Genomic DNA, 57,671 nt, shown 5'->3' with positions numbered 1-57,671 from the left:
ATCAAAAGCATGGAATCCTGCATCGAAGACTGCATCGCCTGCGTAAAGGCCTGCAACGAATGCTATACCGCTTGTCTGGAAGAAGCGCATATCGATAAAATGAGGGACTGCATCCGGCTTGACCGGGAGTGCGCGGACCTTTGCGCGTTCACGGCGCAAGCGATGACAATGCGCAGCAGCTACCGCGGCGAGCTGGCGCTGCTGTGCGCCGAAGCGTGCCAGCGCTGCGGAGAGACTTGCGCGCGACATGAACACGAACACTGCAAGCGCTGCGCGGAAGCGTGCTTCAGATGCGCCGCGACTTGTCTGGCGACGGCGCGCGAGCTGAGCGCGCTTCAATCGGATGCCGCGCATGCTTCGCTTATGAACGGCCCGGCGGATCGCGCATGAACCGTTTTTGAATGAAGGCCGGGACTTGCGCGCCGACTGCCAACCTCATCCTCGCATGACTATATCCGCCTTCAACCGGGCAATACTAAGAATTATGCTGCCAGCTTGCCGGTTGGACGGACGTGGGAATCCCACGACGCTAGTAGAGAGGATGAGGTTATATGGCACTGGGCACCGTTTTGATGCTCGTACAGGTGTTTTTCGCCGTCGTAATCGGGATTTACTTTTGGAATCTGCTCCGCAATCAGAAAACGAACAAGACCGCCGTCGATCGGGAGTCTCGCAAGGAGATGGACAAGCTGCGCAAGCTGAGGTCCATCTCGCTCACGAAGCCGCTCTCCGAAAAGACGCGTCCTGCCTCGATGAACGATATCGTCGGACAGCGTGAAGGTCTGCGCGCGCTCAAGGCCGCGCTGTGCAGCGGCAATCCGCAGCACGTGATCGTATACGGACCGCCGGGCGTGGGCAAGACGGCCGCGGCGCGCGTCGTCCTGGAAGAGGCCAAGAAAAATCCTTCGTCGCCGTTCAGGCTCGAAGCGAAGTTCACGGAGATCGACGCGACGACCGCCCGCTTCGACGAGCGCGGCATCGCCGATCCTTTGATCGGCTCGGTTCACGATCCGATCTATCAGGGTGCCGGCGCGATGGGCGTCGCGGGCATTCCGCAGCCCAAGCCGGGTGCGGTCACCAAAGCGCACGGCGGCATTCTGTTCATCGACGAGATCGGCGAGCTGCACCCGATCCAGATCAACAAGCTGCTCAAGGTGCTCGAGGACCGCAAGGTCTTTCTCGAAAGCGCCTATTATCATGCGGAGGATCCGAATATTCCGCTCTATATCCATGATATCTTCCAAAACGGGCTGCCTGCCGACTTCAGGCTCGTCGGCGCGACGACGCGTTCGCCGAGCGAGCTGCCGCCCGCGCTGCGCAGCCGCTGCATGGAGATCTACTTCCGGCCGCTGCTGCCGTCAGAGATCGGCGAGATCGCCCAGAACGCGGTCGCGAAGATCGGACTGCCCGCCGATCCGGATGCCGTCGAGGTCGTCAAGCATTACGCGACCAACGGCCGGGAGGCCGTCAACATGATTCAGCTGGCGGCAGGTCTTGCGTTGTCGGAGAATCGCCAGCGCATCGCGGCTTCCGATCTCGAGTGGGTCGTCAACAGCAGCCAGCTGCCGCCGCGCCCGGACCGCAAGGTGCCGGACAAGCCTGCGGTCGGCTTCGTGAACGGCCTGGCGGTGTTCGGGCCGAGCATGGGCGCGCTGCTCGAGATCGAAGTGACGGCCATCCCGGCGATGCCGGGCAAGGGCGTCTATACGATCACGGGCGTCGTCGAGGAGGAAGAGATCGGCGGCGGGCAGCGCACGCTGCGGCGCAAGAGCATGGCGAAAGGCTCGGTAGAGAACGTGCTAACCGTGCTTCGCGCCTTTAATTTGAGGCCGGAGAATTACGACCTCCACATCAACTTCCCGGGCGGCACGCCGATCGACGGACCTTCGGCAGGGATCGCGATGGCCGTGGCGATCGCTTCTGCGATCACGGGCCAGCCGATCGACAACAAGCTCGCCCTGACGGGCGAAATCAGCATTCATGGGCGGGTAAAGCCGGTCGGCGGCGTGCTCGCGAAGGTCGAGGCGGCGTTCCAATCCGGCGCCGATACGGTGCTCATACCGAAAGAGAACTGGCAGGCGATATTCGAAGGGCTGCAAGGCGTCAAAGTCGTACCCGTCGAAACGGTGGAGGAAGTGTTCGTGCGCGTGTTCGGCCCGGCGCCCCTTCGGCTGCCGGGCGAGCTGGAAGCCGCCGATCGCGCGATTCCGGCCGACGGGTACGCAGCCGCCGCGCCGCTGTCGATTCTTCATGCCGGTTCGCCCGCATCCGCGAACGCGAGCGAAAACGCGCGCGCGCCGCTTCACGGAGATGGCCGTCCCGCCCCGGGCGCAGGCGTATAGGCATTTCTCTCCTATTGCCGGAACGAGCGCCGTCCTTCGGGCGGCGCCGCTCGTTTTTTGCGGCGCGCTATTTCTTTTGATACAATGACTGAAGGGTTAGCCGCCGGCTGATGGCGACCCTAACCATACCGGGCCACGCCGCATTGCGGCCAGGCTTGAGGAGGTGCCGTCCTTATGGCTTCGAACAAGACGAAGAGCCGTTCACTGCCTTTGCTCCCTCTACGCGGGCTGCTCGTCTACCCCAGCATGGTGCTGCATCTGGACGTAGGCCGCGAGAAGTCGATCAAGGCGCTCGAGCAATGCATGATCGACGACCACATGATTCTGTTGTGCTCCCAGTCGGAGATCAATATCGAAGAACCGACGCAGGAGGACATTTACCGCGTCGGCACGATCGCCAAGGTCCGGCAGATGCTGAAGCTGCCGAACGGCACGATTCGCGTGCTGGTCGAAGGCGTCGTCCGCGCGGAGATCGAACAGTATTTGCCCAATGACGGCTTCTATGAAGTCGTCGCCCGGGAACTCCCGGAGCCGGATTCGAACGATTCCGAACTGGATGCGCTCATGCGCGCGGTATTAAGCCAGTTCGAGCACTATATCAATCTCTCCAAGAAGGTCACGCCGGAGACGCTCGCCGCCGTATCCGACATCGACGAGCCGGGACGCCTGGCCGACGTCATCACCAGCCACCTGTCGCTCAAGATCAAGGACAAGCAGGAGATTCTAGAGACGGTCGAAGTGCGCAGCCGGCTGGAGAAGCTCCTCGACTTCCTGAACAACGAGCGCGAGGTGCTGGAGCTCGAACGCAAGATCAGCCAGCGCGTCAAGAAGCAGATGGAGAAGACGCAGAAGGAATACTATCTTCGCGAGCAGATGAAGGCGATCCAGAAAGAGCTCGGCGAGAAGGAAGGCCGGGCCGGCGAGGTCGAAGAGCTGCGCAATCAGCTGGAGGAGAAGAAGCTCCCCCGAGAAGATCGCCGCCAAGGTGGAAAAGGAAATCGACCGTCTCGAAAAGATGCCGGCATCGTCCGCGGAGGGCGCCGTCATCCGCAATTATATCGAATGGCTGCTCGCCCTCCCGTGGAACAACTTCACGGAGGACCATCTGGATCTCGCGAAGGCCGAGCAGATTCTGGACGAAGCGCATTCCGGCCTCGAGAAGCCGAAGGAGCGCGTGCTGGAATACCTGGCCGTTCAGCAGCTCGTGAAAAAGCTGAAGGGGCCGATTCTCTGTCTCGTCGGACCGCCCGGCGTCGGCAAGACGTCGCTCGGCCGCTCGATCGCAGCTTCGCTCGGCCGCGAGTTCGTGCGCATCTCGCTCGGCGGCGTCCGCGACGAAGCGGAGATCCGCGGACACCGGCGCACCTACGTCGGCGCGATGCCGGGCCGAATCATCCAGGGCATGCGCACGGCAGGCACCATGAATCCGGTCTTCCTGCTCGACGAGATCGACAAGATGGCGAGCGACTTCCGCGGCGATCCGTCGTCCGCGATGCTCGAGGTGCTCGATCCGGAGCAGAACGCCACGTTCAGCGACCACTATATCGAGACGCCGTTCGACTTGTCCAACGTCATGTTCGTGACGACGGCCAACGTCGCGCATCAGATCCCGCGCCCGCTGCTGGACCGGATGGAAGTTCTGTACATTCCGGGCTATACCGAGCTGGAGAAGCTCGAGATCGCGAAGCATCACCTGCTGCCGAAGCAGAAGCGCGATCACGGCCTCGAAGAGGGGCAGCTGGAGATCGACGAGGAAGTGCTGATGCAGCTCGTACGGGGCTACACGCGCGAATCGGGCGTGCGCAACCTGGAGCAGCAGCTTGCCGCGATCTGCCGCAAGGCGGCCAAGATCATCGTCGGCCATTCGGAGACCAAGTCCGTCGTCGTCGACGCCGCCAAGCTTAAGGAGTTCCTCGGCCCGGCCAAGTTCCGGTACGGCATGGCGGAGCTGGAGGACCAGATCGGCGCCGTCACGGGTCTCGCCTGGACGGAAGTGGGCGGAGACACGCTCGTCATCGAGGTGACGGTGATGCCGGGCTCGGGCAAGCTGACGCTTACCGGCAAGCTCGGCGACGTCATGAAGGAGTCCGCGCAGGCCGCGTTCAGCTACACGCGCAGCCGGTCGATCGCGCTTGGCATCGATCCGCAGTTCCACGAGAAAAACGATATCCACATTCATATTCCCGAAGGCGCGATTCCGAAGGACGGTCCGTCGGCGGGCATTACGATCGCCACGGCTTTGATCTCGGCGCTCACGAACCGGCCGGTCAACCGCGAGGTCGCCATGACGGGCGAGATCACGCTCCGCGGGCGCGTGCTGCCGATCGGCGGCCTGAAGGAAAAGTCGCTCGCCGCCCACCGTGCCGGCATCAAGACGGTGTTGCTGCCCAAGGACAACGAGCGGGATCTTCGGGACATTCCGGACAGCGTGCGCGGCGAGATGACCTTTATCCCGGTGGCGCACATGGACGAAGTGCTCGAACACGCGATGGCGACCAAGCTGAGCGACTCGCCCAGCGGCGAAGGGCCGCTTGCCTCCGAAGTAACATTGCCGCCCGAGGGCGACAGGGAAGAGCTTCCCCCCGATGGGGACGCATTGACGGGAGTGTACCGCTTCTTATGAAGATCAAGTCCAGCGAATTCATTATCAGCGCAGTAGGACCCAAGCAATATCCCGTTGACGGCTTGCCGGAGATCGCTCTGGCAGGCCGTTCCAACGTCGGCAAGTCTTCGCTGATCAACCGCTTGCTGCTCCGGCGCAATCTGGCCCGCACGAGCTCGCAGCCAGGCAAGACGCAGCAGCTGAATTATTACAAGATTAACGAAGAGATGTACTTCGTGGACGTACCGGGCTACGGCTACGCCAAGGTATCCAAGTCGGAGCGAGAAGCCTGGGGCCGGATGATCGAGAACTATTTGCGGGAACGCGAAGAGCTTAAGCTCGTGATCCAGTTGATCGATCTGCGGCATCCGCCGACCGCGCTCGATATATCCATGTACGAGTGGCTGTCCCACTACGGCATTCCGCTTTGCGTCGTCGGCACCAAAGCCGACAAGCTATCGCGCAATCAGGTCGCGAAGCACGGGCGGATCATGCGGGATACGCTGGGCATGCCGAAGGGCGCGCCGCTCGTTTTGTTTTCATCGGAGACCGGAGAGGGTAGAGATGATTTATGGCGCATTATCGCCCACGCCGCTGATATTCCCGCTGCTTCCCCTCCTGAATCGCAGCATGAACGGCAGGAAACCGAGGATAACGGTTAATTGTGCGGTTCAATGCCGGGAGGAATCGATTTTTACGGCTTTTTTTCGGCTAAATCGGGTTTTCTTCGGAAGATAAGTTCGAGCCGGATGTCGTATAATTAAAAAAGGCAAGGAATCTCACCTTCGTGAACAAAATGGAATTGAGGAGATTTTTATGGCTAAGCGGGTAGCCACAGAGTATGTTAACGCCAGTCTGACATTGACAGAAGCCGAGATGCGCAGCTTAACTTCCCTGTGCGGGACGCAGCAGCTGCGTCAGCAGATTTTCGTGCTGGAGAACGGCAACCAAGAAATGGTTCTAGAAGACGAAGCTGGCGGCGAGTCGATCCGCTTGACGTTCGAGCGTCGCGGCGGCCGTTACCGTTGTTCCTTATCCTGCAGAGTCGTCCAGCCCGGTCTTACCGACGCGCTGCGCAAGATGGTGTCCTCGTTCAAGGGGGGATGCCGTCGTCAACCGTATTTATCCCGGTTTTACGATGGTTTATCATTACTTAGGCGGCAAAGTCGTGCGTATCGTCGAATGCAAGGGCGACGCCATCCGCACCGTTTTCGAGCACGAGAACGCATTGTCGGCGATGGAGTCCCGCTACAAGCTTTGCGCGGTCGAGGAAGAGATCGCGATCGTTCGCGGCGCCGTCAACGAGTTGCTCGATCTGCGCAATACGGTTACGGACGCTGTCCGCATCGCGGAGATCGACGAGCGGCTTAAGCATCACAGCCGATTGCTGTTCGCGCTTGAAGCATAATTTGCCTATACGAATCGCTTGATGAACCTGCCCTCCCCCGGAGGCGGGTTTTTTATTTGGTCCCAGGGCCGGCGCCGTTATCGAAGCGGGATATTTTGCTTAAAAAAAGAGTTGCAATTCACCCCGATAGATGTTATTTTTAGTTTCGTTGACAAAACAATAGGAACCAGGATTCACTCAGGAATGGAATGCGATTGTTCTGCAGATTCCCTCGAGAAGTGAATGACGTAGGTCCTAGCGGATGAAATCAGCTTCACATTTTATTCCTAGGAAGGGGGGAACCGAACAGTGGAATACTCTACTTTCGGACGGCACGTTGCGGTTGATACCTGGGGGGTCGATTTCGATCTTCTGAACAGCGCTGAACTTCTCCAATCGCACATGGTGGAGGCAGCCGAAGCTTGCGGAGCAACCGTTCTCTCGGTTCAAGCCAAACAATTCGAGCCGCAGGGCGCGACGGTTCTCGTTATGCTGTCGGAGAGCCATCTCTCCATTCACACGTATCCTGAGCGGGGGGTTTGCCGCGATCGACTGCTACACTTGCGGCGAGACGGTCGATCCGCAGCTCGCGATCGACTACATGGTCAATGTACTCAAGCCGAAGAATACCTACGCGAAGAAGCTCATTCGCGGCGTCGGCGAGATGCAGGTCGAAGAGCCTGCCATCAAACTTGCCGAGCTGGTCTAAGCGTAGAAGCGCCTAAAGACGATGATGATGCATGTTAGCCATGGGGCCGCGTCCCCATGGCTTTTTAAATGCGATTCGCGGCGAATATGACCGTTAGGAATAGTTAGGAATAGAATGACTTTCCGGCGACGACAATAGAAAGTAGCGTGGTCGACCGGATGTCGCAAAATATTCATCAAATCTTCAGGGCCGGCACGCCCGGCTATGTTATAATGAATGCTAGTCGGCGGGCAAGCCGGGCGCGCTTGCCCCGCAAGAACGGCATCCAGACCTCAGGAAAAGGCAGGTGAAGTCCCGTGCATCTCATAGTCGTCGGTTTGAACTACAAAACGGCACCGGTGGAAGTCCGGGAACGCTTCGCGATTCCGGACGAGGAGCTGCCGTTGGCGCTGGACGCGCTGAAGGCGACGACGGGCATTTTGGAATGCGTCATCGTCGCCACATGCAACCGTACCGAGCTCTATGCGGTCGTCGACCGCCATACGCTGTGCGGTCATTTTATCCGCGCCTTTATGGAGCAGTGGTTCAACCTGCCCCGAGAGATGTTCAACCGTCATCTGTACATGTACGAGGACGATCTGGCCAATCGTCATTTGTTCCGGGTCGCCTGCGGTCTCGACTCGATGGTCATCGGCGAGACGCAGATCCTCGGACAGGTCCGGGACGCCTTTTTCCTTGCGCGCGAACGCAAAGCGACGGGCACGCTGTTTAACCGCCTCTTCCAGCAGGCGATCACGGTCGCCAAGCGCGCGCATACCGAGACGTCGATCGGAGAGAGCGCCGTATCCGTCAGCTATGCGGCGGTGGAGCTCGGCAAGCGGATTTTCGGACGGTTCGACGACAAGAAGGTCATGATTTTAGGCGCGGGCAAAATGAGCGAGCTTACGGCGCAGCATCTGACGGCCGGCGGCGCGAAGGAAGTTTTCGTCGTCAACCGTACGCTGTCGCGCGCCGAAGAGCTCGCGGACAAGATGGGCGGCAAGGCGATGCCGATGGACGAGGCGCTGCGACGGATCGGCGAAGCCGACATCGTCATCAGCAGCACCGGGGCGCAGCGGTTCGTGCTTGAACGGGACGTCGTCGCGCAGGCGATGAAGAGCCGCAAGAAAAGACCGCTTTTCCTGATCGACATCGCCGTGCCGAGAGACATCGATCCCGCCTGCGGAGAGCTGCCCGGAGTCTATCTTTACGATATCGACGATCTCGAAGGCATCGTCGAGAGCAACCTGGAGAAGCGAAGGCAAGAGACGGCCGTCATCGACGTCATGATCGACGCCGAGATGGAGTCCTACCGTCAGTGGTATGCGACCCTAGGAGTCAGCCCGCTCATCCGGGGCCTTCAAGAGAAAGCGGCGGGAATTCACGAGGAGACGCTGGACAGCCTGCTTCGCAAGCTGCCCGAACTGGACGAGCGGCAGGTCAAAGTGATCCGCAAGCTGACCAAGAGCATGCTGACCCAGATGATTCACGATCCGATCCTGCGGGTCAAGGAGCTGGCCGCGGAGAAGCGCAGCGAAGCTTCGCTGGACCTTTTCGTGCAGCTCTTCGCGCTCGAGGAGGAAGTCGCTCGCCTCAAGAACGAGGCGAAGGAAGCGGAGAAGGCGCGCGCAGCCGGCCTGGCTGCCGCTGCGGCGCCCGACAAGCAAGCCGCCCCCGCGGAGCCCCAGTCGTTTTTGGCTCAGCTGGCCGGCGCGCTTCGCTGACCGGATCGCCGGCCTTGCCGGATTCGAGAGAAGCCGGAGGCGGTGCAGCATGTTAACGAACAATTGGCTGACGGACGCCATTATGTATATTTACGCCCTGAGTCTGCTGTTTTTCGTATCGGATGCCGCCTACGGCAACCGCAACGGGAGACGGATCGGCACAGGGCTGCTTGTTTTTGTCTGGGTGCTGCAGACGGGCTTTCTTGTCGATCTGCTCGTGCGCCGCTTCGCGGTCCCGGAGGTAACGCTCCATGATTACGTCTTTTTTTGTCTCGTGGCTGCTCGTGTCCGCGTCGTTCGCGGTCAACCGGATCGTACGCGCGGAGCTGCTCGTGCTTCTCGTGAACGTCGTCGGCTTCGCCGTGCTGGGCCTGAATCTGATGGAACGCTCCGGGCAGGAGATCGCCCTGGCCCCGTCGGAGGTGGCGAGACGGCTGCTCGTTCTCCATGTGAGCCTGATTACCATCGCGTTCGCGCTCCTTACCGTATCCGCCGTCTGCGGCGCTTTGTACCTATTTTTGAATTACCGCTTGAAAAAGAAGAAGTGGGGCAGCGTGATGAATCGCTTGCCGAGCCTGGAGGCGATCGACAAATATGCGTTCCGGTCCGGCATGTTCGGCGTGCCGCTGCTGCTGCTGGCGCTCTCCACCGGAACGGCCGCCTTGCTCGTCGACGGTCACTATGCCAAGCTGCTGGACGAGAAAGTGCTATTATCGTTCGTCGCGGGCGCCGTTTATATTTTCTACCTGCTGCGCAGGTGGATCGGCAGAGACGACGCGGGTCGCTGCGCCATATGGAATTTAGTCGGCTATGTTTTGCTCGTGCTGGATTTTTTCGCGAATTCGCTATCATCCTTTCATCGTTGGCTATAAAAGGAGAATACGGCATGCAGCGTTATTACCCGATCATGATATCCGTAGAGCGGAGCAGATGCGTCGTCGTAGGCGGCGGCGCCGTCGGCGAGCGCAGGACGCGCGGTTTGCTGGAGGCGGGCGCGGACGTGCTCCTCGTCTGCCCCGAGATCGTCTCGGGCCGGCTGCGAGAGTGGAAGGAAGCCGGGGCGATCCGTCACTTGCCGAAGCCGTTCTCGCCGGACGATCTCGCCGGCGCCGCGCTCGTCGTGGCGGCGACGGACAGCGACGACTTGAACGGCTGGATCTGCGACGAGGCGAAACGGCGCGGCATCCCCGCGAACTCCGCCTCGGACGGCGCGCGGGGGAGCTTTATCGTGCCCGCCGTGATCCGCAGAGGCGGTTTGTTGTTGACCGTCGGCACCTCCGGCGCCGGCCCGGCCTGGTCCGCGCGTATCGCGAGCGAGCTGAGAGCGCGGTACGGCCCTGAATACGCCGAACTGACGAGAAGGTTGGGCGTCGTGCGGCGGCGCGTGCTTGCAGAGGTCGCCGAGGCGCCCGAACGCCGCAGATTGATGCACGCGGCCGTGTCGGATCGCGCCGTCGAGGCTTGGCTTTCCATGCCGGAGCTGCCGGAAGGGGGAGACGCTGGTCGCGCTGCTGCGAAATTGGGCGAATGCCGACGATACGAACGACGATGCGAAAGCGAACGATGTCCCTTAGCGCTTTTGCGCGATAGCCGGCCCGGGACGCGCCGTTTGGGCCTGGCGCCGGAATATGAGACAATAGGCAATATAGTAAATTGTGGTTGATGTCTGATTCGAAACGAAATACCGGGGAGTGTTGCTGCGAATGCGCAGGATCAAGGTTGGAACTAGGCAAAGCGCGCTGGCGATGACGCAGAGCGGGCAGACGCTCGATACGCTGAAGAGATTGGCCGATGAGGCGAAGCTTCCGCTGGACTTCGAAGTCGTGCCGATCGTCACGCGGGGAGATCGAATATTGGACGTGACCTTATCCAAGGTCGGTGGCAAAGGCCTGTTCGTCAAAGAAATCGAAGAAGCGCTGCTCGGCGGCGAGATCGATATCGCGATCCACAGCATGAAGGATATGCCGTTCGAGCTGCCAAGCGGCCTCGCGATCGGATGCGTGCCGCCCCGCGAGGATCCGCGCGACGCGCTCGTGAACTTGACTTCGAGCACGCTGTCCGATCTTCCGCCGGGCGCGCGGATCGGCACGAGCAGCCTGCGCCGCGCCGCGCAGCTCCAGTCGCGCCGCCCCGATTTTCGGATCGAATCGCTTCGCGGCAATATCGACACCCGGCTTCGCAAGCTGGAATCCGAGGGGCTCGACGCGATCGTACTGGCCGCCGCCGGCTTGAAGCGGATGGGGTGGAACGACCGCATCACGGCGTTTATCGATCCGGAGGACTGCCTGCCCGCCGTCGGGCAAGGGGCGCTTGCCGTCGAATGCCGGGCGTCCGACCAAGAAGTTCTCGACCTGCTGGCGAGGCTGAACGATACGGCCGCCGCGCGCGCGGTAGCGGCCGAGCGTACGTTTTTGGGATTGCTCAACGGCGGCTGCCAGGTGCCGATCGGCGCCTACGCGACCGCCGCGTCGGCGGCGCCCGACGCCGTCGTCTCCATGACGGGAATGGTCGCTGCTGCCGACGGCAGCAGCGTGCTTAAAGCGTCGGCTTCCGGCAGCGATCCGGCCGAGGTCGGCCGCCGCGTGGCGGAGGAACTGCTGGGCAAGGGTGCGGACGCCCTGCTCGCGGAAGCGAGGGAATAACGGTGGCCCAGGGCAAAGTATATTTGGTAGGCGCGGGACCGGGAGACCCGAAGCTCATCACGGTGCGCGGTCTGCGCGCGCTCCAGCGCTGCGACGTCGTCGTTTACGATCGTTTGGCCGGGCCCCAGTTGCTCCAGGAGACGCTTCCCGGGACGGAACGCATCTACGTCGGCAAGCGGCCGGATCGCCATACGATGAAGCAGGAAGAGATCAACCGCCTGCTGCTCGACTTGGCGCTGTCCGGCAAGGTCGTCTGCAGGCTCAAGGGTGGCGATCCGACGGTGTTCGGGCGCGTAGGCGAAGAGGCGGAGCTGCTGCGGCAGCACGGCGTGCCCTACGAGATCGTCCCCGGGATTACGTCCGCGATCGCGGTGCCGGCCTATGCGGGCATCCCTGTGACGCATCGCGATCTCGCTTCGTCCTTTTCGATCGTGACCGGTCACGAGAGCCCGGACAAGCTCGACCGCACGATCCAGTGGGACAAAGTGACGAATGCGACCGGCACCCTGCTTTTTCTGATGGGCGTATCGAAGATCGGTTATATTAGCGAGCAGTTGATGAAGTTCGGACGGTCGGCGCAGACGCCCGTGGCGCTTGTCCGATGGGGCACGCGCGCGGAGCAGGAGACGCTGACCGGCACGCTGGGCGACATCGAGCAAAAAGTGCGGGAGGCCGACTTTCAGCCGCCGGCGGTCATCGTCGTCGGCGACGTCGTGCGGCAGCGCGAGACGTTGAAGTGGATCGAGGCCAAGCCGTTGTTCGGCTGGCGCGTCCTCGTCACGCGTGCCCGCTCGCAGGCGAGCGAGCTTGCGGACCGGATCGACGACCTCGGCGGCGAGCCGTACGTCTTTCCGGTGATCGAAACGGTCAAGCAGACGAATCCGGTCGAAATCGAGCGAATCGCGGCGACATTGCGCGGGGCCGAGCGCTTCGATTGGATCGTTTTGACGAGCCCGGCAGGCGTCGAGTTTTTTTTCTCCTGGCTGGCCGAGACGCGCGTCGACATTCGCCGTTTTGCCGGGGCGCGCTTTGCCGCGGTCGGTCCGAAGACGGCCGAGGCGCTGGCGGCGCGCGGCGTCTTCGCCGACGTCGTTCCTGCCCAATTCCAGGCCGAAGGCTTGCTGGACAGCTTGGCGGACATGCTGGCGCCGGGACAGCGGGCATTGCTGCCCAGAGGCGATCTGGCCCGAGGCCTCCTCCCGGCCGAACTCGCCAAGGCGGGCATCGAGGCGGTGGAGCTCGATGTGTACGAGAACAGGCTGGTCGTTCAAGAGGATGATAGAATCGTCGAGATGCTGCAGGGCGGCGAGATACATGCGGTGACTTTTACGAGCTCCTCTACGGTCGTGAACCTGTTCGAAGCGTTGCGGCGGCTCGGTGCCGAGCGTCCGGCCGACCTGCTGGAGGGCTGCGCGATCGCATGCATCGGACCGATCACCGCGCGAACGGCGGAGGAGCACGGTCTTCGCGTGACGTTGACGGCCGAACAGTCGACGATCGAAGGCTTGCTGGCGGCGATGCTGGCGCATCGTAGCAACGGAAACGAAATTTCGTAAAGAAAGGTTCTGATTCAAAATGCATACATCAATCGTGCGTCATCGCCGCCTTCGGCGGACGGCGGGCATCCGCAATCTGGTCCGGGAGACGCGTCTGCACGTGCACGACCTGATCATGCCGATCTTCGTCGCCCACGGCGACGACGTCAAGACCGAGATCTCCTCGATGCCGGGCGTTTATAACCTGTCGCTCGATCGGCTGGACGAGGAGATCGCGGAGATCGTCTCCCTGGGCATCCAGGCCGTGCTGCTGTTCGGCATCCCCGCCTCCAAGGACAGCGTCGGCACGGGCGCGTACGCGGAAGACGGCATCGTGCAGCAGGCGACCCGCAAGATAAAAAAGCTGGCGCCCGACCTGGTCGTCATCGCGGATACGTGCCTGTGCGAATTCACGGATCACGGACATTGCGGCGTCGTGCACGAGGGGGACTGCGGCGCGGTCGTGGACAACGACGAATCGCTGGCGCTGCTGGTGCGCACGGCCGTCTCCCAGGCGCGCGCGGGCGCTGACATCATCGCGCCGTCCAACATGATGGACGGATTCGTAGGCGCGATCCGGCAAGGGCTCGACGAGGCGGGATTCGAAGACATTCCGATCATGTCCTATGCGGTTAAATATTCCTCGGCCTATTACGGCCCGTTCCGCGAGGCCGCCCAGTCGGCGCCGAAGTTCGGCGACCGCAAGACGTACCAGATGGACGCGGCGAACGCGCGAGAGGCGCTGAGAGAGGCGGAAACGGACGTGGGCGAGGGCGCGGACATGCTGATGGTCAAGCCGGGCCTCGCCTACCTGGACATCGTTCGGCTGCTGAAGGAGCGCTACGATCTGCCGCTCGTCGTGTACAACGTAAGCGCCGAATACGCGATGGTGAAGGCGGCGGCGATGCAAGGCTGGATCGACGAGCGGGCGATCGTACTGGAGACGCTGACCGGCATGAAGCGCGCAGGCGCGGACCTGATCATTACGTACCATGCGAAGGACGCCGTGCGTTGGATGAACGGGCAGTAAGGCGTAAATAGAGGGCATGCATTGGCAAGCTTAGCGGCAAAGAGTGTTTAAATAGTGCCGCTATCTTGTACAACGAAAAAAAATTGCTTCAACCGCGCAGCTTCGTCAAGTTAAGCGTGTACCGGTTGATGCCGAACGTGAGCACGCCTTTGGCCTCGAGTTCCCGAAGCACCTCGGACAGGATCTGCTTGGACACGCCGGCCATTTGCGAGAGCTCGTCATAATTAAGCGCCAGGTGGATGTTGATGAAGACGCCGTCGCGCTTGCCGTGCTGGTTGGCCAGATTGATCAGGTTTTTCAGCACGCGCGTTCGATCGTCCAGGAAGGTCAGGTCGCTCACATGCTCGTTCGTCTGTCTCAGCCGCCGGCTCAGTTCGGCGAGTATGCCCTTCGTAATATCGAAGTGCGACTCCAGCAGGCGCATGAAGTCGTCGCTCGCGATCTCCAGCAGGAGCGACGTCTCGAGCGCCCGGGCGGACGCGGAGCGCGGCAGCCCGTCGAGGAGGGCCAGCTCGCCGAAGCTGTCGCCTGCTCCGACGACGGACAGCACCTTCTCGTCGCCTCCGGCGCTGCGCGTGAAGAGCTTGATGGACCCGCCGAGCACGACGTAGAACACGTTGCCCGGATCTTTTTCCTGGAACAGGATGCTGCCGGCAGACAAGCTGCGACGTCTTGCGATGCGGGAAATCGGTTCAAGCTGCGATTCGCTTAATTTGTCGAATAAAGGTACCTTTTTAAGCCATTGAATCATCACGGAGCCTCCCATGCCGCGCAATTTGATGATTCAGTTTACCATAGACTTTTCCATTCCAGATAGCAGAGGTGGACGAAAATGAGCGAAACGCGCCAAAAACGCTCGGACGCGAAGTCCAAAGCCGCATTCGAACGGGCCAAAAGGTCGATTCCCGGCGGCGTCAACAGCCCGGTTCGCGCGTTCAAGTCGGTCGGCTTGACGCCGGTCGTCATCGAACGCGGCCAAGGGAGCCGGATTACCGACATCGACGGTCAATCCTATATCGATTACGTTTTATCGTGGGGCCCCTTGATCGCGGGTCACGCCCATCCGGAAGTGGTGGAAGCGATCCGGCGGACCGCGGAAAAAGGCACGAGCTTCGGCGCTCCGACAGAACTGGAGACGGAGATGGCGGAGCTGGTATGCGCGCGCGTACCGTCGATCGAAGTCGTCCGCATGGTCAATTCCGGCACCGAGGCGACGATGAGCGCCATTCGGCTCGCGCGCGGCTACACGGGCCGCAGCCGGATTTTAAAGTTCGAAGGCTCGTATCACGGCCACGCGGACAGTCTGCTAATTAAAGCGGGCTCCGGCGTCGCGACGCTCGGCTTGCCCGACAGTCCGGGCGTGCCGGAGAGCATCGCGTCCCACACGATCACGGTGCCCTACAACGATCTCGCGTCGGTCAAGCTCGCTTTCGAGCGTTACGGCGAGGAGATCGCGGCGGTCATCGTGGAGCCTGTCGCCGGCAACATGGGCGTCGTTCCTCCGCTCCCCGGTTTTTTGCAGGGGTTGAGGGATGTGACGCAGCAATACGACAGCCTGCTCATTTTCGACGAAGTTATGACGGGTTTCCGCGTCCACTTGAACTGCGCGCAGGGATTGTACGGCATTACGCCCGACCTGACCTGCCTCGGCAAGGTCATCGGCGGCGGCCTGCCGGTCGGCGCTTACGGCGGCCGGCGCGAGCTGATGGAGCGCATGGCGCCGGTAGGCCCGATCTATCAAGCCGGGACGCTATCGGGCAATCCGCTGGCGATGGCCGCGGGGCTCGCCACGCTCAAGCTGCTCGATACGTCCGCCTACCTGCGATTGGAACAGCTTGCCATGCGGCTTCAGGCTGGACTTGACGCCAACGCGCGCGAGTACGGCATCGCGATGACGATCAATCGCGTCGGCTCGATGGTCTGCCCGTTCCTGACCGACAAGCAGGTCATCAACTTCGAGACGGCGAAGCAGTCCAACACGGAGCGATTCCGCACGCTGTTCGGCCGAATGCTCGATCAAGGCGTCAACCTTCCGCCTTCCCAGTTCGAGGGTTGGTTCCTGTCCATCGCCCACAGCGAGGACGATATCGACGAGACGATCGCGTCGCATCGCGCGGCCCTCGGCAAGTTCTAAGCGGGGCGCGCGCAAGTCCGTAGGCATGCCCACCTTTTTTAAGGCATATAGATAGATAAGGAGTGAAGCCTGCCTCCGGGCGTATCCGGCAGCCGGGGATGCAGGGACTCTATGCCGAGAGGGGGGAGACCTGTCGTGACGGAATCGTCGAACGGGTTGAGATTCGATATTTACGAACGGGTACAGCTGGCAAGCGACGCCTTGCCCATCGACACGCTCGAAGAGATCGAGCTGTCGCCGCACATCGAGGCGCTCGAGCAGGAAGATAGCGTGCTGCTGCGCGGGTATTTGCTGCTGAGCGGCACGTACCGGCCGATCGGGGAAGTGGATTCGGCGGGATCGCTGGAGCATCGCATTCCGGTCGAGATCTCCTTGCCGCAGAGCCGCGTGCGTCAATTGGAGGAACTGGATGTGGAGATCGACCATTTCGACGTCGATCTGCTAACCGAGCGTTCGCTGAACGTGACCGGCGTGCTGGGCTTGCGCGGCGTGCAGACGGAGGCGCGCGAGGCGCCGGTGTGGCACGAGGACGGCTTCACGGTCGCGCACGAAGCGCCGGAGCGGGTATCCGCTATCGAAGCGGAAAGGCGAGACGAGGCCAATCAGGCCTTATCGCTGCCTCCGCTTGGCGAATCCGCGTTCGAACCTGCAGCGGCGATCGGAACGAACGGCGGCTTCGCCGGAACAAGCGAAGCTGGACGGGCGAACGACTCGTTCGCCGCGGGCGGCCAGCCGCAAGCGCCCGTTTATTCGCAGCCCGGACCGGTTTATTTGCCGCCCGCCTGGACGGATCCGAACGCCGCCCAGGAGACGGCCGTTTCGCCGGTCTGGTACGAGCAGCAGCGCGCCCGCGCCGAAGCCGAAGCAAGGGCGCGGGAAGAAGCGCTGCTGCGGGAGCAGGAGCTCGCCCAGGTCGCCGCCGAGGCGCTGGAGCGGCAGCTCGCCGAAGCGGCGAGGGCGGAGGCGGACCGGGCGGCCCGCGCCGCCGAGGAAGCGCGAGCCTTCGAGCTCGCGGAACGCGAAAAGGCAGAGCGGGAGGCGCTGGATGCGATCGCGCGGGCGGAGCGCGAGAGGCAGCTGGAGGCGGAGCGGGACCGGCAGGAGGAGGCTGAAGCCTGGGAGCGGCTGCTCGCCTACCAGCGTCTTGAGGAGGAGCCGGCCGAGTTCGTCGCACCGGCAGAGGCCGCGCCTGTCGAGACCGTTTCTCCGCAGTCGGAGCCTCCAAGCTATCCGCAGGTGTACGAGGCTCAAATTCCAGCGGCTTCCGCATGGCCGGGTCTCGAAAACGACCTGCAGGATCAGGATCAGACGGAGTCCGCCGAGACCGGCGAAGCTGCCCGGAAGGGGCAGCGCCAGCCGGAGCCGGCAGGACCGAAGCTGGGCTTGTCCAGCAAAGGATCGGGCGGTTCCGAATCCGTATTCGGCGTCGGCATATTGTCGCAGCTCGGAGACAAAGGCGCGATTCGCGAGGCCGATCTGAAGGCTGCCGAAGAAGCGAGGCTGGCCGCGCCTCCCGAAAATACGCAGAATAGCCGCGCTTCGGGCGACGAGATCGAATGGACGCGCCTGTTTCTTGCCAAGGAAGCCGGCCAATCTTTTCGCAAAGTAAAGATGGTGATCGTGCAGCGGGAGGACACGCTGGACGGCATCGCGGGCAAGTATCAGCTGCAGTCCCGCGAGCTGCAGCTGTACAATCGGCTTCCGGACCCGCATCTGGCGGAAGGCCAGGTGCTGTATATTCCTTAAGCGTTCAATCGGTTCGCCCCGCGGCAGTCGTCTGCCGCGGGGCGTCTTGGCGTTTTGGGCCGGCGCGCATAGGCCGTTGCCGCGGGCAGGTTGACTGCATGTAACCGTACGGGTATGATAGGGAAATAAGACATGGATAGGGACCAGTAAGCAGTCGTACCCTTCAGAGAGCGGAACCGCTGCCTCGCAGCGCTGCGAGGTTCCGCAGGAAGTAAGCTGCCGAAGTCGCCCTGGAGTTTCCCGTTCGAACCGAGCACGCCGTAGAACGGGACGGCCGCAGCCGTTATCCTGCGTTCGAGAGCCGCATTTCGTCCGATTGGGAGATGCGGAATGAAGGTGGTACCACGGAAGTTCAACCTTTCGTCCTTTGCGGCGGGAGGTTTTTGCTTTTTTTCGGGGTCTCGCCCCGACCGAGCGCGCTTCGCGCGCCGTTCCGGCCCGGCAGACAGCAGGCGTGCTGCATGCCGATCGCCAATCGTCCGATCTACGTCCCTGGAGGTTGTGAATTCTATGAGCGACATCAATCAAAGCAAACCCCTTGAACTGCCCACCACGTACGACCCGACCGGCGCCGAGCAAAAATGGTACGACGCCTGGCTCGCGGGCGGTTATTTCAAAGCCGGACTGAGGCCCGACGCGCCCAAATACACGATTGTCATCCCGCCGCCCAACGTGACGGGCATGCTGCATATCGGCCATGCGCTCGACCTGACGCTTCAGGACATCCTGATCCGCTTCAAGCGGATGCAGGGCTTTGACGCGCTGTGGGTGCCGGGCACGGACCACGCGGGCATCGCCACGCAGACCAAGGTCGAGAGCAAGCTTCGCGAAGAAGGCCTGTCCCGTTACGATCTCGGACGGGAGAAGTTCCTCGAGCGCGTCTGGGACTGGAAAGAGCAGTACGCGGGTTCGATCCGCAAGCAATGGTCGAAGATGGGGCTCAGCCTCGATTACTCCCGCGAGCGGTTCACGCTCGACGAAGGCTTGTCCAAGGCGGTCCGCGAGGTGTTCAAGCGCCTCTACGACAAAGGCCTGATCTACCGCGGCAAGCGTATCATCAATTGGGATCCGGCGGCCAAGACCGCGCTCTCCGACATCGAAGTCGAATACAAAGAAGTGAACGGGCATCTCTACCATCTGCAGTATCCGCTATCGGACGGCAGCGGCTATCTGACGGTCGCGACGACGCGTCCCGAGACGATGCTGGGCGATACGGCGGTCGCCGTGCATCCCGAAGACGAGCGCTACAAGCACCTGATCGGCAAGACGCTCCGGCTCCCGGTCGTCGGCCGCGAGATTCCGGTCATCGGCGACGAGTACGTCGACAAAGACTTCGGCAGCGGGGCCGTCAAGATCACGCCGGCGCACGACCCGAACGACTTCGAGGTCGGCGCCCGCCACGATCTGCCGCAGATCATCGTCATGGACGAGAGCGGCCGGATGAACGATCAAGCCGGCCCGTACGAGGGCATGGACCGCTCCGATTGCCGCAAGGCGATCGTCAAGGACCTGCAGGAGCAAGGCGTCCTGATCCGCATCGAGGATCACGTTCACCAGGTCGGGCACAGCGAGCGCAGCGGCGCCGTCGTGGAGCCGTATCTTTCGACGCAGTGGTTCGTCTCCATGAAGCCGCTCGCCGAAGCCGCGATAGGCGCGCAGCGGTCCGGCAAGGGCGTCAATTTCGTGCCGGACCGCTTCGAGAAAATCTATTTGCACTGGATCGAGAACGTGCGCGACTGGTGCATCTCCCGCCAGCTCTGGTGGGGACACCGCATACCGGCGTGGTATAGGGAAGGTACGGACGAGATCTACGTCGGGACGGAAGCGCCGGAAGGCGAAGGCTGGGTGCAGGACGAAGACGTGCTGGATACATGGTTCAGCTCGGCGCTTTGGCCGTTCTCCACGCTCGGCTGGCCGGACAGCACCGAGGACCTCAAGCGTTACTATCCGACGGACGTGCTCGTCACGGGCTACGACATCATCTATTTCTGGGTCGCCCGGATGATTTTCACCGCGCTGGAGTTCACGGGAGCGTCGCCGTTCAAGGATGTGCTCATCCACGGTCTCGTGCGCGACGCCGAAGGACGCAAGATGTCCAAGTCGCTCGGCAACGGCGTCGATCCGTTCGAGGTCATCGAGAAGTACGGCGCGGACGCGATGCGCTACATGCTGTCCACGGGCAACACGCCGGGGCAGGATCTTCGGTTCCGCTGGGAGAAGGTCGAGCAGGCGCGCAACTTCGCCAACAAGATCTGGAACGCTTCGCGCTTCGCCTTGATGAACCTCGAGGGCTTCAAGGCGGACGATATCGATCTGGCCGGCAGCCTGTCTACCGCGGACCGCTGGATTTTGCACCGGTTCCACGAGACGGCGCGCGACGTGACCCGGCTCATGGAAACGTACGAATTCGGCGAGACGGGACGGCTGCTGTACAACTTCATTTGGGACGATCTGTGCGACTGGTATATCGAGTTCGCCAAGCTCACGCTCTACGGGGAAGACGCGGCGTCGAAGGCGAGCACGCAGTCGGTCATCGCCTACGTGCTGGACCGTACGCTGCGCCTGCTGCATCCGTTCATGCCTTATTTGTCGGAAGAGATCTGGCAGCATCTGCCGCACGAAGCCGGAGAGACGATCACGCTGGCGGCCTGGCCGACCTATGACGCCGCGTTCGATGCGCCAGACGCGGTCGCGGAGATGGGACTGCTCATGGACGCGATCCGCGCCGTGCGCAACGTGCGCGCCGAAGTCGGCGTTACGCCGGGCAAAAAGGTCGAGCTGCTCGCGAAGCCGACGACGGAAGCGTCCGCGGGCATACTGAAGCGCAACGAGGAGTATCTCCGCCGCTTCTGCAACACGTCGAGCCTTACGCTGGACGCCGGTCTCTCGGCGCCGGAGAAGGCGATGACCGCCATCGTGACGGGCGTCGAGCTATACTTGCCGATCGCCGGCCTGATCGATATCGGCCAGGAGATCGCGCGTCTGACCAAGGAGCTCGCATCGCTGAGCGCCGAAGTCGAGCGCGTGGAGAAAAAGCTGGCGAACGAAGGGTATATCGCCAAGGCGCCTGCCCATGTCGTCGAGCAGGAGCGCGCGAAGGGCGCCGACTATCGCGACAAGCGCGACAAGGTGCTCGCCCGGATCGAAGAGCTTAAAAACTGATGGAGGCGAACGCAGGCATGACAACTTCGCAAGACGCGTCATCCCAGAACGCTCATGACCTGACATCCGCCGGCCAAGGCCCCGAAGCATCCTTCCGTACCGCGGCCGAGGCGGTCGGCTGGATCTCCGGTCTCGCGCCGGTCGTCGGCATCAAGCCGGGCCTCGAGCGGATGGAGCTCCTTTTTGGAAAAGCTGAATTACCCGCACCGCCGGCTCCGGTTCATCCATGTGGCAGGCACGAACGGCAAGGGCTCCGTATGCGCCATGCTGGCTTCCGTGCTGCGCAAGAGCGGCTACGACGTCGGCTTGTTCACGTCGCCCTATTTGACTTCGTTCGCGGACCGAATCGATTACAACGGCGAAGCGATGCCGGAGGAAGCGATCGTCTCTCTCGCGAACAGGCTGAAGCCGCTCTCGGACGAACTGGCGGATTCCGAATGGGGACCGCTGACGGCCTTCGAGCTGACGACGGCCATGGCGATTTTGTATTACGCGACCGTTGCATTTCCGGATTATGTCGTTTGGGAAACGGGGCTGGGCGGGCGTCTCGACGTGACGAACGTCGTCACGCCGGTCATCAGCGTCATCACGAACGTCGGGCACGATCATATGGATCTGCTGGGCGATACCATTGAGGAAATCGCGCGCGAAAAGGCGGGCATCGTCAAAGCCGGCGTCCCGGTCGTATCGACCGTCGAGCAGCCGGAAGCCGCCGCGATCGTCAAAGAGACCGCAGCCGCGCGCAAAGCGACGCTTTATCGGCTAGGCGAGCAATTTTCCTATGAGAACCGCGGCGCGCAGGAAGATGCGCAATCGTTCGATTTTCGGAATTTGTTCAGAGGGCTCGAGGACGTCCGGATCGGCTTGGCCGGTCCGCACCAGCAGACCAATGCCGCCGCCGCGATCATGGCGATCGACGTCCTTCGGACGTATTACGCGCTGATCGTGGACGAGGAAGACCTGAGGGAAGGTCTGCGCCGGGCGGCGTGGCCGGGCAGGCTCGAGCTGGTCAGCGACGAGCCGCGAATTTTGCTGGACGGCGCGCACAATCCCGAAGGCATGGCCGCGCTCGCGGAGGCGCTGCGGCAGGGCTATCCGCGCGACAAGCTCAACGTGCTGCTCGCCATGATGCCCAACAAGAATCATGAAGACGCCTTAAGGCATATACTACCAATGGTGAGTACGCTTGTCGTTACGGAACCGGACCATCATCGCAAGATGGGGGCTGAAGCGCTGGCGGATGTCGCCCGGCGTGCGGGGCGGGATACGGGCGGCGCGGCAGCCGTCATCGTCGAACCGGATTGGCGCAAAGCGCTCGAAAAAATACAATCCCTCGCGGCCGCCGAACCCGAGGAAAATACGTTGACGCTCGTGACGGGCACGCTTTATTTGATCGCGGACGTCCGTTCGTGGCTGCTCGAACGCAAGACTTCTGACAAAGGCTGGTGAAGCGTCGTTGGCAACGGCTGAACACGTACATTTTATCGGCATCGGCGGCTACGGGATGAGCGCCATTGCCAGAGTGATGCTGGAGATGGGCTATCATGTGACCGGGTCGGACGTCGCCCGGCAGGAATTGACGGACAAACTGGCCAGCAAAGGGGCCGAGATCTACATCGGGCATGAGCCGCGCAACGTTCGAGGCGCGAATTTGGTCGTATACTCGACGGCGCTCGCGCGGGATAACGTCGAGCGCGTGGAGGCGGAGAGCCTGAATATTCCCACGCTTCACCGCGCGCAGATGCTGGCGAGGCTGCTCAACAGCCGGACCGGCATCGCGGTGGCCGGCGCGCACGGCAAGACGACGACCTCGTCCATGATCGCGCTCGTCATGGAGCTGTCCGGCCTCGATCCCACGTATATCATCGGGGGGGAGATCGTGAACGTCGGCACGAACGCGAAGGCGGGCAAAGGCGAGCACGTCGTGGCCGAGGCGGACGAGAGCGACGGCTCGTTCCTTCAATACGAGCCCGCGGTAGCGGTCGTCACGAACATCGAAGCGGACCATCTCGAGAACTACGACGGCGACTTCGGCAAGCTCAAGGCCGCTTACGTACAATTCCTTAAGCAGGTTCGCCCCGACGGGTGCGCGGTCGTCTGCGTCGACGACGCCAATGTAAGGGAACTGTTGCCCCAGGTGTCGGGGACGAGCGTGATCACCTTCGGCATCGAAGGCGAAGCGGACTACAAGGCGGTCTCCATCGAACTCGGCGACCGCCAGGCCGCCTTCGAAGTCGTCAAGAGCGGAGCGTCGCTCGGCCGCGTGCGTCTCTCAGTCCCCGGCCTGCACAACGTCTACAACGCGCTCGCGACGATCGTCGTTTGCCTGCACGCTGGCGTGCCCTTCGAACGCATCGCGTCGTCGATCGTCGAGTTCAGGGGCGCGAAGCGACGGTTCCAGGTGCTTGGAGACGTGAACGACATCCTCGTCATCGACGATTACGCGCATCATCCGACCGAGATTCAGGCGACGATCTTGGCGGCCAAGGCGACGGGCAAACGCATTTTGGCTGTATTTCAGCCGCAGCGGTACACGCGTACCTACTTTCTGCTGGACGCGTTCAGCCGGGCATTCGCCGAGGCGGACGAGGTATATATTACCGATATCTACTCGCCGGCCGGCGAGAAGCGCATCGAAGGCGTGACGTCTTCGCGCCTCGTCCAGTTGATCGCCGAGAACAGCAATGCCAACGTTACGCACGTGCCGACGCGCGAGCAGGTCCGCGACCTGCTCGCCGAGCGGGTGAAGCCCGGCGATCTCGTCTTGACGATGGGTGCAGGCGACATCTGGAAGTCGGCCGACGAATTGTCCCGCATCCTTCGGGAGCGAGCGGGGAAGCAATAGCATGATCGAAGCGCAGCGGGCTCGCCCCGTTGCGCTTTTTTGGTGCGCCTGCACGCCGGCAGGACGCAAGTCGTCACCATTGAAGCTGCTTTGACCGACTGACCGATGCGCCTACCCCGATTGAACTACTTTGCCCCGCCGACCGTTTCGCATGTCGCTAGAAGTCCTCGATAGGACTACTTTGCCCCGCCGACCGATACGCATGTCGCAAGAAGTCCCAGATAGAACTCCTTCGCCCCGCCGACCGATACGCATGTCGCAAGAAGTCCTCGTTAGAACTAATTTGCTTCGTCGACCGATTCACGTGTCGCAAGAAGTCCCCGATAGGACTACTTTGCCCCGCCGACCGTTTCGCATGTCGCTAGAACTCCCCCGATAGAACTCCTTTGCCCCGCCGACCGATTCGCATGTCGCAAGAAGTCCCCGTTACGGCTTGCGCGTTGAGGCCGCAGGCTGCATAGCGTCGATCATATTCTCTCTCATTCGTTCATAGACTAGGATTAATAGACGAAGCAGCAGGGAGAGAAGCCAAGATGCAGCCACCTTCCAAAATGACCTTTAAATTTGAAGGCAACCTTCCGCGGGAAGTGCGAAACGATAGCGTCGAACAATCACATACTTCACCGCAAGCATCGGGGCAAGGAGACGCGAACGCAGCCCTTGCGGAGCCGACCGTCCGCGGATTCCAGCCGCGCGGCTTTTCGGCGCAGGCGGGCAGGCAGACGCCGACCGCCGGCAGCGGATATCGCCTGCCCGGCAAGGGCGCGCATATCGGGCAAGGCAGTCCTTCCCCCCACTCCGAGGCTTGACGCGCGCGCGCAAGCTGCCTTGGCGGAGACCGTCGGCCGGACGGAAGAACGGCCGACAAGCCACGCCTCCCGGGGCAACAAGCCATCAGACGCGCCCACGTCCCGCAGCGTGCTTCGGCCGGACACGCATCATCACGGTACGATGCCGTTCGGCGATCAACCGGGCCGTTCGCCGGCGCAGGGCGGATCGTCCGCGCGCGATGCAAGACCGGGGCCGTATGAAGACGACGTCGAAGCCCTGGAGCAAATGATCCGCGGCGCCGATCGCGAGCGCGGCCATAAGACCAAAGGGGATCTCCCGCCGAGCTCGGGCCGCGCGCACACCTTGACGTCCGGGCGCGTGGCCGGTTTTCGCAAGCCCGCTTCAACCCAGTCGCCGCCGCGCGAATTTCCATACGCAGACCTTGGAGGCATGGCGGCGGATTCCCGCAGGCAACAGGTCGATCCGTCTTACGATGTTCATGAACGTTACGAGCCTCATCATCCAAGCGCGGCGTCAGGCGCCGGCATGCTGCCTGCAGATGCAGACCCGTTTGTGAACGAGGACGGGCATTGGATCGAAGACGGGGGGAATCCGGAGATATCGAGGCGGACCGTCGTGGATGCGCATCTTCGCTTCGGTGGCGGCCGCGATCGTCACAGGCGCTATTTTCGGGTATATCGTACTGGCGCTGTTCACGGGCGAACCGATCCTGCCCACAGGCAGCGCCGCCGATCCGGCAACCGCCGGATTAAAGCCTGTCGCATCGGGCGCGGCGGCTTCGGAAGGCGCGAAGGCGGATCCGGCGGCGTCCGGGCAGGGAACGGGCAAGCCGGACGATGCGACCGCGACGGCAGCGCCGGACAAGGCGGCAAGCGCCTCGGGCGATGCCGAGGTGCCGGCCTCGGTCAGCTATCTGCTGCAGTACGGCGTCTTTCAGAGCGAGGCCAGCATGGACGAAGCCGTACAAGCGCTGACGAGCCAGGGCATCGCGGCCGCGACGGATACGACTGACGGGTACCGCGTATATGCGGGGATCGCAGCCGGCAAAGCCGAAGCGGAAAAACTGGCCGCTGCGCTGACGGACGAGGAACTGTACGCGAAGGCGCTGGACAATCCTGCGCTCTCGCTCCCTGAAGACGCCTGCGGCGGTATCGTGGGCTGCGTTTCTAGAGGAAAGCGACGCGCTCGGCCGCTTGCTCGCCGGGACTTCGGCCGAGCTGTTGGCCGAAGGCGGGACGCAGCCGCCGGGGGCGCAGTCCGACGCAGACATGCAAGCCGCATCGAAGCGCTGGATAGCGACCCTAACGGACATGGCCGCGTGGTCCGGCAGCCGCGGCGAGCCTGCGCAAGCCGTTGCCGCCCAGCTTCAAGCGGCCCTCGAGCAGTGGACCGCATACGGCAAGGAACCTTCCGCCGCCCGCTTGCGGGCCGTGCAGGCCCCGACGATGAAGGCGGCGTTGACCGCGCGCCGGCTTCGGGAAGAACTCGGCGAGGACGGGGACTGAGGCGTCCTTTCTTCAGATCGCGGGATCGCTGGCCCTCAAGACCTATCGACGCCGCGGCATCCGGCGTCGCGCGTGCCTGCAGCCCCGACCAAGGGGCTGTCTTTGCGTTGTCCATTGTGCGTGCCGCCGCAGCCACGTATAATAATGAAGCAAGTGTCAAAAAATGGCGGGAGACGTAGATAGCGTGAAGAAAAACGGCTGGATATTGATTTTATTCGTATTCCTCGGCATGCTGGCCGGCGCGCTTGTCGCGGATTGGCTGAAGCGCGTCCCCGGACTCGATTTCCTCACGCGGACGGTGAAGGTGCACTGGTCCCCTTCCGCCGATTTGCTCGTTCTCGTTTACAACATCAATATTTCGCTGAACGTGAGCCTGCTCAGTATGGTCGGCATCGCGGCGGCGATCTGGATTTACCGGAAAATGTAGCCAACGCCCGCAGGGCAAAGTTAAAAGAAGTCGAAAGGGAGATTGCCGCTATGACCCAAAGCGTATCGACGAAAACGAGCGCCACGCTCGTACTCGCATCGACGTCGCCGCGCAGGCAGCAGTTGATCGGTTTGCTCGGCTTGCCCGTCGAGATCATGCCCAGCCATGCCGACGAGGATACGCCTGAAGGCTGGAGTCCCGCGCGCATCGTCGAAGCGCTTGCCCGCCGCAAGGCTGAAGCCGTGCTGGACAGGGCCGCGCGCACGCCGGGGGCGATCGTCGTGGGCAGCGATACCATCGTCGTGCTGGACGGGGACGTCCTCGGCAAGCCGAAGGATCGCGGGGATGCGATAGCGATGCTGACGCGGCTTGCGGGCCGCGGACACGAAGTGTTCACGGGCCTCTGCTGCATCGAGGCGTCGTCCGGCCGCGCCGTCGTGTCTCACAGCGTCACGCGCGTGTTCATGCGGGCGCTGACGGAGGACCAGATCGCCCGTTACGTCGATTCGGGCGAGCCAATGGACAAGGCCGGCGCTTACGGCATTCAGGAGATCGGCGCGATGCTCGTCGACCGGATCGAAGGCGACTTTTTCACCGTCGTCGGATTGCCGGTTTCCCTGCTCGCTTCGCAGCTCGGCGAGTTCGGTCTTCAGCTTCCCTGACCGGATCGGATGAGGGATTTCGCACGGACGACGCACGACGGCCGCGACCAGGCCGCGGGGTAGCGTCCCGCCGGAAGACCTTGAGCCGATATCCGCAGCCGATGCGGTCGATAGGGAAGAGGGAACGATCGATATGGAGCAACGCGTTTATACGTTAAGGGAAATGCCGGAAGACGAAAGGCCGCGCGAGCGGATGCGAAGCCGGGGCGCCGCCGCCCTCAGCCATGCCGAGCTGCTGGCCATTCTACTTCGCACGGGCACGAAAAACGAGTCCGCGATTCACCTCGCGCAGCGAATATTGAACGAATGCGGCGGACTCCGCAGACTGGCCGAGCGCGCCTGGGACGAGCTTATACATATCAAAGGCATCGGTCCCGCCAAGGCGGTCGAGCTGCAGGCTTCGATCGAGCTGGGCAGACGAATGGCCCGCGCGAAGCTCCCCCGAGATGCCGCGCATCCAGCGTCCCCAGGACGCCTCCGAGCTTGTGATGGAGGAAATGCGGCATTTGCGCGAGGAGCGCTTCGTTTGCCTGTTTCTCGATACGAAAAACCAGGTCATCGCCATGGACACGCTCTCCGTCGGTTCCCTGAGCGCGGCCATCGTACATCCGCGCGAAGTATTCCGGGCGGCCATCCGCCGCAGTAGCGCCTCCATCATCTGCGCCCACAACCATCCTAGCGGAGATCCGACGCCGAGCGCGGAAGACATCGCGCTTACCCGGAGGCTCGCCGAGGCCGGCCAGCTGGTCGGCATCGAATTGCTCGATCATTTGGTAATCGGTGACAATCGCTTTGTTAGTTTGAAGGAGCTGGGCTCCTTGTAATATAATATACAGGATTGTCCCAACAGGAGGTTACAAAGCATGTTCGGAGGATTTACACGAGACCTGGGTATCGACCTGGGCACAGCTAACACGCTCGTATACGTCAAAGGCAAAGGCATCGTCGTCAGGGAGCCCTCCGTGGTCGCCCTTCGTACCGATACAAAGAAGATCGAGGCCGTCGGCGAAGCCGCCAAAAAAATGATCGGACGGACCCCCGGCAATATTCGCGCCATCCGTCCGATGAAGGACGGCGTCATCGCCGACTTCGACACGACCGCTACGATGATCAAGTACTTTTTTGAACCGCGCCCAGAAGCAGCGCTCCTTCCCTTCGCGCCATCCCAACGTGATGATCTGCGTGCCTTCCGGCATCACCGCCGTCGAGAAGCGCGCGGTCGAAGACGCCGCCAAGCAAGCCGGCGCGCGCGACGCCGTCACGATCGAAGAGCCGTTCGCGGCGGCGATCGGCGCGGACCTGCCCGTCTGGGAGCCGACAGGCAGCATGGTCGTCGATATCGGCGGCGGCACGACCGAGGTCGCGGTCATCTCGCTCGGCGGCATCGTCACCAGCCGCTCGATCCGCGTGGCGGGCGACGAGATGGACGAGTCGATCATGCAGTACATCAAGCGTCTCTACAATCTGATGATCGGCGAGCGCACGAGCGAACAGCTCAAGATGGAGATCGGTTCGGCGCTGCCGCTCGACAAGATGGAGTCGATCGAGATTCGCGGCCGCGACCTGGTCAGCGGTCTGCCGAAGACGCTCGCCATCACGTCCGACGAGATCACCGAAGCGCTGGCCGATACGGTGAACGCGATCGTCGACGCCGTCAAGGTGACGCTCGAGAAGTGCCCGCCCGAGCTGTCCGCGGACATCATGGACCGCGGCATCGTGCTGACGGGCGGCGGCGGCCTGCTTCGCAATCTGGACAAGCTGCTCGCAAGAGAGACCGGCATGCCGGTCATCGTCGCCGAGAATCCGCTCGATTGCGTGGCGATCGGCACCGGCAGGGCGCTCGAAAATATCCATCTGTTCAAGTCCAAGGGCTCTTCTCGCGGGCGTTAATGCGCCGGGTACCGCCGTTCGGCGGCATGTCAGAAGCAGGTGATCGTTATTTTTAAATTATTCGGAACCAAACGTTTATTCATTCTCATGATCGGCTTGATCCTATTTATCGCCGTCATGGGGTTCACCTTGCGCCGCAGCGGCTTGACGTGGCCCGAACGCTTCGTCAACGACGCGTTCGGGACGGTGCAAAGCGCGTTGTACCGGCCGGTCGGAGCGGTCGCGGGCTTCTTCCGCGACCTCGGCCGGCTTTCCGACGTCTACAAGGAGAACGAAGAGCTGCGCCGCACTGTCGCCATGTACACGCAGGATCAGATCCGCTACAACCGGATCGCGAGCGAGAACGAGCGTTACAAAAAAAGAGCTTGAGTTCAAGCAGCGGCAAGAGCAATTATTCAATTATAAGCAGGTAATCGCACAGGTGATCGCAAGCGGCTCCAATCCGTACGACAAGACGATCAAGATCGATCAGGGCGCACACGACGGGGTCAAAGCCGGAATGGCGGTCGTCACCGTGGACGGACTCGTCGGTCTGGTCAGCAAGGTGTCCGAGTTCACGTCGACCGTCATGCCGATCACCGAGCTGGACTCCGCGGCCCCGGACACGCTCCAGATCTCCGCGACCGTATCGGGCAAGGAACAGCAAGTATTCGGCATCGTCGACTACGACAAGGAAAACGGCGTCATGCGCATGAGCAAAATCGACGAAAACGCGAACGTGGCCGAGGGCGATACCGTCGTTACGTCCGGCATGGGCGGCGTATTGCCCAAGGGCCTGGTCATCGGCAAGGTGCTGTCCAATCAGGTCGGCGACTTCGGCCTCACGCATACGGCGACGATCCAGCCGGCCGCCAAGTTCGATCATCTGTACGAAGTATTCGTCGTCATGACGCCGGATCCGGATAAGCCATGACGAAGATCCGAATGAACCGGGCCATCGTGGCTACGCTCGTCCTGCTGCTGATCCAGACCTCGGTGCTGCCCTGGCTCGTGCCTGCCGCATGGAGCGGCCGGCTGCTGCTGCATCTTCCGTTCGTCATGACGGTTTTCGTCGCGCTGCTGGGCGGCCGGCATCGCGCTTTTTTTGTTCGGACTCGGGTTCGGGTTGCTCGAGGATATGCTGTTTTACGGCCATATGATCGGCGCGTACGCTTTCGGCATGGCCCTGTTCGGATATTTGATCGGGCTCGCCTTCGAGCGCAAGCTTAGCACGCTGGCCTTCGTCCTGCTATTGACCGGCGCGGGCGGCGGTTTGCTCGACATGCTCGTCTATTTCGTGTACAAGCTGTTCTCGCTCACGCACTTAAGCGCCAGCTTCGTCTTCTACTGGCAGGTGCTGCCGACGCTGCTGCTGCACATGCTGGTCGCCTTGGCGCTGTACTTGCCTTCGCGACGCTACCTGATCCGGCAAGTCGTATCGCAATCGGAGGCAAGCCGAAGGCAACTAAAACCTTCGCGCCGGCGACGGAGCGGAGCAGCCATGCAGGAATTCGGGCTTCCCTGCCCGAATTGGTTAGCAGTAGGAGGGACGAGCCGTGAATGTCAAATCGCTAGTGACGATCAAAGGAATCAAGGACGGACTCGTATTTCTGCTCGACGACGCCTGCGAGCTCGAAGCGCTGATCCAGGAACTCGAAGCCAAGCTGGAAAAGCACGAGCAGCAGCTGGCGGGGCCGATCGTGCATATCCAGATCAAGCTTGGAGCCCGTCAGCTTCCCGAGGAAGACAAAGAGCGCATTCGCTCGATTATTCGCAAGCAGGGCAATTTCGTCGTTCAATCGATCGAGAGCGATCCGCTTCCCGTCGGACCGGCCGACTATAGCGCCTATAAGGTCGAGACGGTCACCGGCATCGTCCGCTCCGGGCAGACGCTCGAGCACGAAGGGCATTTGCTGCTGCTAGGGGACGTCAATCCCGGCGGGGCGGTCCGGAGTACGGGAGATATTTATATAATGGGCGCGCTTCGAGGCGTGGCTCACGCCGGTTGCGCCGGTCATTCGGAGGCGATCATCGCGGCGTCGCTCATGAAGCCGACGCAGCTTCGCATCGCCGAGGTGATCAGCCGGCCGCCCGACGAATGGGCCAGGGGCGAATCGTGGATGGAATACGCTTATTTAAAGGACGGCGCCATGCAAATCGACAAGGTGGCGCATCTGCACCATATCCGCAATCGAGCCTTGCAGGCCAAAGGAGTGTAGAACGATGGGTGAAGCGATAGTCGTGACATCGGGCAAGGGCGGCGTCGGCAAGACGACGACCTCCGCGAACGTCGGCACGGCCCTGGCGCTCATGGGCAAAAAGGTGTGCATGATCGATACCGATATCGGTCTGCGCAATCTGGACGTCGTGATGGGTCTCGAAAACCGGATCATTTACGATCTGATCGACGTGGCCGAGGGGCGATGCCGCCTGAACCAGGCGCTCGTGAAGGACAAGCGCTTCGACGAGCTGTACATGCTGCCGGCCGCGCAGACGAAAGACAAAAACGACATTTCGCCCGACCAGGTTCGCAAGATCGTGGAAGAGCTGAAGCCCGATTTCGACTATGTCATTATCGATTGTCCGGCCGGGATCGAGCAGGGCTTCCGCAATGCGATCGCCGGCGCCGATCATGCCATCGTCGTGACGACGCCTGAAAACGCGGCCGTCCGGGACGCCGACCGGGTCATCGGCCTGCTCGAAAAAACGAATATTTCGCAGCCCAAGCTCATCATCAACCGGATTCGTCCGAATCTGCTGAAGAGCGGGGACATGCTCGAGGTCGACGATATAATCCAGGTGCTGGCGATCGATCTGATCGGCATCGTGCCGGACGACGAGGATGTCATCAAGGCGGCGAACCAGGGCGAGCCGACCGTCATGAATCCGAACTCCCGCGCCGCGATGGCCTACCGCAACGTCGCGCGCCGCATTCTCGGCGAGACCGTGCCGCTGATGCACCTGGAAGAAAAATCCGGCGTGCTGCGGCGCATGCGCAAGTTTCTCGGAATGGGTTGATCTGAATTGCTTAACCGTCTTAAAAAAATCGATCTGATCATGCTGCTGTGCCTGTTCGGCTTCATGGCGATCAGCGCGCTGCTCGTGCGCAGCGCGACGAGTATGGATGCCGGATATTCCGGCAAGCCGATGCAGCAGCTCATCTTTTACTGTATCGGGTTCGTGCTCATTTTGCTGACGACGTTGTTCAATTACAGGCTGCTGCTGAAGACCTGGTATGTTTGGTACGGTCTCGGACTTGCGCTGCTTGTCGCCGTCTACCTGTTCGCGACTCCGGTCAACGGTGCCAAGAGCTGGTTCGAGCTGCCGGGCAACATTCAGTTCCAGCCTGCAGAAGTTGTTAAGATTTTCCTTATTATCACCGTTGCTTGGCTCATGGGACGCAGGCAGGGCGACCCTTTATCGATGCGCAAGGACGTGCTGTTGATCGCGGCGGTCTCGTTCGTTCCTTTTTTTGCTCGTCATGATTCAGCCGGATCTCGGCAACGCAACCATCTACGTATTTATCGTGCTCGGCATGTTATGGATCGGCAACGTGCGTTATTCGTACGTCCTCATCGGTCTTGCCGCCGTCGTAGGCGGAATTTTGCTATTTTACACGCTGTTTAATTCGTACAATCAAGAGATCAAGACCTACCTGGAAGACCACAACAAAGGCCACTGGTACCAACGGATCAACACGTACATCCATCCGGATGAAGCGTCCGCGGACGCGAAGCGCCAGACCGAATACGCCAAGATCGCGATCGGATCCGGCGGACTGGCCGGGGACGGATACATGCAGGGCGAGTCCAAAAATCGCAAGTTCATCCCCTACACGTACTCGGATTCGATCTTCGTCGTCGTCGGGGAAGAATTCGGCTTCCAGGGCGCGGCGGTGCTGCTCCTCCTGTATTTCGTTTTCATATACAGGATGATCATCATCGCTTACCAGTGCATCGACATTAAAGGCTCGTTCATCATTATCGGCATCGCTTCGATGCTCGTGTTCCAGATTTTCCAAAATGTCGGGATGATGATCGGCCTGATGCCGCTCACCGGCATCACGCTGCCGTTCGTCAGCTATGGCGGCACCTCGCTATTGCTCAACATGCTGTCCATCGGACTCGTGTTCAGCATCAGGGCGCATCAGGAGAAATACACGCTCGAAGATTAAATATGCTTTGCCGTTCAGCCGTCCCGTCGCGTCTTCTTCCAAGACGCGGGGACGGCTGTTTGCGTACGCGGAGGTCTATGAGGTCTATTCCTTGTCCTACAGCCATAAGGTGTTAGAAGTAGAGGACAAGGAGGGCTCGGCATGGCGAAGAAATCGGACAAGCGGGATACGTGGCGGACGGGCAGCGCCGCGGGGGACGCGGGCCCCGGAGGCGGCGCGCCGTCGGCGCCGTACGCGTACAGGCCGTATTCGCCGGAGGAGCTGGAGGCCGATCCCGAGCTGTGGTGGAAGGAGCGGCAACGCCAGCTCCGGATGAGCGCCGCCTGGCATCCGATCGTGAAGACGAGGCGGCGCGGGGAGCGCGACGGTTCAGCTCGGGATATCGGACCGATCGGCAGTCTGAGCCGGGGCGTGGAGAAGACGCTCGGCGATCTGCCGAACGCCCTCACCGGCGTTCGGGACGAGCGCGATGCCGTCAGCGCCTCCGCCGCCGGCGGAATCGCCGGCGCGTCCAAAGGGAATGGCGACGGCAGGGAGTCAAGGCGTCCTGCGGGCGGCGTAATGAGCGGAACCTCGGGAGGACTTAGCGGCACGGCCGGCCAAACATCGGGCGGTACGAGCCTTTACGGAGGCGGCGCGCCGATCGCGCCCTGGTACAACGAATCGCCCGGTTCGGACGCGGGACGCCGGCCGCCCGGAGGAGGATTCGATAATCGCGGGCTGCTAGCGCGCCTGAGGCGGGGATTCGTCATGCGCGCAGCGGTCGCTCTTCTGCTCTACGGCGCGGCATGGGGCTGGCTGAAATGGGAGCTGCCGGGCAGCGGGGATGCCGAAGCGTGGATGACGGTGGCGGTGACGCAGGACATGGATTTCTCCGCCGCCGAAGCCTGGTACGGCCGCATGTTCGGAGATTCGCCGTCGTTCCTGCCCGTGTTCCGCCGCGGCGCCGGCGACGTCGAGGAAGTGACCGCGGAGTGGGACGGCCAGCAGACGGTCGCGCCCGTTCAGGGCCGGATCGCGGAGACGTACAAGCAAAACGGCACCGGCGTAAGGATCGAGGCGGCTCCGGGCAGCGCGGTGAGCGCCGTTCACAGCGGACGCGTCATCCAGGTCACGCTTTCTTCCCAGGGAGACGCGACCGTCCTCGTACAGCACGCCGGACGGATCGTGACCGTCTACGGGGGCGTCAGCGCGACTTCGGTGCGGGCGGACGATTGGGTCGAAGCGGGCGGCAAACTCGGCGTGCTCGGGCCGGCGGCAGACGGAGCGAGCGGCAGCTCTCTTTATTTCGCGATTCGCCTCGGGGACCGTTCGCTCGATCCGCAGGAAGTGATTCCTTTTGATTAAACTCGGGGGGCATCGCCTTCAGGTTCCACCCCCCTCTTCGTGCTTCTCATGCTGCTCTCCGTCCTCACCGGCCGCTTCCAGGAGATGATCGCGCTTTTTTTTATCGTGCTGCTGCACGAGCTTGCCCATTTATGGACCGCGCTTCGCTTCGGGTGGAAAATCCGCGAGGTGAAGCTGCTCCCATTCGGCGGCGTCGTCGAGACGGAAGAAGCCGGCTCCGTGCCGGCGCGCGAAGAAGCGCTCGTCGCGGCCGCGGGCCCGGCGTACAACGCGCTGCTGTCGCTGGCGGCTTGGGGGCTTGGCCAGGCCGGTCTGATCGATCAGGCTTGGGCCGAGGATTTTGCCAGAGCGAGCGGCTTGATCGCCGCCTTCAACCTCCTGCCCGTGCTTCCGCTCGACGGCGGCAGGCTGCTGCAATGCTGGTTTTGCCTGCATTTCCCCTATCATCGCACGCTCGTTTGGTCCGCCCGCATCAGCCTGCTGTTCAGTGCTGCCGTCGTGCTCGGCGCTTTGTCTCCGCCGCTCTACGGCGGGCTCGTTCACCTCAATTTACTCGCGATCGGCTTGTTTTTGTTTGCCTCCAATTGGACGTACATGCGCAATCTGCCGTTCGTCTTTCTGCGTTTTCTCGTCCGGAGGGCGGAGCGATCCGCGAGCCGGATCGAGACGGGGACGCTGGCGCAGCCCATCGTCGTGTCGCGTCACCGGCAGCTGTCGCACGTCGTCCGCTTGCTTATGAAAGAGCGCTACCACCTCGTTTACATGATGGATCACGGGAAGATTTCGCGCGTTTTGCCCGAAGGACAGGTCATCGACGGCTTTTTGGGCAGCTTGGCGGAAGGGAATGCGGATTTTCGCTTTTTCATGTAGAATGGGTTAAAACGGCTAAATTACGCGGCCCGGACAGCGATCGCTCCGGACAGCGAGACCGTTCGCCCAGGAGGTTGGCATGAAGCAGCTCTTCGTTCACTGCACGCGCAACGTGACTCAGTCCTCGCTTCTCGAAGACGGCGTGCTGACCGAATTCAGCGTCGAGCGTTCGGAGGGCACCTCCTTGGTCGGGAACATTTATTTGGGGCGCGTCGTCAACGTCCTGCCCGGCATGCAGGCGGCGTTCGTCGACATCGGGCTACCCAAAAACGCCTTCCTGTACGTGGACGACGTTCTTCACCCGCACCTGGACCGGCAGCCCAAGACGAAGCCGTCCATCGCCGAGCTGCTGAAGCCGGGCGACCGGCGCATCGTCCAGATTATGAAGGAGCCGCTCGGCGGCAAAGGCGCGCGGATCACGACGCACTATTCGCTGCCCGGACGCTGCCTTGTTTATATGCCCCACGCCGATTACGTCGGCGTATCCAAGAAAATCGAACAGGAACAAGAGCGCGCCAGGCTCAAGGGACTGGCCGAGGAGCTGCGGGAAGCCGGAGAAGGGCTCATTTTGCGGACCAGCGCCGAAGGCGAGTCGCGGGAGTCGCTCGCGCGGGACCTCGAAGGGCTGCGCAACGTATGGCGCCATATCTCTGAGCGCGGCGCGGCGGCCGAGGCGCCCGCGGAGCTCCATCGGGACTTCGGTCTCGTGCAGCGCACGGTAAGGGACGTATTCAAGCCCGATATGGAAGCGCTGATCGTCGACGACGAGCGCGCTTTCCGGGATGCGCGCGCTTATCTGCAGCAGACTGCGCCGCACCTGGAAAAACGCGTCAAGCTGCATGCCGAATCCGCGCCGCTTTACGAGCATTTCGGGATCAAGTCGCAGATCGACCGGGCTTTCCAGCGGCGCGTGGCGCTGCGGAGCGGCGGCTATCTGGTGTTCGACCATACGGAGGCGTTGACCGTCGTCGACGTCAACACGGGCAAGTATACGGGGGCGACCGATCTCGAAGAGACGGTTTTTCAGACGAATCTCGAAGCGGCGGCCGAGATCGCCAGGCTGCTCCGTCTTCGCGACATCGGCGGCATCGTCGTCGTGGATTTCATCGACATGACGGACGACGAACACCGCAGACGGGTGGTCGAGCGGATCGAGGAGACGATGCGGCAAGACCGGACCAAATGCCAGGTCGTCGGGTGGACGAGGCTCGGCTTGCTGGAGATTACGAGAAAAAAAACGCGCGCGGATCTGATGAGCTACTTTTACGAGACGTGCATCGCCTGCAAAGGAACGGGCAGAACGTACGTAAGGTGATGCTCGAAGCAAACGTGTTGCCACGGGCGGCCGCGTGTGATAGAATACTCTAGTGCGTGCAATGGGCTCCTGTCAATTGCAAGCTACAACCGCACTCCAAAGGGTAGCGAAGACCGGACGTTCGCGGCCGGCACCCCATGAGGCGAGTCTTAGACATGAGGGAGGTGCACACATGTACGCGATTATCGAGACTGGCGGCAAGCAATACAAGGTTCAAGCCGGCGACGTCATCTTCGTGGAGAAGCTCTCCGCAGGCGAAGGCGACAGCGTGACGTTTGACAAGGTTCTGGCCGTATCCAGCGACAAGGGCTTCGTTACCGGAGCTCCGCTTCTGTCCGGCGCTAGCGTGACGGGCAAGGTAGAGAAGCACGTCAAGGGCGAGAAGATCATCGTCTTCCACTATAAACCGAAGAAGAACGAGCGCAAGAAGCAAGGCCATCGCCAACCGTACACCAAGGTGACGATCGAGAGCATCCAGGCTTAAGAGGCGCAGGATGATCAAGATCGACATTCGCCGCGACGAGCGGCAGCGGATCGAGTCCTTCGAAGTATCCGGGCACGCGGGATACGACGATCCGGGTAAGGATATCGTATGCGCGGGCGTGTCGGCCGTCACGGTCGGCGCGGTCAACGCCATCGAGCGCCTGACCGGCATCGTGCCGAAGGCAAAGGTGAAGTCGGGCTTTCTCTCCGCGGACATGCCGCCCGAGGGCGTCGAATCCGATCGCGTCCAGCTTTTGCTGGAGGGGATGGTCGTCGCGCTGGAGGACATCGCGGAGGCTTATGCGAAGCACGTTCGGCTCAAGCAATAATTAAGCACAGAAGGAGGTTGACACCATGTTGAAGCTCAATCTTCAGCTCTTCGCTTCGAAGAAGGGCGTAGGTTCCACGAAGAACGGACGCGATAGCCAATCGAAGCGTCTGGGCGCCAAGCGCGCCGACGGCCAAGCCGTTACCGGCGGCACGATCCTCGTTCGCCAACGCGGCACGAAGATTCACCCGGGCAACAACGTCGGCATCGGCAAGGACGATACGCTGTTCGCACTTGTCGAAGGCGTCGTGAAGTTCGAGCGCTGGGGACGCGATCGCAAGAAAGTTAGCGTCTATCCGGCTCCGGTGGCGCCAGTCGCCGCCGCACTTGAATAATCGACATCCAGAACCCCGGCCGCGCGTAGTGGCCGGGGTTTTTGCGTCGGCGGGCACGAATGGGGCTTCTGCCATCTACAAGGCAGCCTGCGTCGGCTGTATCCAAAGCGGGGAAAAGTAATGATGCCTAGACAAAAAGCCTACGGCTTAATGCTTGCTTCTGCGACGCTCCTGATCCCGGCTGGCGCGGTCGTGGCGTGGCGAGATCGGGTGTGGCCGATCGCGCTGTTTCTCGTGTGGGCGGTCGCCGCAGCCTTAATCGCGGCAATCATCGAACGGCGTGCCTGCAAGCGGGACACGGCCAGGCTCCTGGAGCGCGCTTCGCGCGACATCGTCAAGTCTCGCCAAGACCTCGTCGGCACGCTCAGCCATCATCGTCACGACTGGATGAACGAGCTGCAGATTCTGTACGGCTACCTGCGCATGCAAAAAATCGATAAGGCGATCGCCGTCGTGGACAGAATAAAAGAAGAGATGGAGCGCGACAGCCGCATATCGCGGCTGGGCAGCCCGGAGCTGTCCGCTTATCTGCTCTCCTTCCGGACGTTCTGCGACACATTGACGCTCGATGCGCGCGTAGACGAGAATCTGCAGGCGTCCTGCGTCTCGTCGGCTGGGCCGGAGCGCGTCTCCCGGGCCGCGATCGGCACGATCAATGCCTATCGGGTCCGCGCCTCGGCGGCCACGGCGGAAGAGAACAAGCTCCGGATCGTCTTTTCGGAGCATCGCGGCGAGCTGCGGATCGAGGCGTCGTACGAAGGCGGCTGGTCCGCCTGGAGCAGTCTGCGCGAGGACGTCGCCCGGACGCTGCCGGACGGGGCGCGGTTGACCGAATCGGAAGACGGGGATGGGGAAGACGGCGCCCGCAAGCTGACGGTCGTCGTGCCGTTCGAATGATTGCATTATCAGATTGCCTGCTCATCGAAGCGGAAACGAGAGTGATCACAACATGTTTGTAGACAAGGCGAAAATATACGTCAAAGGCGGGGACGGCGGCGACGGGCTCGTCGCGTTCCGCAGGGAACTGTACGTGCCCGAAGGCGGTCCGGCGGGCGGCGACGGCGGGGACGGCGGCGACGTCGTGTTCCAGGTCGACGAGGGGCTTCGCACGCTCATGGACTTCAGGTATCAGAAGCACTTCAAGGCTACCAGGGGAGAAAAAGGGCGCAACAAGTCCCAGCACGGCGCCAACGCGGAGGACATGATCGTGCGCGTGCCTCCGGGCACGGTCGTCTTCGACGACGATACGGGCGAGATGGTGGCCGACCTGACGCAGCACGGCCAGGCGGTCGTCATCGCGAAGGGCGGCCGCGGCGGCCGCGGCAATACGCGCTTCAAGAGCTCCGTCAACACCGCACCGGCCGTCGCCGAGAACGGCGAAGAGGGACAGGAGCGCTGGGTGACGCTGGAGCTGAAGGTGATGGCGGACGTCGGCCTCGTCGGATTTCCGAGCGTCGGCAAGTCCACGCTGTTGTCGGTCGTCTCCGGGGCGCGGCCGAAGATCGGCGCCTACCACTTCACGACGCTGACGCCGAACCTCGGCGTCGTCGAGCTCGGCGACGACCGCAGCTTCGTCATGGCGGATCTGCCCGGTCTGATCGAGGGCGCGCACGCCGGCGTCGGGCTCGGCCACGAGTTTCTTCGCCACGTGGAGCGGACGCGCGTCATCGTGCATGTCGTGGATATGTCCGGTCTCGAAGGGCGCGATCCGTTCGAAGACTGGGTCAAGATCAACGAGGAGCTCAAGCTCTATAACTTGAAGCTGACCGAGCGTCCGCAGATCGTCGCTGCGAACAAGATGGATATGCCCGAATCCGAAGACAACCTGACGGCGTTCAAGGACAAGCTCGCGGAAGTCCGCTCGGACATCGAAGTTTTCCCGATCTCGTCGCTCACGCGAGCCGGCGTGCCGGAGCTGCTGTACAAGACGGCCGAGGTGCTGGCGTCCGCGCCGGATCCGGCCGAATTGGCCGCGCAAGAGGCAAGAGAAGCCGAAGAGGCCGAAGGCGTCGTATACCGGCTGGAGCATCGCGAGGAAGTGCACGATTATACGATCTCCCGGGATAACGAGGCGTTCGTCGTCGAGGGCGAATCGATCGAACGGCTGCTGAGGCGGACGCAGTTCGGCTCGTACGAGGCGGTCATGCGTTTCGCTCGCATCATGCGCAAGATCGGGCTTGACGCCGATCTGCGCAAGCGCGGCGCCAAGAATGGCAGCACCATTCGAATCGGCGACTTCGAGTTCGAGTTTTTCGAAGGCGGCGAGCAAGAGTACTTGTACGAAGAAGAATAAGCGCTTGGCGGCCCTTCGAGCAGCGCCCGGCACGGAGCCTTATCGCCAGCCGGCATTCGCGGCGCGGAGATAAGGCTCTTTTTTAATGCCATTCAACTATTGCCGGCAAGTGGTCGATCGGATATAATGTCCACTATACACAAACATGCGTCTTTCCTAGGAGGACGGGGATGGCGGAGCAATATTACGCGGTGCGCGAGGATCTGCTGCCAGACGGCATGCGCAAGGCCGAACAAGCGAAGGCGATGCTGCGGCGCGGCGAAGCGGCGACGGTGGGCGAGGCAGCCGAGCGCGCGGGCATAAGCCGCAGCGCCTTTTACAAGTACAAAGACGGCGTATATGCGCTCGATCAGGCGGCGAGAGCGTCGATCGCGACGCTCTCGATCGATCTGGAGCATCGCTCGGGCATTCTGTCCAGAATGCTGGCGCTGCTCGCGGACAGCGGAGGCAACGTGCTTACGATCACGCAGTCCATTCCGCTGCAGGGCCTGGCGAACGTCGTCGTCACGATCGACGCGGCGCAAATGACGGGCGGCATCGGCGAGCTGGTCGAGCGGCTGAAGGCGCTGGACGGCGTCCGGCGGGCGTCGATCGTCGGACGCAGCTGACGGAAGCGATCGGGCGCAATGAAGGCATGCAGAGCATGAAGCGGAGGAGAAAAGCTATGAAGCCGGTAAAAGTTGGATTGATGGGATTGGGCACCGTAGGGACCGGCGTCGTCCGGATCGTGGAGGGTCATCAGGCGGATCTGCAGAGCCAGGTCGCTTCGCCGATCGAGATCGCGAAGATTCTGGTCAAGGATGCATCGAAGTCGCGCAGCGTGGTCGTCGATGCGTCGAAGCTCACCGAGGATCCTTGGGAGCTCGTGCGCGACGAAGAGATCGACATCATCGTCGAAGTGATGGGCGGGGTAGGCGCCACGAAGGAGCTGCTGCTCGAGGCGCTCGAGCGGGGCAAGCATATCGTCACCGCGAACAAAGACCTCATGGCGCTGCATGGCCAGGAGATTTTGGCCAAGGCCAAGGAGAAGGGATGCGACGTCTTTTACGAGGCCAGCGTGGCCGGCGGCATCCCGATCATCCGCACGCTTATCGAAGGTTTTTCTTCGGACCGGATCACGAAGATCATGGGCATCGTCAACGGGACGACCAACTATATCCTGACGAAGATGAGCCAGGAGGGCGCCGACTATCAGGACGTTTTGAAGGAAGCGCAGGCGCTTGGCTATGCGGAGGCGGATCCGACGTCCGACGTCGAAGGCCTCGACGCTGCGCGCAAGATGACGATCTTGTCGACGCTGGGCTTCCGCGCGAACGTGGCGCTGGAAGACGTGGACGTGCGGGGCATCAGCGCCGTCACGCAGGAGGATATCCGCTACGCGCACCAGCTGGGCTGCGAGATCAAGCTGCTCGGCATCGCCGAGCGGCAGGACGACTATATCAGCGTGAGCGTGCAGCCGACGCTCGTGCGCCGCAGCCATCCGATCGCCTCCGTTAACGGCGTGTTCAACGCCGTATACGTGCACGGCGAAGCGGTCGGCGAGACGATGTTCTACGGACCGGGCGCAGGCGAGATGCCGACGGCGACGTCCATCGTGGCCGACCTCGTGGCGGTCGTCAAAAATATGAAGCTCGGCGTCAACGGCCGTCAGTCGTCCCTTTCCTACAAAGAGAAGAAGCTGAAAACCGACGAACAGATCGCTTCGAAGTATTTCATGCTGCTGCATGTCGAAGACCGTGCGGGCGTATTGATGCAGATCGCCCAGGTGTTCTCGAAGTACGACGTCAGCATCGAATCCGTCATGCAGCCCGCCACGCCGGACCAGCAGGGCGCGCAGTTGATCATTTCCACGCATGCGGCAGACAAGGCTTCGATGAATGCCGTCCAGAAGGCGTTCGAGGAGCTGCCTGCGGTCAAGACGATCAAAAGCGTCTACCGCGTCGAGGGCTGATCCTGCGGCTGAGGCAGCGAATCCGAAAGAGGGGTAAGAAGCACAATGACGGATAAGGCAACACGTCCCGCGGCCGACCGCGTCGTCGTCCGCGTACCCGCCAGCACCGCGAATCTGGGCCCGGGCTTCGACAGCCTGGGCATGGCGCTGTCGATTTACGCTTGGATCGATCTGGCCCCGGCGGAGCGGACGGTCGTGACGCTGCACGGGGATCATCTCGAAGGCGTCGCGCGGGACAAGAGCAATTTGATCTACGAAGTCGCGCAATCGGTTTTCGCAAAAGCCGGGGTGGAGCTGCCCGAGCTCGCGATCGGCATCCGCAGCGACATTCCGCTGACGCGCGGACTTGGCAGCAGCGCGTCGGCGATCGTCGGCGCGCTCGTCGCGGCCAACGCATTGATCGGCGATCCGCTGTCCCTCGACGAGCTGTTCCAGATGGCGACCGCCCTCGAACGGCATCCGGACAACGTGGGCGCATCGATCTACGGCGGGATCGTCGCCGCGGCATGGGACGGACAGCGGGCCGAAGCGGTTCGCTTCGATCCGCCCGAAGCGCTGCGAATTCTCGCGGCCATCCCGGACTTCGAGCTCGCGACCAAGTCCGCTCGCGGCGTGCTGCCTGCGCAGGTGACGCGGGAAGACGCCGTGTTCAACGTGACGCACAGCTCGCTGCTGACGGCGGCTCTCGCTACGGGCAGGCTGGACGTGCTGCGGCATGCGCTGCGGGACAAGCTGCACCAGCCTTACCGGGCGCCGCTCATACCGGGCATGGCGCGCGTGCTGCGCGAGGCGCCGGAGCACGGGGCGCTCGGCGCGGTGCTGTCGGGCGCGGGACCTACGCTGCTCGCGCTCGCCGAAGCGGGCGCCGACGGCCCGGGACTCGAAGCCTTCGTGCGCGAGGCGCTCGCGGAGGCCGGCGTCCGGGCGGAGCTTCGCTGGCTTCAGCCCGATCTGTACGGCCCGTCGGTCCGGCTGCTTCGAGCCGGGGACGCGGACTCGGGCGCTGCGCCGGACGCCCTGCTGCCTGCCCGGACAGGAACGGAGGTGCGGCTTTGATTCGCGTACCAAGTGCGGCGGTGCTCCCGAAGGGGACGTTTTCCGACGAGGCGGCCCGCTACTTTTTTCGCGACCGCGAGGTCGAGCTTCGCTACCATAAAATGATCGCGGACGTCTTCAAGTCTACGGCGGGCGGCGCTACGGACTGGAGCGTCATCCCGATCGAAAATACGATCGACGGCTCCGTCAGCCTCCATACGGATTGGCTCGTGCACGAAGTCGAGCTGCCCATCCGCGCGGAGTGGGTTTTCCCCGCCGTGCAGAATCTGGTCGGCCGTCTTGGCGAGCTGGCTTTGAACGATTCCGGAGACCGTATTGCTGCGAGAGTCTGGGATTCGGCCAAGATCGTCAAAATTTTCAGCCATCCGGTAGCGATGGCGCAATGCTACGAATTCATCCGGGCGCACATCCCGCACGCGGAGCTTGAGACGCTCTCGAGCACGGCCGAGGCGATCCGCACCGTTCACGACAACCCGGGGCAAGGTTGGGCCGCGATCGGCACCCGCACGGCCGCGGCGGATTACGGGCTGGATATCCTGCAGGAGTCCGTTACCGACCACGACAACAACTACACGCGTTTTCTGCTCGTCGGTCATCGCGTATACGAAGCGGCTGCCGCGCCGAAGCACAAGACGAGCATTCTCATCACGCTGCCCGAGGATTATCCGGGCGCGCTGCACCAGGTGCTAGCGGCGTTTTCGTGGCGGAAGATCAACCTGTCGCGCATCGAGTCGCGCCCGACGAAGAAGAAGCTCGGCAGCTACTACTTCTGGATCGATATCGAAATGTCGCTCGACACCGTGCTGCTGCCCGCGGCCATCGCGGAGATCGAGGCGATCGGCTGCCAGGTGCGGATTCTCGGCTCTTATCCCAGTTTCCCATTCGAAGGTTAACATTACCGGAGGTGTCCCGAGGCATGTCTGAGCAATGGATTTATTTGAACGGGCAATATGTGAAAAAGGAAGACGCCAAAATCTCCGTGTACGATCACGGATTTTTGTACGGGGACGGCATCTTCGAAGGCATTCGCATCTACGACGGGAACATCTTCAGATGCCGGGAGCACCTCGATCGCCTCTATGATTCGGCCAAGTCGATCATGCTGAGCATCCCGCTTAGCTTGACGCAGATGGAAGACGCGCTCCGCGAGACGATCCGCCGCAACGGCCTGCGCGACGGCTACATCAGGCTCATCGTTTCCCGCGGCCCCGGCAATCTCGGACTCGATCCGCTCCGCTGCCCCGAAGCTTATGTCGTCATCATCGTGGAGCAGCTCGCGATCTATCCGGAGGAGGCTTACCGGGACGGCTTGCGCTCGGTATCCGTCAGCCCGCGCCGCAATCTGCCGGACGCGCTCAATCCGAAGATCAAGTCGCTGAATTACTTGAACAACATCCTGGTGAAAATCCAGGCGAATCTGGCGGGCGTCGGCGAAGCGATCATGCTCAACTCGCAGGGCTACGTGGCCGAGGGCTCGAGCGACAATATCTTCATCATCAAAAGAGGCGTCGTCTTTACGCCGCCTTGCTATATCGGCGCGCTAGAGGGCATCACGCGAGGCGCCATCATCGATCTGTGCGCGAAGCTCGGAATCCCGCTCAGGGAGGAGCCGTTCACGCTGCATGACGTTTATACGGCCGACGAGGTGTTTTTCACCGGCACCGCCGCCGAAGTCATCGCCGTTCGCGAGGTGGACGGACGCATCATCGGCGAAGGCCGCGCAGGACCTCTGACGAGCCGGCTGCTGGACGAATTTCGCAAGATCGTTACGGTCGAAGGCGTCAAGGTTTACCAATAAGCTGCATCCTCGGACGGCGCTCGCATTGCGGGCGGCCGTCTTTATTTTTTGAAGGGCTGGCTTGATGGCTTTGAACTTAACGATTTACATATGCTTACAAAAGTGATATCATAATAATATATAAAATAAATCATTGTCGAATGGGAGAGGCGAGTATGAAGGAAAAACGCGCTTGGCACATGAACGGGTTTTTGTCTTTACTGCTGTGCTTGGCCTCTTTGGTCGGCGGCATCGCGCTGATGGTGACGGGCGGCGATCAAGCGGAACCGGAGGGCGGGCTGATCGGTCTTGGCATCGTCCTGCTGCTGCTCGCCATGGTCATGTTGAGCTCGCTTACGATCGTTCAGCCGAACCAGGCGAAGGTCATCACCTTTTTCGGAAGCTATATCGGCACGGTGTCGCGCAGCGGCCTGTGGATGGTGCTTCCTTTTACCGTCAAGAGAAGGGTGTCGCTCAAGGTCCGCAACTTTACGAGCAACACGCTAAAGGTGAACGACGCAGAAGGCAATCCGATCGAGATCGGCGCCGTCGTCGTCTTTCGCGTATCGGATACGGCCAAGGCCGTGTTCGACGTGGACGATTACGAACGGTTCGTAGAGCTGACGAGCGAGACGTCGATCCGTCATACGGCCGCCAAGTACGCTTATGACACCTTCACCGACGAGCCGAGCCAGTCGCTGCGCGGCAATTCGGACGAAGTGGCGTCGGAGCTGTCGGCCGAGCTGCAGAACCGGCTGCACGTCGCGGGCATCGAGGTGCTCGAGACCCGGCTGACGCATCTGGCCTATGCGCCGGAGATCGCCAGCGCCATGCTGCAGCGCCAACAGGCGATCGCCATTATCGCCGCCCGCGCGAAAATCGTCGAAGGCGCGGTATTCATGGTGGACGCGGCGCTGCGGCAGCTCGTGGAAAACGGCATCGAGCTCGATGCGGTGCGGCGCGCGGCGATGATCAACAATCTGATGGTCGCGGTCGTGTCCGACCGTGCGGCGACGCCGGTCATTAACACGGGCACGCTTTACGGCTAAGGATGTCCGGTCATGTCATCCAAACCGAAGAAGGCCTATCCCCTTCGCCTGGATCCCGAGATTTACGCGGCGCTCGAGCGATGGGCGGCGGATGAATTCAGAAGCGTCAACGCGCACATGGAATACGTGCTCAGGGAGGCGCTGCGCAAGGCGGGCCGGCTGAAGGGCAGGCCCGAGCCGCCGGCGGAGGCGGACGAATCCTGACGACCAAGGCGGCGGACGATCGGCCGCGCGACGAACATAGGCGAACCGGAGCTTAATGCTTCCGGTTCGCCTATGTTTTTTTGCCGAAGGGATGTCAAACGCCCAGTTCCTGCATAGGATGTAAGGATTGCGCGGGGGCGGGAGCCTGCACGCGAGAGTTCAGCCACCGGGAGGGAACCGAGTGAAGATCCATATCGCCAAAAGCGGTGACACGCTGTACAACTTGGCTAAGAAATACGGCTTGTCTCTTGACGAGCTGATCGCTGCCAACGCGGACATCGCGAATCCGGACGAGATCGAGGTAGGCGCAAAAATTCGCATACCGAAGCCGGGACAAAAGCAGTACGAGATCGCTCAGGATTATACGATCCAGCAGGGCGATACGATGTGGAAGCTGTCGAAGACGCATCACGTGCCGCTCGCCGACCTGATCGCGGCCAATCCGCAGATCGTCAATCCGAGCGCGCTCATGACGGGCCAAGTCGTCCATATCCCGAAGCTGCCCGCCGAGGGCGCGGGGGCGTCGGACGGCATGCACCATCATCCCAACGGCATGCCGGCCGCGGGACAAAAGCCGAGCACGGCAGTCATGCCGACACCGGGCGAGAAACCCGGCACGGCGGTCATGCCGGCCGCGCACGAGAAGCCTAACACGGCAGTGATGCCGGCTCCGCCGGAAAAACCGAGCACGGCGCCGATGCCGCAGCCTGAGCCGCCGCAAGTCACGGCGCCTGTCGAAGTTCAAATGCCGGCTCCGGCGCCGATGCCGCCCGTGCACGAGCATTATCCCGTCTATATGACGACGTACGAACACACGACGGACCTGTTCCTGCAAATGCCGCAGCCTGCCGTAGAGGCGTCGACCGCGCCTGCCGGCTACGGGCAAGGCCATGAAGCCGTCTCGCCGGCCGCGAGCTACGGCTACGGTTACGGGCAAAGTCAGAATGCGTCCGTCAATCCAGCTGCGGCCATGCCTTACGGCTTAGGCGAAGTAAGTCCCGCGACGGCCATGCCAAGCCATTACGGCGCGGTCAGCCCTGCGGCAGCCATGCCGTCGGGTTATGGAGCCGTCAGCCCGGCGACGGCCATGCCTCACGGCTATGGAACCGTTAGCCCGGCAGCCGTCCATGGCTACAACGGTTACGGCTCCGCCCTGTCGCCGGCGAGCATTCAGCCTTACGCGGGCGCGCCTTGCGTAGAAGGCATCGGCCCGCTTGTAGGCGGCATCCCTGCATATCCGGGTCAGCTCGGCGGACTTGAAGGCGGCATCCCCGGACATCTAGGCGGGCTTCAAGGCGGCATTCCCGGAAATCTGGGCGGACTTGAAGGCGGCATTCCCGGAGATCTAGGCGGGCTTCAAGGCGGCATTCCCGGAAATCTGGGCGGGCTTCAAGGAGGCATTCCCGGGCATCTGGGCGGACTTGAAGGCGGCATCCCCGGACATCTGGGCGGGCTTCAAGGCGGCATCCCCGGGCATCTGGGCGGACTTGAAGGCGGCATCCCCGGAAATCTGGGCGGGCTTCAAGGCGGCATCCCCGGAAATCTGGGCGGACTTGAAGGCGGCATTCCGGGCCACCTCGGCGGCCTAGGCGGCCTACCGACCGGATGGGGGCCGGCGCCATGCCAACCGTGCGCAGGAACGCCAGTGTCCCCGGCTGCCGTCTCTCCGGTCCAAATGTCCGGCTACGGCTATCCTAGCGGCGTCATGCCGGTTCAGACGTCCGTTTCTCCGGTCTCGTCAGGCTATGCGCCAAGCGCCGTCTCTCCCGTCTCGACGGGGTATGCATCGAATGCGGTCGCGCCGACCGCCGTTTCGCCGGCAGCTGTCGGTCCAGCGGCGGGCCATTACGGTTACGGCTACGATCCTCGATTTCCGTTGACGCCAGGTTACGGCGCGCAACCGTTCGCTGCCGAAAATTCGCTTCCGTTCCGAGACGGCTTCGGCTTCGTGCAGTATCCGTTCACAGGCGGTCCGACAGACGCAGTCAACAAGGATCTGGCCTACGCGAATGCGGAACACGATTCGGAGCGCTTGTCGGGTGACGAACGCTTCGAGGAAGAGGAAGACGCGGAGAGCGAAGACAAACCGAAGATCGGCATCGTCAAGACGGCCCGCTCGGCCGCGAAGCGTCAGGGAACGGCAGGGACCGGCGCGGGAACGGCGAAGCGCGTCGCGTCCTCCTCGGCAGGCAAGTCACAAGCGCGCGTTGCGTCCGCGCCGAAGAACAGGAAGAGTCTTCCCTGGATTAAATGGTAAGCGCTGATGCATAACGCCGCGAGCCCGGGACCACAATAGGTTTAAAACGGAAAAGAAGGGGATCCCGGTGCTCGGAAATCGGATTCGTCATTGGAAAAAACGATTAAAGCGCAACAAGCGTCTGGCTTGGTCCCTGGGCATTTGGGCTGCCGCCGTATTGACGGCGGCAGCGGGGCTGGCCGCTCTCAAGTCGCACCTCGAACGCGCGGAGCGTCCCTCCGGGGGCGTGTCGGGCGCCGAAGCCGTGTGGCTCGACCAGCGGTCCTCGCTCCTCTCGTTCGACGGCCCCGATTCCGAACGGGGGCGGGCAATTGCCGCGCTGGCGGGTCTCGAAGGCAAAGTAGAGGTCGTGCTGCAGCGTATGTACGTGTGCGGAGAGGAGATACGTCGGCTCGGCGCGTTCTCCTCTTCGGAAGCGATGGATCTGCTCAAAGCCCATCGCGAATGGACGGCGACGCTCCAGGAGTCGGACAGGCTCGTCATGCGCGAGTCGGTCGACGATCTGTCGGCGTCCTGCAAGGCGTCGGCGAGAATCGGTCTGGACAGGGGCGGCAACCTTTCTCTCTTCGACGGTCCCGTGAAAAAGGACAAGGTGATCCGAACCTTTTTCCACATGGACGTCAAATCGCTGGAGAGCGGGTTGTCGCCCGAAGAGCTGCGGAAACTGCGGGAAGGCATGCCGGTAGGCGAAGGCGCCGACGACTATCATCGGGTCGTGAGCCGGCTCGGCGCTTATGCCGACGCCTCCCATGCGCCGGCAAACGCGGCCCGATAGCCGTCCGACCTCCGCCGAGCGGCGGCCATGAAGCGCCGGAGCGTTTGCTCGGGCGCTTTTTTCAACATGCGCGTCTAGCCAAGCTAGGCATAACTAGCCGGCGGATGTCCGGTCGAGGCAAGAGCCAAGTCTCCTCGTAGCTGACGGGCAACTGGGGGAGAGATCCTAAGGTTGAAGCCACGTGACAAAGCAGTTCTCGCAATGCGAGCAATCGACAGGCCGTAACATGAGGTGGATCCTGCCTCTTCTTATGTGGGCGAGGTCATGGAACGCGTGAAGCCCGTGGAAGTGCAGCGAGGAAGAACGCTCCGGTGTAGGGGGAACGGCACGCCGAGAAAGATGTGTCTGGAACTAGGTATACCCTTCCCCGCAGGATATGTTTAGGACCAGTGTGACGCAGCGACGCTTGGAGCGAGCGGATTTGTTTCTGATTAGGACGAGTGTGACGCAGCGACGCTTGGAGCGAGCGGATTTGTTTCTGATTAGGACGAGTGTGACGCAGCGACGCTTGGAGTGAGCGGAAGTGTTTCTGTTTAGGACCAGTGTGACGCGGCGACGTCTGGAGCGAGCGGATTTATTCCTACATAGGACTAATGCGACGCAGCGACGCCTGAACCGAGCGGATTTGTTCTGCGCGCATGCTGTTCGGCTTTCTGTTCTCATACCCGTCCGCAAATGGTATAATCAAGTCGTCTGTCAGTAGAAACAGGAAGCGGGGACCCTCATGAGAGTATTGGGTATCGACCCCGGCATCGCCATCATGGGATTCGGATTCATCGACAAGATCGGACATCGTCTCGTGCCGGTGCAGTACGGGAGCATTCAGACGACGCCGGACACGGCGCAGGAAGTCAGGCTTCAGCAAATCTACGAATCTTCCTGCAAGCTGCTGGACGAATACAAGCCGGAGACCGTTGCGGTCGAGAAGCTGTTTTTCAACAAAAACGTAACGAACGCGTTCAGCGTCGGCCAAGCGAGAGGCGTGCTGATGCTCGCCGCCGCGCAGCGCGGCATTCCGATCGGCGAGTATACCCCGATGCAGGTCAAGCAGTCGGTCGTCGGCTACGGCGGCGCGGAGAAGAAGCAGGTCCAGGAGATGGTGAAGCGCCTGCTCGGACTCGCGAGCGCGCCGAAGCCGGACGACGTGGCGGACGCGCTGGCCGTGGCGATCTGCCATGCGCACGCGAGCGGGATGAGTCAACTGATGAACGGAGCGACGCGGCGGTGATCGATTATTTAAAAGGTTATGTGGCGCATGTGGAGCTCGAATACGTGGTGCTCGACGTGCGGGACGTTGGCTACAGGGTGTTCACGCCCAATCCGTACGGCCTGGCGCGAAGCGAGGAGCAGGTGCAGCTGTTCATTCACCATCACGTCCGCGAGGACGCGATTCAGCTGTTCGGCTTTACGACCCGGGAGGAGCAGAGCCTCTTCCGCAAGCTGCTGGAAGTGTCGGGCATCGGCCCGAGAGTGGCGCTCGGCGTGCTGGCCGGCGGACGCCCGGAGTCTGTCGTGGCGGCGATTCAACAGGAAAACCTGACGTTTCTGACCAAACTGCCGGGCATCGGGAAAAAGACGGCGCAGCGGATGGTGCTCGATTTGAAGGATAAGCTGTGCTCCGCGTACGACGCGGCGGGCCTTAGCTTGCCCGCTGCGGAACGTCTGTCGCTGCCTGACGACGGCCATGCGTCATGGGCGGCGGCGAGAGAGGCGCTCGCGGGCCTTGGCTACCGGGATGCCGAGCTGGACAAGGCTTGGTCGGCGCTGAAGGACCGGATCAAGGCCGAGGATTCGCCCGACGCGCTCATGAAGCTCGCGCTGCAGCAGCTTTTTACCGGATAACGGTTGGAAGGGGGGGACGCATAGGTGGAAGACCGCATCGTGACCGCTCATTTGATGATGGAGGACCGTCAGGCGGAGCTGAGCCTGCGTCCGCGGTATTTGAACGAATATATCGGCCAGTCGCAGGTCAAGGACAATATGAAAATCTACATCGAGGCCGCCAAGCTCAGGCAGGAGGCGCTCGATCACGTGCTGCTGTACGGCCCGCCGGGACTCGGAAAGACGACGCTGTCGAACATTATCGCCAACGAACTGGGCGTCAGCATCCGCACGACCAGCGGACCGGCGATCGAGCGTCCGGGCGATCTGGCCGCCATATTGACGAATTTGCAGGAAAACGACGTCTTGTTCATCGACGAGATTCACAGGCTTCACCGCACGGTCGAAGAGGTGCTGTATCCCGCGATGGAGGACTTCGCGCTGGACTTCGTCATCGGCAAAGGGCCGAGCGCGCGGTCGGTCAGGCTCGACCTGCCGAAGTTTACGCTGATCGGCGCGACGACGCGCGCGGGCTTGCTGTCCGCTCCGCTGCGCGACCGGTTCGGGGTCGTCAGCCGACTCGAGTTTTACACCGAGGACGAGCTCGCTTTTATCGTGTCGCGCACGAGCGATCTGCTCGGCGTGGACATCATCGGCGACGCGTCACGGGAGATCGCGCGCAGGGCGAGAGGCACGCCCCGCATCGCGAACAGGCTGCTCAAGCGGGTGCGGGATTACGCGCAGGTGCGCGGCGACGGCATCATCACCGAGCGGCTCGCGCACGAATCGCTCGAGCGCCTGCAGGTCGATCCGATGGGCCTCGACGCGATCGACCACAAGCTGCTGCATGCGATGATCTCCCGCTACAGAGGCGGTCCGGTCGGGGTGGATACGATCGCCGCGTCGATCGGAGAAGAGAGTCAGACGATCGAGGACGTATACGAGCCGTATTTGCTCCAGATCGGCTTCCTGCAGCGGACGCCCCGCGGCCGCGTGGCCACGCCGGCGGCTTACCTTCATCTGGGCTTGCCGATGCCGGAGCAGCGTCCATGAGCCAGGAGACGAGAGGCGGCGTACGTCGCGTTCTGATCGTCTATTACGACGGCGAATGCAGGCTATGCTTGACGGCAGTCGGCCGTCTTCGCCGTTCGCGCATGCGATCCGAGCTCCGGTTCGTGCCGCTTCAGGCGGTGCCGGCAGGCAGCCTTGGCGAAGCGTCCGGCGAGTCGGACGGGGACGACGGCCATCTGTCGCAAATGCTCGTGAAGGACGAATCGTCCGGGCGGCTGGCCGGCGGCGCGGATGCCGTAATGCTTTTACTGCGCGACATGCCGGGTCTTGCATGGCTCGGTCGGTTAGGCGCGCTTCCGGGGTTTAGGCTGCTCGCCGCTGCGGCCTATCGGCTCGTGGCGAAGTATAGGTACAGATTGTTCGGAAAGAGCGACGCCTGCAAGGACGGCTCATGCAGGATCGTTGCCGCAGGCCAAGATGGATCACACGGAGGATCGACATGAATAAAATGAAACGCCGGGTCGCGCTGGGCGCATCCGCCGCGGTCCTGCTCGCATGGGCGGGGGCGGACGGGCCGGGGGCGAATGCAGCCGTCGTGCCCGACACGATACGCGTCGCCCTGTTTTTGGACCTCGGATCCAAGTATCAATCCACGACGCCCGTCGCGACGCTCGTATCCGCGGGCGGTCTCGGCCTGTCCTGGGTCGGCGGGCAAGGAAAAGCGGATTATCCCGCGCCAGGCGGCACGGTCCGCTTCGCGGTCGATGCTTATCGGGCGATGGTGCTCGAGACGGAGGATTTTTCCGCGGCGCAGACGGTGCTGAAGAAGATTCAGGCTTCCTCCAAGGCGGGCTTCGTGACCAAGCTGACCAAAAAAGGAAAGACGGTCTATCAAGTGTCGGAGGGCGTCTATAGCACGGCGACCGCCGCGCAGTCCGCGTTGTCGAAGTGGGCTACCGCCGCCGGCGGACAGGCGTCGCTCGCCCAGCCTTACATCGCGGGCCCGCTCGCCGTCGAGGCGGGACCCTACGCCAGCGCGAGCGAGGCGTTGGCGGCGGTCGCGCAGCTGGGCAACGCGGGCTTCGACGCCTTCGTCGCCGTGAAGCTTTCGGGGGGAGGGCGCGGCGTACGCGGTGCGCATCGGACAAGCCGCAGGCCAGGCCGAGCTGACGAAGCTTCAGGCCGCCGTCGCGGCCGCCGGCTTTTCGGCTCAGCCGACCGCGGCGGGAAGCGCCTATGCCGTCATCCGCGACGACGTGACCTACACGGGCTCCGCGACGAATTCCGCGCCCTTATACGCTCTGTCCGCGTCTGGAGGCGCCGCCTTGCAGGCGGACGTTCAGGCAGACGGGAGCATCCAGGTCGTCGAACGGAGCAAAAACAAATATCGCGGCAGCATGCAGATCAGCGTGCTGAACAACAACCTTGCCGTCGTCAACGTCGTCGGACTCGAGCCGTATTTGTACTCGGTCGTCGGCGCCGAAGTCGGCGCCAGCTGGCCGGCGGAGGCGCAGAAGGCGCAGGCGGTCGCCGCCAGATCATATGCGCTCGCGGGCGGCGTCTCCTATCAGATCGCCGACGTCGTGGACAATACGTACAGTCAGGCCTACAACGGACTCGGCTCGGAAAACGCGAACTCCACCGCAGGCGTGCAGGCGACGGCCGGCGAAGTCATGACGTACGGCGGGAAGATCATCACCGCCATGTTCGGCGCGAGCGCGGGCGGCATCACGGCCGATCCGCTCGAATATGCGGGCAACGCCATTCCCTATTATGCGGGAGCGGTCCGGAGCCCGGACGAAGGCATTCAAAAGGGCAAGCTCGACTGGTACCGCGTCGCGCTCGATTCGGGCACGGTCGGCTATATCCGCGGCGATCTGCTGGCCGACAAGGGACAGAAAAACGAAGCGGGCCTCGCCATGCTGACCGTCACCGGCAACGACGTGCAGGTTCGCCCGAGTCCGCGCGTTCAGACCGATGTCAAGCCGCTAGCTTCCGTCAACGCGGGCGCGCTCGTGCTGTCGCTCGGCAAGACGCCGGAGTACACGAACAACAGTTGGGTCGAAGGCCCGCTGTCCGCGGACAAGCTACTGGCGACCATCAACGCGAAGCTGTCCGACAAAAACAAGATTCAAGGCCCGCTTCGCACGCTCGAAGTATCCGAGACCGGCGCGTCCGGGCGGGCGGTCCGTCTCAAGGCGAACGGCACGACCGTCCAACTGTACGGAGACAGCTGGCGCAGCGCGCTCGGCGGCGTCAAAAGCACGCTCTTCAAGATCGACGAGACCGCGCGGGCGACGATCGCCGGCGCGAACGGCGCGAGCCGGGAGGTGCCGGACGGCGCCGGATCCTTGCAGGTGCTCGGCGGCGACGGCACGGTTCGCCCGCTCGATTCCGCGGGCGGCAACGCCATCGTCCTGAACGGATCCGGACAGGTCCGCGCGATCACCGCTTCTCCGCAGTTCATCGTGACGGGAACCGGCTACGGCCACGGGCTGGGGATGTCGCAGTGGGGCGCGCTTGGGCTGGCCGAGCAAGGGTATGACTACAAGAAGATCCTGCAATACTATTATAAGGATATTAAGATCGAGAAGGATGGCGCTTCATGAACGTCGGCGATTACGATTTTGAACTACCCGAACGGCTGATCGCGCAGACGCCGCTGTCCGACCGGACATCGTCCCGATTGCTGGTCCTGCACAAGGACGACGGACGGGTCGAGCACCGTTCGTTCAAGGATCTCGCGGACTATCTCGCGCCCGGAGACACGCTCGTCCTGAACGATACGAAGGTGATTCCGGCGAGACTGTTCGGACGCAAGGCAGATACCGGCGCGAAGGCCGAGGTGCTGCTGCTCAAGGCGCTCGGCGACCATCGCTGGGAGGCGCTCGTGCGGCCCGGCAAGAAGCTTCATACAGGCGCCGTGCTGCATTTCGGAGAGACGGAAGATTCGTTGAAACCGTTGCTGGCCGCCGTCGTAGAAGAAGAAGGCGAAATGGGCGCGAGAACGATCCGTTTTCGGTATGACGGCATTTTTAACGAAATTCTCGATCGGCTCGGCGAGATGCCGCTGCCTCCTTATATCAAGGAGCGGCTGGAAGACAAGGACCGCTATCAGACGGTCTATGCGCAAAACGAAGGCTCGGCCGCCGCGCCGACCGCCGGTCTCCATTTTACGGAGGGGTTCCTGCGGGAGCTTCGGGAGCGCGGGATCGCCGTGTGCCGCGTGACGCTGCATGTCGGGCTCGGCACGTTCCGTCCGGTATCGGTGGACAATGTGCGCGAGCACAAGATGCACGAGGAATGGTACGGCGTCGACGCGGAGAACGCGGCTCTGCTCAACCGGGCCCGTCAAGCGGGCACGCGAATCGTCGCGGTCGGCACGACCTCCGCGAGGACGCTGGAAACGCTGGGACAACGGTTCGGCGACCTGCCGATCGAGGCGTGCAGCGGGTGGACGGGCATCTTCATTTATCCAGGCTACGAATTCCGCCTCGTCTCCGCGCTGCTCACGAACTTCCACCTGCCCAAGTCGACGCTCGTGATGCTGGTAAGCGCACTTGCCGGACGCGAATCGGTACTCGCCGCTTATCGCGAAGCGGTCGTCGCCGAGTACCGGTTTTTCAGCTTCGGCGACGCGATGTTCATTACGTAGACTTTCTTCGGCGCAATAGACAAGAAGGGACCGATCGAGAACGATGCCGGCTATTACTTACGAACTGATCAAGACCTGCGCCCAGACGGGCGCCAGGCTCGGACGCGTCCACACGCCGCACGGCGTCATCGATACGCCTGCGTTCATGCCCGTCGGCACGCAAGCGACCGTCAAGGGCATCAGCCCCGAGGAGCTTAAAAGCTTGAACGCGCAGATCATCCTGAGCAACACGTACCACCTGTTCGTCAGGCCGGGCCACGAGCTCGTCCGCGCGGCGGGCGGCCTGCACAAGATGATGAACTGGGACCGTCCGATCCTGACGGACAGCGGCGGCTTCCAGGTGTTCTCGCTGGCGCAGATGCGCAAGATCACCGAGGAGGGCGTCACCTTCCGCTCGCATCTGAACGGGGACAAGCTGTTTCTGTCCCCGGAAGTCGCGACGGCGGTACAGAATGCGCTCGGGCCGGACATTATGATGGCGTTCGACGAATGTCCGCCGTACCCCGCCGAGTATGCGTACGTCAAGCAATCGACGGAGCGTACGAGCCGGTGGGCCGAGCGATGCCTCAAAGCGCACGCCAGGCCGCATGACCAGGGCCTGTTCGCCATCGTGCAGGGCGGCATGCACAAGGACCTGCGCGCGCAGAGCGCGGCGGATTTGACTTCCCTGGATTTTCCGGGCTATGCTATTGGAGGCCTTAGCGTAGGCGAATCCAAGGAAATCATGTACGAGGTGCTCGACCATACGGTGCCGCTGCTTCCTTCGAACAAGCCGCGCTATCTGATGGGCGTCGGTTCGCCGGACGCGCTCGTCGAGGGCAGCATCCGCGGCGTGGACATGTTCGACTGCGTGCTCCCGACCCGGATCGCCCGCAACGGCACGCTCATGACGAGCGAAGGCCGCGTCGTCGTGAAGAACGCGAAGTATGCGGAGGACTTCGGTCCGCTCGATCCGAAGTGCGACTGCTACGCCTGCAGGAACTATTCCCGGGCTTATGTCAGACACTTGATCCGCGCGGACGAGATGTTCGGTCTGCGCCTGACGACGATCCACAACCTGCATTTCCTGGTGAATCTCATGAGTCAGGTTCGCCAGGCGATCCGCGAAGACCGTCTCGGGGATTTCCGCGACGAATTTTTCGAGGCGTACGGCATGGCGACCAACGAGAGCGGTTTCTGATTGAATCAAAATCCGAAGGGAGGTTTTTACTATGTGGTTAGCTGACAATGCCGCAGGAGGCGGCGGCAACCTGCTTTATTCGCTGGCGCCGTTCCTGCTCATGTTTGTCGTATTTTACTTCCTGCTCATCCGTCCGCAGCAGAAGAAATCGAAGAACCGCAACTCGATGCTTCGGGCGCTCGCCAAGGGCGACAAGGTGACGACGATCGGCGGCTTGCACGGCACGATCGCCGAGATCACCGACGATACGATCGTACTGAAGGTGAACGACGCGACGAAGCTCACGTTCGATCGTTCCGCGATCAACAACGTCGCGGCGCGCGCGGGCGAGTCGAAAAGCGATAAGTAAGGATAAATAACCGCGAAGCGAAAAAACAAGCCGTCGGATCGTAAGATCCCGCGGCTTGTTTTTTTGCGATCGGATTCAAGTATCCGTCAGGCGCGAAGGCGCAAGCTGCTTGAACTCTTCCTTGCGTCGCGGCCGACGCTTGCGGCGAAGCGACGGGCGATCCGCCCAAGCGCCGACCTTCAGGCCGACGGCGACGACGACGGTCGCGAGGACGAGGCCCGCGAACATGTCGGTCGCCCAGTGAATGCCAAGATAGAAGATGGAGAAAAGAATGACGACCGCATTCGCGACGCCGAAAATCGCCCAGCGCCTGTTGCCGGAGCGGAGCGCCAGAAGCGCCATCGTCACG

General features: G+C 62.2%; 53 protein-coding genes, 6 pseudogenes and 2 other annotated features (2 of these 61 running past the window's edge). Of the genes and pseudogenes, 56 read left to right on the top strand and 3 right to left on the bottom strand.

The features are described from left to right. The 12 genes and pseudogenes from OMP40_RS33855 to hemB all read left to right on the top strand — a co-directional run. Window positions 1-390 carry the 3' portion of a four-helix bundle copper-binding protein gene (locus OMP40_RS33855; protein WP_277537869.1) on the top strand. The gene continues 15 nt to the left of window position 1, outside the view, so 390 of the gene's 405 nt are visible here — the last part of the coding sequence; its start codon lies off the left edge, out of view; the stop codon is at window positions 388-390. 161 nt (window positions 391-551) lie between these two features. Next, window positions 552-2,342: an ATP-dependent protease LonB gene (gene lonB / locus OMP40_RS33850; RefSeq protein WP_277537867.1), complete on the top strand. Its 1,791-nt coding sequence runs from the start codon at window positions 552-554 to the stop codon at window positions 2,340-2,342. A 174-nt stretch (window positions 2,343-2,516) separates the two neighbouring features. Next, a pseudogene (gene lon / locus OMP40_RS33845) lies at window positions 2,517-4,965 on the top strand (endopeptidase La). After that, window positions 4,962-5,606: a ribosome biogenesis GTP-binding protein YihA/YsxC gene (yihA, locus tag OMP40_RS33840; protein ID WP_277537865.1), complete on the top strand. Its 645-nt coding sequence runs from the start codon at window positions 4,962-4,964 to the stop codon at window positions 5,604-5,606. The pseudogene lon and the gene yihA overlap by 4 nt, the downstream one beginning before the upstream one ends. Before the next feature lie 506 nt (window positions 5,607-6,112). After that, complete coding sequence (locus tag OMP40_RS33835; protein ID WP_277537862.1) at window positions 6,113-6,352, top strand: hypothetical protein; 240 nt, start codon at window positions 6,113-6,115, stop codon at window positions 6,350-6,352. 288 nt (window positions 6,353-6,640) lie between these two features. Beyond that, window positions 6,641-7,040: pseudogene (gene speD / locus OMP40_RS33830) on the top strand (adenosylmethionine decarboxylase). 296 nt (window positions 7,041-7,336) lie between these two features. After that, window positions 7,337-8,743, top strand: a complete 1,407-nt coding sequence (gene hemA / locus OMP40_RS33825) for a glutamyl-tRNA reductase (protein ID WP_277537860.1) — start codon at window positions 7,337-7,339, stop codon at window positions 8,741-8,743. A gap of 251 nt (window positions 8,744-8,994) precedes the next feature. Beyond that, on the top strand, window positions 8,995-9,615 hold the full coding sequence (gene ccsA / locus OMP40_RS33820; protein WP_277537858.1) for a cytochrome c biogenesis protein CcsA: 621 nt from the start codon (window positions 8,995-8,997) through the stop codon (window positions 9,613-9,615). Window positions 9,616-9,629: 14 nt separating this feature from the next. Beyond that, on the top strand, window positions 9,630-10,406 hold the full coding sequence (locus OMP40_RS33815; protein WP_277537856.1) for a precorrin-2 dehydrogenase/sirohydrochlorin ferrochelatase family protein: 777 nt from the start codon (window positions 9,630-9,632) through the stop codon (window positions 10,404-10,406). 40 nt (window positions 10,407-10,446) lie between these two features. Then, a complete protein-coding gene (hemC, locus tag OMP40_RS33810) occupies window positions 10,447-11,385 on the top strand; it encodes a hydroxymethylbilane synthase (protein WP_277537853.1) in 939 nt (312 codons plus the stop codon). Window positions 11,386-11,387: 2 nt separating this feature from the next. Further along, window positions 11,388-12,941: a uroporphyrinogen-III C-methyltransferase gene (gene cobA, locus OMP40_RS33805; protein WP_277537852.1), complete on the top strand. Its 1,554-nt coding sequence runs from the start codon at window positions 11,388-11,390 to the stop codon at window positions 12,939-12,941. Window positions 12,942-12,960: 19 nt separating this feature from the next. Further along, window positions 12,961-13,950, top strand: coding sequence for a porphobilinogen synthase (hemB, locus tag OMP40_RS33800; RefSeq protein WP_277537850.1), 990 nt, complete (start codon window positions 12,961-12,963; stop codon window positions 13,948-13,950). Window positions 13,951-14,038: 88 nt separating this feature from the next. On the opposite strand, the gene OMP40_RS33795 is transcribed toward hemB, so the two are convergent. Beyond that, window positions 14,039-14,701: a Crp/Fnr family transcriptional regulator gene (locus tag OMP40_RS33795; protein ID WP_277537847.1), complete on the bottom strand. Its 663-nt coding sequence runs from the start codon at window positions 14,699-14,701 to the stop codon at window positions 14,039-14,041. A gap of 81 nt (window positions 14,702-14,782) precedes the next feature. On the opposite strand from OMP40_RS33795, the gene hemL reads away from it, so the two are divergent. From hemL to OMP40_RS33765, 6 genes and pseudogenes are all read left to right on the top strand, one after another. Continuing rightward, the gene (hemL, locus tag OMP40_RS33790; RefSeq protein WP_277537845.1) at window positions 14,783-16,084 is read left to right on the top strand and encodes a glutamate-1-semialdehyde 2,1-aminomutase; all 1,302 of its coding nucleotides are present in this window, start codon (window positions 14,783-14,785) and stop codon (window positions 16,082-16,084) included. 135 nt (window positions 16,085-16,219) lie between these two features. Further along, window positions 16,220-17,830: a LysM peptidoglycan-binding domain-containing protein gene (locus tag OMP40_RS33785; RefSeq protein WP_277537843.1), complete on the top strand. Its 1,611-nt coding sequence runs from the start codon at window positions 16,220-16,222 to the stop codon at window positions 17,828-17,830. Window positions 17,831-17,954: 124 nt separating this feature from the next. After that, window positions 17,955-18,201, top strand: a binding site (T-box leader). A gap of 139 nt (window positions 18,202-18,340) precedes the next feature. Continuing rightward, entirely contained in the window at window positions 18,341-20,992 is a 2,652-nt protein-coding gene (locus tag OMP40_RS33780) for a valine--tRNA ligase (RefSeq protein ID WP_277537842.1), read from the top strand. A 17-nt stretch (window positions 20,993-21,009) separates the two neighbouring features. Beyond that, window positions 21,010-22,441: pseudogene (locus OMP40_RS33775) on the top strand (bifunctional folylpolyglutamate synthase/dihydrofolate synthase). A gap of 7 nt (window positions 22,442-22,448) precedes the next feature. Further along, a complete protein-coding gene (gene murC / locus OMP40_RS33770) occupies window positions 22,449-23,837 on the top strand; it encodes a UDP-N-acetylmuramate--L-alanine ligase (protein ID WP_277537841.1) in 1,389 nt (462 codons plus the stop codon). Window positions 23,838-24,370: 533 nt separating this feature from the next. Further along, entirely contained in the window at window positions 24,371-24,646 is a 276-nt protein-coding gene (locus OMP40_RS33765) for a hypothetical protein (RefSeq protein ID WP_277537839.1), read from the top strand. Window positions 24,647-24,731: 85 nt separating this feature from the next. Here OMP40_RS33765 and OMP40_RS33760 read toward each other — a convergent pair whose 3' ends face one another. Continuing rightward, window positions 24,732-24,926, bottom strand: coding sequence for a hypothetical protein (locus OMP40_RS33760; protein WP_277537837.1), 195 nt, complete (start codon window positions 24,924-24,926; stop codon window positions 24,732-24,734). Between the two features lie 322 nt (window positions 24,927-25,248). Here OMP40_RS33760 and OMP40_RS33755 point away from each other — a divergent pair, with 322 nt between their 5' ends. The 38 genes and pseudogenes from OMP40_RS33755 (at window position 25,249) to yajC (ending at window position 57,322) form a co-directional block, all read left to right on the top strand. Further along, entirely contained in the window at window positions 25,249-26,313 is a 1,065-nt protein-coding gene (locus OMP40_RS33755) for an SPOR domain-containing protein (RefSeq protein ID WP_277537834.1), read from the top strand. Window positions 26,314-26,318: 5 nt separating this feature from the next. Beyond that, window positions 26,319-26,561: a DUF4321 domain-containing protein gene (locus tag OMP40_RS33750; protein WP_217596194.1), complete on the top strand. Its 243-nt coding sequence runs from the start codon at window positions 26,319-26,321 to the stop codon at window positions 26,559-26,561. Between the two features lie 50 nt (window positions 26,562-26,611). Further along, window positions 26,612-27,223 (top strand): Maf family protein, encoded by a 612-nt coding sequence (locus OMP40_RS33745; protein WP_277537832.1) that lies wholly within the window; start codon window positions 26,612-26,614, stop codon window positions 27,221-27,223. Between the two features lie 133 nt (window positions 27,224-27,356). Further along, window positions 27,357-28,047, top strand: a pseudogene (gene radC, locus OMP40_RS33740) (RadC family protein). 39 nt (window positions 28,048-28,086) lie between these two features. Next, window positions 28,087-29,113, top strand: a pseudogene (locus OMP40_RS33735) (rod shape-determining protein). Window positions 29,114-29,152: 39 nt separating this feature from the next. Beyond that, window positions 29,153-29,482, top strand: a complete 330-nt coding sequence (locus tag OMP40_RS33730; RefSeq protein WP_277537831.1) for a hypothetical protein — start codon at window positions 29,153-29,155, stop codon at window positions 29,480-29,482. Continuing rightward, window positions 29,403-30,026 carry a rod shape-determining protein MreC gene (gene mreC / locus OMP40_RS33725; RefSeq protein WP_338131353.1) on the top strand — a complete coding sequence of 208 codons (624 nt, stop codon included), beginning with the start codon at window positions 29,403-29,405 and terminating at the stop codon, window positions 30,024-30,026. Before OMP40_RS33730 ends, mreC begins: the two co-directional genes overlap by 80 nt. Further along, complete coding sequence (locus OMP40_RS33720; RefSeq protein WP_277537830.1) at window positions 30,023-30,322, top strand: hypothetical protein; 300 nt, start codon at window positions 30,023-30,025, stop codon at window positions 30,320-30,322. The genes mreC and OMP40_RS33720 overlap by 4 nt, the downstream gene beginning before the upstream one ends. After that, window positions 30,231-30,455, top strand: a pseudogene (locus OMP40_RS42695) (hypothetical protein); the annotation flags it as partial. The gene OMP40_RS33720 and the pseudogene OMP40_RS42695, both read left to right, overlap by 92 nt. Before the next feature lie 193 nt (window positions 30,456-30,648). After that, window positions 30,649-31,311 carry a septum site-determining protein MinC gene (locus OMP40_RS33715; protein WP_277537828.1) on the top strand — a complete coding sequence of 221 codons (663 nt, stop codon included), beginning with the start codon at window positions 30,649-30,651 and terminating at the stop codon, window positions 31,309-31,311. A gap of 4 nt (window positions 31,312-31,315) precedes the next feature. Beyond that, window positions 31,316-32,110, top strand: a complete 795-nt coding sequence (minD, locus tag OMP40_RS33710) for a septum site-determining protein MinD (protein WP_217596187.1) — start codon at window positions 31,316-31,318, stop codon at window positions 32,108-32,110. Between the two features lie 6 nt (window positions 32,111-32,116). Continuing rightward, window positions 32,117-32,719, top strand: a complete 603-nt coding sequence (locus OMP40_RS40820; protein WP_338131312.1) for an FtsW/RodA/SpoVE family cell cycle protein — start codon at window positions 32,117-32,119, stop codon at window positions 32,717-32,719. Continuing rightward, window positions 32,619-33,266: an FtsW/RodA/SpoVE family cell cycle protein gene (locus OMP40_RS40815; protein WP_338131311.1), complete on the top strand. Its 648-nt coding sequence runs from the start codon at window positions 32,619-32,621 to the stop codon at window positions 33,264-33,266. The genes OMP40_RS40820 and OMP40_RS40815 overlap by 101 nt, the downstream gene beginning before the upstream one ends. A gap of 141 nt (window positions 33,267-33,407) precedes the next feature. Then, a complete protein-coding gene (locus OMP40_RS33700; RefSeq protein WP_277537825.1) occupies window positions 33,408-34,613 on the top strand; it encodes a M23 family metallopeptidase in 1,206 nt (401 codons plus the stop codon). A 48-nt stretch (window positions 34,614-34,661) separates the two neighbouring features. Then, on the top strand, window positions 34,662-35,483 hold the full coding sequence (locus OMP40_RS33695) for a M50 family metallopeptidase (protein ID WP_277538201.1): 822 nt from the start codon (window positions 34,662-34,664) through the stop codon (window positions 35,481-35,483). A 79-nt stretch (window positions 35,484-35,562) separates the two neighbouring features. Next, window positions 35,563-36,798 carry an Rne/Rng family ribonuclease gene (locus tag OMP40_RS33690; RefSeq protein WP_277537823.1) on the top strand — a complete coding sequence of 412 codons (1,236 nt, stop codon included), beginning with the start codon at window positions 35,563-35,565 and terminating at the stop codon, window positions 36,796-36,798. A gap of 77 nt (window positions 36,799-36,875) precedes the next feature. Then, window positions 36,876-36,958 (top strand) — a sequence feature (ribosomal protein L21 leader region). Between the two features lie 12 nt (window positions 36,959-36,970). Beyond that, window positions 36,971-37,282 carry a 50S ribosomal protein L21 gene (gene rplU, locus OMP40_RS33685; protein ID WP_090115596.1) on the top strand — a complete coding sequence of 104 codons (312 nt, stop codon included), beginning with the start codon at window positions 36,971-36,973 and terminating at the stop codon, window positions 37,280-37,282. A 10-nt stretch (window positions 37,283-37,292) separates the two neighbouring features. Next, entirely contained in the window at window positions 37,293-37,610 is a 318-nt protein-coding gene (locus OMP40_RS33680) for a ribosomal-processing cysteine protease Prp (RefSeq protein WP_277537821.1), read from the top strand. A 25-nt stretch (window positions 37,611-37,635) separates the two neighbouring features. Then, window positions 37,636-37,944 (top strand): 50S ribosomal protein L27, encoded by a 309-nt coding sequence (rpmA, locus tag OMP40_RS33675; RefSeq protein ID WP_090115598.1) that lies wholly within the window; start codon window positions 37,636-37,638, stop codon window positions 37,942-37,944. A gap of 120 nt (window positions 37,945-38,064) precedes the next feature. After that, on the top strand, window positions 38,065-38,841 hold the full coding sequence (locus OMP40_RS33670; RefSeq protein WP_277537817.1) for a Spo0B domain-containing protein: 777 nt from the start codon (window positions 38,065-38,067) through the stop codon (window positions 38,839-38,841). A gap of 52 nt (window positions 38,842-38,893) precedes the next feature. Then, window positions 38,894-40,237 (top strand): GTPase ObgE, encoded by a 1,344-nt coding sequence (gene obgE, locus OMP40_RS33665; RefSeq protein ID WP_277537814.1) that lies wholly within the window; start codon window positions 38,894-38,896, stop codon window positions 40,235-40,237. A gap of 170 nt (window positions 40,238-40,407) precedes the next feature. Further along, a complete protein-coding gene (locus OMP40_RS33660) occupies window positions 40,408-40,845 on the top strand; it encodes an ACT domain-containing protein (RefSeq protein WP_277537813.1) in 438 nt (145 codons plus the stop codon). A gap of 56 nt (window positions 40,846-40,901) precedes the next feature. Then, window positions 40,902-42,188: a homoserine dehydrogenase gene (locus OMP40_RS33655; RefSeq protein WP_277537811.1), complete on the top strand. Its 1,287-nt coding sequence runs from the start codon at window positions 40,902-40,904 to the stop codon at window positions 42,186-42,188. A gap of 45 nt (window positions 42,189-42,233) precedes the next feature. Beyond that, window positions 42,234-43,244, top strand: a complete 1,011-nt coding sequence (gene thrB / locus OMP40_RS33650) for a homoserine kinase (protein ID WP_277537809.1) — start codon at window positions 42,234-42,236, stop codon at window positions 43,242-43,244. After that, complete coding sequence (gene pheA / locus OMP40_RS33645) at window positions 43,241-44,137, top strand: prephenate dehydratase (protein ID WP_277537807.1); 897 nt, start codon at window positions 43,241-43,243, stop codon at window positions 44,135-44,137. Before thrB ends, pheA begins: the two co-directional genes overlap by 4 nt. 23 nt (window positions 44,138-44,160) lie before the next feature. Continuing rightward, window positions 44,161-45,042: a branched-chain-amino-acid transaminase gene (gene ilvE / locus OMP40_RS33640; RefSeq protein ID WP_277537806.1), complete on the top strand. Its 882-nt coding sequence runs from the start codon at window positions 44,161-44,163 to the stop codon at window positions 45,040-45,042. Window positions 45,043-45,197: 155 nt separating this feature from the next. After that, complete coding sequence (locus OMP40_RS33635) at window positions 45,198-46,070, top strand: SPFH domain-containing protein (RefSeq protein ID WP_277537804.1); 873 nt, start codon at window positions 45,198-45,200, stop codon at window positions 46,068-46,070. 12 nt (window positions 46,071-46,082) lie between these two features. Next, window positions 46,083-46,274 (top strand): type II toxin-antitoxin system antitoxin, encoded by a 192-nt coding sequence (locus tag OMP40_RS33630; RefSeq protein ID WP_277537802.1) that lies wholly within the window; start codon window positions 46,083-46,085, stop codon window positions 46,272-46,274. Window positions 46,275-46,455: 181 nt separating this feature from the next. Beyond that, the gene (locus tag OMP40_RS33625; protein ID WP_277537800.1) at window positions 46,456-48,531 is read left to right on the top strand and encodes a LysM peptidoglycan-binding domain-containing protein; all 2,076 of its coding nucleotides are present in this window, start codon (window positions 46,456-46,458) and stop codon (window positions 48,529-48,531) included. A gap of 67 nt (window positions 48,532-48,598) precedes the next feature. Beyond that, a complete protein-coding gene (locus tag OMP40_RS33620) occupies window positions 48,599-49,306 on the top strand; it encodes a BofC C-terminal domain-containing protein (protein ID WP_277537798.1) in 708 nt (235 codons plus the stop codon). Between the two features lie 724 nt (window positions 49,307-50,030). After that, window positions 50,031-50,534 (top strand): crossover junction endodeoxyribonuclease RuvC, encoded by a 504-nt coding sequence (ruvC, locus tag OMP40_RS33615; RefSeq protein ID WP_277537796.1) that lies wholly within the window; start codon window positions 50,031-50,033, stop codon window positions 50,532-50,534. Further along, window positions 50,531-51,148 (top strand): Holliday junction branch migration protein RuvA, encoded by a 618-nt coding sequence (gene ruvA / locus OMP40_RS33610; protein WP_277537794.1) that lies wholly within the window; start codon window positions 50,531-50,533, stop codon window positions 51,146-51,148. The genes ruvC and ruvA overlap by 4 nt, the downstream gene beginning before the upstream one ends. A 24-nt stretch (window positions 51,149-51,172) precedes the next feature. Further along, complete coding sequence (gene ruvB / locus OMP40_RS33605) at window positions 51,173-52,180, top strand: Holliday junction branch migration DNA helicase RuvB (RefSeq protein WP_277537792.1); 1,008 nt, start codon at window positions 51,173-51,175, stop codon at window positions 52,178-52,180. After that, the gene (locus OMP40_RS33600) at window positions 52,177-52,641 is read left to right on the top strand and encodes a thiol-disulfide oxidoreductase DCC family protein (RefSeq protein WP_277537790.1); all 465 of its coding nucleotides are present in this window, start codon (window positions 52,177-52,179) and stop codon (window positions 52,639-52,641) included. Before ruvB ends, OMP40_RS33600 begins: the two co-directional genes overlap by 4 nt. Window positions 52,642-53,271: 630 nt before the next feature. Continuing rightward, the gene (locus OMP40_RS33595; protein WP_277537788.1) at window positions 53,272-54,747 is read left to right on the top strand and encodes a SpoIID/LytB domain-containing protein; all 1,476 of its coding nucleotides are present in this window, start codon (window positions 53,272-53,274) and stop codon (window positions 54,745-54,747) included. Continuing rightward, window positions 54,744-55,793, top strand: a complete 1,050-nt coding sequence (queA, locus tag OMP40_RS33590) for a tRNA preQ1(34) S-adenosylmethionine ribosyltransferase-isomerase QueA (RefSeq protein ID WP_277537786.1) — start codon at window positions 54,744-54,746, stop codon at window positions 55,791-55,793. Before OMP40_RS33595 ends, queA begins: the two co-directional genes overlap by 4 nt. A 43-nt stretch (window positions 55,794-55,836) precedes the next feature. Then, entirely contained in the window at window positions 55,837-56,973 is a 1,137-nt protein-coding gene (tgt, locus tag OMP40_RS33585) for a tRNA guanosine(34) transglycosylase Tgt (RefSeq protein WP_277537784.1), read from the top strand. 31 nt (window positions 56,974-57,004) lie between these two features. Next, window positions 57,005-57,322 carry a preprotein translocase subunit YajC gene (gene yajC / locus OMP40_RS33580; RefSeq protein WP_277537782.1) on the top strand — a complete coding sequence of 106 codons (318 nt, stop codon included), beginning with the start codon at window positions 57,005-57,007 and terminating at the stop codon, window positions 57,320-57,322. A gap of 75 nt (window positions 57,323-57,397) precedes the next feature. Here the strand turns inward: yajC and OMP40_RS33575 are convergent, their stop codons facing one another. Then, a protein-coding gene (locus OMP40_RS33575) for a phosphatase PAP2 family protein (RefSeq protein ID WP_277537780.1) crosses the window boundary here: on the bottom strand, window positions 57,398-57,671 show its 3' end. 443 nt of this gene lie beyond the right edge of the window; 274 of the gene's 717 nt are visible here — the last part of the coding sequence; the start codon falls outside the window, past its right edge; its stop codon occupies window positions 57,398-57,400.

The organism is Cohnella rhizosphaerae (genome assembly GCF_029525575.1).
Taxonomy (GTDB): Bacteria; Bacillota; Bacilli; order Paenibacillales; family Paenibacillaceae; genus Cohnella; species Cohnella rhizosphaerae.
Note: the sequence above shows the minus strand (reverse complement) of the source record. Positions and strands in the feature narration are given on the sequence as shown.

Excerpts from the sequence above, each read along its gene's own strand:
- yajC (WP_277537782.1), top strand. The coding sequence starts at position 57,005 with ATGTGGTTAGCTGACAATGCCGCAGGAGGCGGCGGCAACCTGCTTTAT.
- OMP40_RS33600 (WP_277537790.1), top strand. The coding sequence starts at position 52,177 with ATGAGCCAGGAGACGAGAGGCGGCGTACGTCGCGTTCTGATCGTCTAT.
- OMP40_RS33630 (WP_277537802.1), top strand. The coding sequence starts at position 46,083 with ATGTCATCCAAACCGAAGAAGGCCTATCCCCTTCGCCTGGATCCCGAG.
- OMP40_RS33795 (WP_277537847.1), bottom strand. The coding sequence starts at position 14,701 with ATGATTCAATGGCTTAAAAAGGTACCTTTATTCGACAAATTAAGCGAA.
- OMP40_RS33690 (WP_277537823.1), top strand. The coding sequence starts at position 35,563 with ATGAAGCAGCTCTTCGTTCACTGCACGCGCAACGTGACTCAGTCCTCG.
- minD (WP_217596187.1), top strand. The coding sequence starts at position 31,316 with ATGGGTGAAGCGATAGTCGTGACATCGGGCAAGGGCGGCGTCGGCAAG.
- OMP40_RS33695 (WP_277538201.1), top strand. The coding sequence starts at position 34,662 with ATGCTGCTCTCCGTCCTCACCGGCCGCTTCCAGGAGATGATCGCGCTT.
- OMP40_RS33720 (WP_277537830.1), top strand. The coding sequence starts at position 30,023 with ATGACGAAGATCCGAATGAACCGGGCCATCGTGGCTACGCTCGTCCTG.
- rplU (WP_090115596.1), top strand. The coding sequence starts at position 36,971 with ATGTACGCGATTATCGAGACTGGCGGCAAGCAATACAAGGTTCAAGCC.
- OMP40_RS33655 (WP_277537811.1), top strand. The coding sequence starts at position 40,902 with ATGAAGCCGGTAAAAGTTGGATTGATGGGATTGGGCACCGTAGGGACC.
- OMP40_RS33780 (WP_277537842.1), top strand. The coding sequence starts at position 18,341 with ATGAGCGACATCAATCAAAGCAAACCCCTTGAACTGCCCACCACGTAC.
- ilvE (WP_277537806.1), top strand. The coding sequence starts at position 44,161 with ATGTCTGAGCAATGGATTTATTTGAACGGGCAATATGTGAAAAAGGAA.
- OMP40_RS33700 (WP_277537825.1), top strand. The coding sequence starts at position 33,408 with ATGGCGAAGAAATCGGACAAGCGGGATACGTGGCGGACGGGCAGCGCC.
- OMP40_RS33815 (WP_277537856.1), top strand. The coding sequence starts at position 9,630 with ATGCAGCGTTATTACCCGATCATGATATCCGTAGAGCGGAGCAGATGC.
- hemL (WP_277537845.1), top strand. The coding sequence starts at position 14,783 with ATGAGCGAAACGCGCCAAAAACGCTCGGACGCGAAGTCCAAAGCCGCA.
- ruvC (WP_277537796.1), top strand. The coding sequence starts at position 50,031 with ATGAGAGTATTGGGTATCGACCCCGGCATCGCCATCATGGGATTCGGA.
- OMP40_RS33670 (WP_277537817.1), top strand. The coding sequence starts at position 38,065 with ATGATGCCTAGACAAAAAGCCTACGGCTTAATGCTTGCTTCTGCGACG.
- OMP40_RS33660 (WP_277537813.1), top strand. The coding sequence starts at position 40,408 with ATGGCGGAGCAATATTACGCGGTGCGCGAGGATCTGCTGCCAGACGGC.
- OMP40_RS33755 (WP_277537834.1), top strand. The coding sequence starts at position 25,249 with ATGCGCATCTTCGCTTCGGTGGCGGCCGCGATCGTCACAGGCGCTATT.
- OMP40_RS33635 (WP_277537804.1), top strand. The coding sequence starts at position 45,198 with ATGAAGGAAAAACGCGCTTGGCACATGAACGGGTTTTTGTCTTTACTG.
- OMP40_RS33765 (WP_277537839.1), top strand. The coding sequence starts at position 24,371 with ATGCAGCCACCTTCCAAAATGACCTTTAAATTTGAAGGCAACCTTCCG.
- obgE (WP_277537814.1), top strand. The coding sequence starts at position 38,894 with ATGTTTGTAGACAAGGCGAAAATATACGTCAAAGGCGGGGACGGCGGC.
- queA (WP_277537786.1), top strand. The coding sequence starts at position 54,744 with ATGAACGTCGGCGATTACGATTTTGAACTACCCGAACGGCTGATCGCG.
- tgt (WP_277537784.1), top strand. The coding sequence starts at position 55,837 with ATGCCGGCTATTACTTACGAACTGATCAAGACCTGCGCCCAGACGGGC.
- OMP40_RS33680 (WP_277537821.1), top strand. The coding sequence starts at position 37,293 with ATGATCAAGATCGACATTCGCCGCGACGAGCGGCAGCGGATCGAGTCC.
- OMP40_RS33760 (WP_277537837.1), bottom strand. The coding sequence starts at position 24,926 with ATGGCCGCGCTCGCGATCGGCGCCGCGGATCATTTGCTCCAGGGCTTC.
- lonB (WP_277537867.1), top strand. The coding sequence starts at position 552 with ATGGCACTGGGCACCGTTTTGATGCTCGTACAGGTGTTTTTCGCCGTC.
- hemB (WP_277537850.1), top strand. The coding sequence starts at position 12,961 with ATGCATACATCAATCGTGCGTCATCGCCGCCTTCGGCGGACGGCGGGC.
- OMP40_RS33745 (WP_277537832.1), top strand. The coding sequence starts at position 26,612 with ATGACCCAAAGCGTATCGACGAAAACGAGCGCCACGCTCGTACTCGCA.
- rpmA (WP_090115598.1), top strand. The coding sequence starts at position 37,636 with ATGTTGAAGCTCAATCTTCAGCTCTTCGCTTCGAAGAAGGGCGTAGGT.
- hemC (WP_277537853.1), top strand. The coding sequence starts at position 10,447 with ATGCGCAGGATCAAGGTTGGAACTAGGCAAAGCGCGCTGGCGATGACG.
- ccsA (WP_277537858.1), top strand. The coding sequence starts at position 8,995 with ATGATTACGTCTTTTTTTGTCTCGTGGCTGCTCGTGTCCGCGTCGTTC.
- thrB (WP_277537809.1), top strand. The coding sequence starts at position 42,234 with ATGACGGATAAGGCAACACGTCCCGCGGCCGACCGCGTCGTCGTCCGC.
- yihA (WP_277537865.1), top strand. The coding sequence starts at position 4,962 with ATGAAGATCAAGTCCAGCGAATTCATTATCAGCGCAGTAGGACCCAAG.